Here is a 55,436-nt window from a genome sequence, read left to right on the forward strand (position 1 = left end):
AGGGCTGTGCTTTGGTGGGGGCCGGTTTGCGGGTGAGAGCGCTTGCATGTTCGCGAGCGTTTTTGTGGAATGGCCGCCTGCGGCGGATCGCCAGCAAGCCGGCTCCTACAGTGCGGGGTCTTCCCACGGACTATCGCCAAGCCTGGGACCTTGTGGGAGCCGGCTTGCTGGCGATGACGAGGCAAGCCGCGCCGCCGCTTTCGCTGCGATGCGATGTCCTGACGAGCCAGCTCCCACAGTGACCTCTCAGGGGCGAGGGGTTACTTCAGGTTGCCGCTGAGGAACTGGCGCAGCCGCTCGCTTTGCGGATTGCCCAGCACATCGTCCGGCGCGCCCTGTTCTTCCACCAGGCCCTGGTGCAGGAACAGCACCTGGCTCGAGACCTTGCGCGCAAAGCTCATTTCGTGGGTGACCATGATCATGGTCCGGCCTTCTTCGGCCAGGCCCTGGATCACCTTCAGCACTTCGCCCACCAGTTCCGGATCGAGGGCCGAGGTCGGCTCGTCGAACAGCATCACTTCCGGTTCCATGGCCAATGCGCGGGCAATCGCCACGCGCTGCTGCTGACCGCCGGAGAGAAACGCCGGGTACTGGTCGGCAACCCGGGCCGGCAGGCCGACCTTGTCCAGATAGCGGCGGGCGCGCTCCTCGGCGTCCTTCTTGCTGACACCCAGCACCCGGCGCGGGGCCATGGTGATGTTTTCCAGCACGCTCATGTGGCTCCACAGGTTGAAGTGCTGGAACACCATCGCCAGGCGGGTGCGCAGGCGCTGCAGCTCGGCGTCGTCGGCCACGCGCATACCGTGCTTGTCGTTGACCATGCGGATCACCTGGCCGTCGAGGCTCATGGCACCGTCATTGGGCGTTTCCAGGAAGTTGATGCAGCGCAGGAAGGTACTCTTTCCCGAGCCGCTGGCACCGATCAGGCTGATCACGTCACCGGTCTTGGCCTTCAGCGAAACGCCCTTGAGCACCTGGTGTTCGCCATAGCTCTTGTGCAGGCCTTCAATGGTCAGTTTGTACATGGGCACCTCAAGGAGAAAGTAGATAGCCGCTGCGATAGGCCTCGCGGCCGGCAACATGGGCGACGACCATACCGGCGGTCGCCATGCGGCGCAGCGAGCGGGCGTAGAGCAGGCCCGCGGTGCTGCAATGAATGGGGGTGACGCGGTCGCTGATCGGGTCGATGACCTCGGCGATCAGTTGCCCGGCCTCCAGGTATTGCCCCGGCAGGGCGCTGAACACCAGCAGTCCGCCCACGGGGGTGGCGACCGGCTCCACGCCGGCCAGCGGCGTGGCCGGGTACGGCAACTCCGGCAGGGGCGCGACATCGCCCTCGATGATGCCGAAGTGGGTCAGGTAGTCGATTATCGCCTGGCAGTCGAGGCCCGCCAGCGGGTGATTGACATCGCCCTGGCCGCGCAGCTCGACGGTCACCGAGAAGCTGCCCTGGGGGATGGCGAAGCGATCGCCGAAGCGTTGCTGCAAGTCCCACCAGAGCAGGGTGAAGCATTCGTCGAACGACTGGCCGCCCGAGTCGGTCGCCAGCAGGCTGGCTTCGGAACCGATGTAGCGTGCCAGCGGTTCCACCTGCGGCCAGGCTTCGGGCGTGGTGTACAGGTGGGCCACGGCTTCGAAGTCGCAATGCAGGTCGAGCACCATGTCGGCATCGCAGGCGATGCGCTGCAGGGCCAGGCGCTGGGATTGCAGCTGGGTGGCCGGCACTTCGGCCGCCAATGCGGCCTTGAGCAGTTGGCGAATCAGCCGCAGGTTGTGCTGCGGGTCATCGTTGAGCAGGGTTTCCAGCTGATTGCCGATCTCGTCGCTGAGGTCGATGAACCAGCGGTTGAAGTTCTGCCCGCTTTCCAGCTCGTAGCGACCCAGGGGCACATCCATCAGCACCTGTTCCAGGCCGACAGGGTTGGCTACCGGCACCAGCACGATTTCGCCGCGCAGGCGGCCGTCCCGTTCCAGTTCGCCCAGGCGCTGCTTCAGATGCCAGGCCACCAGCATGCCGGGCAGTTCGTCGGCATGCAGGGACGACTGGACATAGACCTTGCGCCCGGCCTGTTCCGGACCGAAGTGAAAGCTATGGATCTGGCGGGCGGTGCCCGGTACGGGGGCCAGCAGATCGTGAGTGACATGACGCATGCGCGGGAGTCCTAGTGAGCCGGGCCGAGGAAGGCCAGCCAGCGGCGCTCGGCCAGCCGGAACAGGCCGACCAGGGTGAAGGTGATCGCCAGGTAGATCACCGCGGCGATGCCGAACGACTGGAAGGTCATGTAGGTCGCCGAGTTGGCGTCCCGGGCGATCTTCAGGATATCCGGGATGGTCGCGGTAAAGGCCACGGTGGTGGAGTGCAGCATCAGGATCACTTCGTTGCTGTAGTACGGCAGCGAGCGACGCAGGGCTGATGGCATGATCACGTAGGCATAGAGCTTCCAGCCGCTGAGACCGTAGGCCTTGGCCGCTTCGACTTCACCATGGTTCATGCTGCGGATCGCCCCGGCGAAGATCTCCGTGGTGTAGGCGCAGGTGTTCAGGGCGAAGGCGAGGATGGTGCAGTTCATCGCGTCGCGGAAGAACGAATTGAGCAGCGGCTGGTTGCGCACCGCTTCCAGGCTGTAGATCCCGGTGTAGCAGATCAGCAGCTGGATATACAGCGGCGTGCCCCGGAACAGGTAGGTATAGAACTCCACCGGCCAGCGGATACGGCGCTTGGGCGAGACGCGGGCGATGGACAGCGGGATCGATACGAGGAAGCCGATGAAGATCGAGGCGCTGAGCAGCCACAGGGTCATCGCCAGGCCGGTGATGTGCTGGCCGTCGCTGTAGAGGAACGGACGCCAGTATTGTTCGAGGAGTTCGATCATCGTACGGCCTCCCGGGCACCGGCGGCATAACGCCGTTCAAGCCAGCGCAGGACATAGTTCGAGGCACTGGTGATAAGCAGATAGATCAAGGCGGCGAGTACCAGGAAATAGAACAGTTGATAGGTGCTCTTGCCGGCATCCTGGGCGGCCTTGACCAGGTCGGCGAGGCCGATGATCGAGACCAGCGCGGTGGCCTTGAGGATCACCATCCAGTTGTTGCCGATGCCCGGCAGGGCGAAGCGCATCATCTGCGGGAAGGTCACGAAGCGGAAACGCTGGGCGCGGGTCAGGCCATAGGCGGTGGCGGCTTCGAGCTGACCGCGCGGCACGGCGAGAATCGCCCCGCGAAAGGTTTCGGTGAAATACGCGCCGTAGATGAAGCCCAGGGTGATGACCCCGGCGGCGAACGGGTCGATTTCGATGTATTCCCACTCCATGGCGTCCGTCAGGGTGGAGAGCCAGGTTTGCAGGCTGTAGAAAATCAGCAGCATCAGCACCAGATCGGGCACCCCGCGAATCAGCGTGGTGTAGAGCTGGGCCGGAATCCGCAGCAGGGAGATGCTGGAGAGTTTGGCACTGGCGCCGAGCAGGCCGAGCAGGACGCTCACCAGCAGCGACAGTATCGATAATTTGATGGTCATCCAGGTGCCATCCAGCAGGATCGGGCCGAAGCCCCTCAGGCTGAAGGCGGAAAGCCCCAGGGTTTGCAGGAGGTTGTCGAACATGAACAGATGCCTTTGGCTGTCAAGAAAGCGCCCCCGTCGAGGGGGCGCCCAGGGGATTATTTCCCGCTATACAGGTTCAGATCGCCAAAGTGTTTTTTCTGGATTTCGGCGTACTTGCCGTCCTTGTGTAACGCTTCGATACCTTTATCCAGCAGTGCCTTGAGGTCTTTGTTACCTTTTTTGATACCGATCGCGGTTTTTGCCGGCAGCAGCGGATCGTCGATTGCCTTGCTGACTTCGTAGTCGGCACCGGCCGGCGACTTCAGGAAGCCCAGCTCGGCCTGGAGCATGTCCTGTACCGAGGCGTCGAGGCGACCGGAGGTCAGGTCGGCATAGACCTGGTCCTGGTTGGCGTAGGCCTTGGTGGTCACGCCAGCCTTGTCCAGCACGGCCTTGGCGTAGGCTTCCTGGATGGTGCCTTGCTCGTAACCCACGGATTTGCCCTTGAGGGACTCAGGCGTGGAGTAGCCCGCACCCTTTTTGAACACCAGGGACGTCGGGCCGGAGAACAGCTCGCTGGAGAAGTCGATGGCCTTCTGGCGGGCTTCGGTCACGGTCATCGACGAGATCACGCCATCGAATTTGTTGGCGTTGAGGCCGGGGATCATGCCGTCGAAGTCACTTTCGACCCATTTGCACTTGACCTTCAGCTCGGCGCAGATGGCATTGCCCAGGTCGATGTCGAAGCCGACCAGGCTGCCGTCGGCGGCCTTGGATTCGAACGGCGCGTAGGACGGGTCCACGCCAAAGCGCAGTTCCTTGTATTCCTTGGCCGTGGCGACGCCGGCGGCCATGCAGAGAGCCAGTGCAGAAAGGGTCAGCAATGCTTTTTTCATTATTCAATCCCTAAAAACCAAGATGAGCGCTTGTGGCGCACTAAGTACTGTTACTGGAACGCGTATGACTCGGTAAAAGTAGCAATTTCCGAACCAGAGTCCCGAACGAGCGTTTTAAAAGGCAGGAATATGGCTACGAGCCAGCTAATCATGCCCGAAATCGGGCAGCAAAAAACAAGTGCGCCATATTGGTGCGATAACGCTATGAAAGATCGTTCCCACGCTCTGGGTGGGAACGCCTCTCCGGACGCTCTGCGTCCGCTGTCGTGACGCGCAGCGTTACTGATTGCATGCCTTTGCTGCGCGCGGGAACGATCATGCCGGGATTATTTGCCCGGCGTCAGCGTCAGGCGTGTAGTGCCGTAGGCCTTGTCGAGGTTCTGCGGCTGCATGGGGAAGCTGACATATTGCGCCTTCAACCAGCCATCGATGCCATTGGCATAGTACGGGCTGGCCGGGTTACCGGACTGGCCGGGGCTTTGCTGGCCCATCATCGGCTCGATCTGGCCGAAGTCGACGATCAGTCGTAGCGCCGGCGCCAGGGTGGTATCGAAATTCGAACCGCCCCACAGGTAGGCCGCAGTGTTCAGGGTGGTATGGTCGCCACCGGCCTGGATCGGACCACGGATTACCTGGCCGCTGGCGTTCTTCCACTCATAACGGTGCAGCTTGCCCCATTGCCAGGCCTTGTGGTCGGCCCCCAGCTGGCTGTCGCCGGCCGTGATCGCCGCCGCCAGGCTGCGCGCCAGGATGGCCGGCTTGTCTTCTTTCTGTGGGGTGCGGCTGTCATCCCAGAACGGGCTGTCTTCGCGCCCCAGCAGGTGATCGGCCTGGGCCGAGTAGGAGAGCCGGCCATTGGCGATAAATGCCTGCCACACCGGTCCGTTTTCCGGGCCGAGCTTGTCGAGGAAGATCTGTTTCAGGCTTTCCTGCAGGAACAGCTCATACAGCGCGGCATCGGCCGAAGTCGGACTGAGCTTGCCGTCGAACGCCATCAGGCGGCTGAAGGCTTCCCGAGCCTTGCCGCGCTCGACTTCGGGCAGCGCATCGATGGCCTGCTTGAGCGGCTGGGCCATGCCCGGGGCCTCGAACATCTTCTTCAGCTTGTTGGCGAAGGTGGTGCTCTGGTCGTACTGCATCGCGATGACGCTGCGGGTGTCCTGCTTGCCGGAGCCGGCCAGTTCCGCCAGGCGTTCGCCACGCTCCGGGTAATACCAGGAGTTGGACAGTTGCATGCCGTAGCCCTTGGCCGCCGTGCGCTGGTTCGCCGTGCCCAGCCAGCCCTGCTGCGGGTCCTGGTCGTAGGGGTGGAGCATCGCGTCGGCATAGCCGTCCCAGTCGAAGCGGCTGTCCCAGCCCGGCGACGGGAACAGCCCTTCGCCTTCGCGCCGGTTCGGGTAGCGACCGGTGACCTGCCAGCCGATATTGCTGGCGTCGGCGAAGATCATGTTCAGGGCGATGGCGCGGATCTCGCGGCTGGCGTCCGAGGCTTTCTCGGTGGTCTGTGCCCGGGACAGGTCGAAGAACGCATCGAGGCTCTTGTCGTCCTTGAGCGATGGGGTCTGCAATGCCAGGCCATAACCGTTGGCCAGCGGTGTATCGCCCAGGGCACTGTTGAGCAGGGGCCCGTGGCGGGTCTCGAAGACGGTTTCGCGGATCGAGCGCTGGCCTTTGATAAAGAAGGTTTCGTTGCGCACGATGGCCGGCAGCCATTTGCCGTCGGCTTCGTAGTAGAGCGCATTGCCCTGGCGCTTGAGTTTTTCCAGGAACAGGTCCTGGTTGTCGCCGAGTACCGCGGCCATGCTCCAGGCCACCTTGCCGTTGAAGCCGGAAAGGATCGCCGGCAGGCCGGCAATCGAGGCGCCGGCGGCCTGGTATTTCGGCGCGCGGATCTGCACGTAGTTCCAGGCCGCGGGGGCGCTGGTCGGTTGTTGCAGGTCGGCGGCCAGCAGGCTTTTGCCGCTGCGGCTGCGTTGCGGGCCGATGGCCCAGTTGGTCGAAGTGCCGGCGCCGAAGCCGTTGAGTGCCGCCACTTGTCCGGCAGCCTTGCCGACGGCGCCCAGCCCGGCAATCTGGCTCAGGGCCACGCCCTTGAGCTTGTCCGCATCAGCCTGGGGCAGGGGTTCGTCCGGCGCGGTCGGGGTCAGCCAGGCGAGCTTGTCGATACCGACCTTCTGCGCGATCAGCAGCGACGAGATCTCTTCCGGCAGGTTGGCCGAGAGCTGGAAATTCAGCAGGCAGAAAATCAGCGCGGAATCTTCCGGCTTCCAGTATTCGGGCGTATAGCCGCTCTGGGCCAGATCCGCCGGCAGCTTGTCGCGGTAGCGGAACAGGTAGGCGTTGACGCCCCGCGCATAGACTTCGAAGAAACGCTTGAGCCGCGGCGACGCAGCGTTGTACAGCTCGCCGGCACTTTTCTTCAGGTTGACCGCGCGCATGAACCGGTCGGTATCCAGGGCATCGGCACCGTTCATCTCCGCGAGGCGACCCTGGGCCAGCAGGCGCAGGGTGACCATCTGGGTGATACGGTCGCTGGCGTGGACGTAGCCGAGGGTGAACAGCGCGTCATGGAAGGTGTTGCTTTCGATCAACGGTATGCCGACGGCATTGCGCCGCACCGACACGTTCTGCGCCAGTCCCTTGAGCGGTTGCACGCCGGAGGTCGGCGGCAGGCTGTCCTGGGTGTTCCAGGCCTGGCAGCCGCCCAGGCCGAGCAGGCCTGCCACGGCGGCGGCAACGCCACATTTGTGAAGAAAAGGGGGAAAGGCTGGCGAGGCCATGGCAAGGCTCCTGCGGGGGTAGCGTCAGTAAAGGCGCTACGTTAGTGAGCAGGAGGAAGCCGCGCAAGACGGGGGCTGCGCTTATTTTCGGGTTTTGCGCAATCCGGAGTGTTTTACGCCCGATGACTTGTCCGATGAACGCTCTTGGTGCTCAACTGCGAGTCTCCAGGACAGATAACGAGGGCACAGGGGATGATGGCTATCGGGGACCGCGCGGCATTGATCGTCATCGATCAGCAGCAGGGCATTCTTCAGCCGCGACTCGGGCCACGGAACAATCCGCAGGCCGAAGATCGTATCGCCGGGTTGCTGCACCACTGGCGCGCCAACGCTCGCCCGGTGATCCATGTGCAGCATCTGTCCCGCTCGCCGGAGTCGGTGTTCTGGCCGGGACAGTCCGGGGTGGAGTTCCAGGAGCGGTTTCGACCGTTGGCGGGGGAGTGGCTGGTGCAGAAGGAGGTGCCGGATGCCTTTTGCGCCACCGGCCTGCAGATCCGTCTGCAAGAGGCGGGCATCGACCAGTTGGTCATCGTCGGCGTCGCCACCCACAACTCCGTGGAGGCGACGGCGCGCACCGCCGGCAACCTGGGGTTTGCCACCTGGGTGGTCGAAGATGCCTGCTACACCTTCGACAAAGCCGACTTCTTCGGCCAACCGCGCAGGGCCCGGGAGGTACACGCCATGTCCCTGGGCAACCTGCATGGCGAGTACGCGACCGTGGTGTCCAGCGGCGAGTTGTTGTGAACGGCTAGCCGACGGCTTCGTCCACCAGGACTTGCAGGGTGTCCCGCGAGCACCGCTCGATTCTTGCCCGCACGCCATACACCTCGGCGAACAGGCGGGTATCGAGAATATCCCCGGGGGCGCCGCTGGCGAACAGTTGTCCCTGGCGCAGCACCGCGAGGTTGTCGGCATAACGCGCGGCGAGGTTGATATCGTGCAGCACCACCACGGCGATCAACCGGTGTTCGCGCACCAGCGACTGCACGCAGGCCATGACTTTCAACTGGTAGTTGAGATCCAGGGCGCTGGTGGGTTCGTCCAGCAGCATTACCTTCGGTCGCCGGGCGATCAACTGCGCCAGGCTCACCAACTGGCGCTGGCCGCCGGACAAGGTGCTCAACCATTGGTCCGCCAGATGGGTGATGCCGATGCGCTGCAGGGCCTTGAACGCTTCGTCCAGGCATTCGGCGCTGGACAGCGGGCCGACGCGCAGGGCGGCGATCACGCTTTCCAGCACGCTCAGGCTCAGGCCGGGCGGCAGGTTCTGCGGCATGTAGGTCACCCGACGCGCCCGTTCGGCGACCGACAGGCGGGTCAGGTCCTCACCTTGCAGGCGCACGGCGCCGCTCATCTTTTCCAGGCCGGCGATCCCGCGCAACAGGGTCGACTTGCCGGCGCCGTTGGGGCCGATCAGGGCCGTCAGGGTGCCGGGTTGCAGCATCGGCAGACTCAGGTCGCGCACCACCTGGCGCCGCCCGTAGCCGATCAGCGCATGCTCGACCCGCAGGCCGTGTTCCTGCTCGCTCATAGCTGCCTCCCGCGCTTGAACACCAGCAGCACGAAGATCGGTACGCCGACCAGTGCCGTGACAATCCCCACCGGCACTATCACCCCGGGCATGATCAGTTTGCTGGCAATCGACGACAGCGACAGCAGCAAGGCGCCGACCAGGGCGCTGGCGGGCAGCAGGAAACGCTGGTCTTCGCCCACCAGGATCCGCGCGATATGCGGACCCACCAGGCCGATAAAGCCGATGGTGCCGACAAACGCCACCGCCGTCGCCGACAGCAGGCTGATGCGCAGCAGCGAGGCGAAACGCAGGCGCTTCACATCGACACCGAAGCTCATAGCGCGATCCTCACCCATGCGCAGCAGGGTCATGCGTGGCGCGGCGGCAAAGGAGAAGGGCATGACCACGATTATCACCAGCGCGAGGATGCCCAGCTTGTCCCAGTTGGCCCGGGTCACGCTGCCCAGGGTCCAGAACACCAGTTGTTGCAGCACGTCCTCGGTGGCGACCAGTTGCAGCAGCGCCACCACCGCGTTGCAACTGAACACCAGGGCGATACCGAACAGCACCAGGCTTTCCACCCCGGCGCCGCGCAGTCGCGACATGGCTTGCAGGAGAAACACCGAGGCGGCGGCGAAGACAAAGGCCGACAGCGAAATCGCCGCGTTGTTCGACAGCCAGGCGCTGGAGATCGGAAACACGATCACCAGCGAGGCGCCGAGGGCCGCGGCGGAAGACACGCCCAGGGTGAACGGGCTGGCCAGCGGGTTGTTGAGGATCGCCTGCATTTCCGCGCCGGCCAGGGACAACGCGCAGCCCACCAGCACGGCCATCAGGGTGTAGGGCAGGCGCACGTTCCAGATGATCACCTGGTCGGTCAGACTCAGGTGGGCTGGATGCAGCAGGCCGTCGAGCAGGGCCGGCAGACCCATGCCGGACGGGCCGCTGGCCAGGTCGACCAGGATCGCGCAAAGCAAGGCGCCGCCCAACAGCACCAACAGCCACAGGCGGCGCAGCAACAGGCGGCGATAACCCTGGCTGGCGCTTGCCAGGTCCAGGGGAGAAGCACTCAGGGATGTACTCATCGTCATGCAGGCTTGTCGCACTCTCCCGTGGGAGCCGGCTTGCCGGCTCCTGCAAAGGGAAGGCTTGGCGCCCTTTCCTCACTGATGGGTTGGGGCGTCGATCCAGTACGCGCCCTTGAGCGGCGTATCGAGGAACTGCCGGTTCATGGCGTCCATGGTGTCCTGCGGATTCAACTGGGCGAACAGCTGTGGATGGATCCACTTGGCCAGGGCTTCGATGGCCAGCAGGTTGTAGGGCGAGTTGTAGAAGTCATGCCACAGGCCGTGGGCATTGCCCGCGCGGATCGCCCGCAGGTTCTTGAACTCGGGACGGGCGAGCACGCCGTCGAAGGCTTCGCGCGCCTCGGCCTGGCTGACCTCGGCACCGAGGATCAGCCCCGGCTTGTGGTTGCCGGTGGCGACATACAGGTCCGGATCGGCCTTGAGCGCATATTCGGCACTGATATCCCCCAGCGCACCCGGCACCACGCCTTCGGCGATATTGACCCCGCCGACGGTTCGGATCACCTCACCCATGCCGCTCTTGCCGGTGGTGTGTCCCGGTGCCTGCCAGGCCCCGGCCAGCAGTTCGAGGAAGACTTTCGGCCGCTGGCTGTCCGGCAGGTTGCCGACCTTGTCGGTGATCGTCTTCAGGTGCCGGTCATAGAAATCCAGGTAGGCCTTGGCCTGTGGCTCGCGGCCGAGGGCCTGGCCCAGGGCGTCGAGGCTGTCGTGGGTGCCCTTGATCGGATTGATCCGGAAGTCGACGAACAGAACCGCGATGCCGGCCTTGGCCAGCACATCGGCCACCGGGCTGTGTTCGGTCGGGCCGTGGCCGGAGATGCTGAATACCGCCAGGTCCGGCTTCAGGCTGAGAATCTCTTCGGCGCTGACGCTCTGCTCCGAGGCCTGGCCGATCAGCGGGATGTCCTTGACCTTCGGGAATTTGGCCGCGTACGCCGCGTAGGTGTGCGGGTCGAGCAGGCGCAGGTCGTTCTGCCAGCCGACGATGCGCTGGAACGGCGCCTCGCGGTCGAGCAGGGCGAAGGCGGAAATCAGCCGGCCTTCACCCAGCACCACGCGCTGGACATGCTCCGGTACATCGACCTTGCGGCCGAGCACGTCGGTGACTTCATGGGCCGAGGCCGCCGCGACGGGGCCAAGCAGCAACACGGTGAACAGGGCACTCAGGCGCAGCAGTGCACGGGGTTTGATCATCACGATATCTCCGGGAAAGGCAGGCGGCGCATCAGACGTCACTCCAGCGCCGCAGCAGGTTGTGGTAGGCGCCGCTCAGTTGCAGCAGGGATTCTTCGTCGGCGTGTCGTGCGCTCAGGCGCTGGATCGCCACATCCATGTCCAGCAACAGGCTGCGCTGGCTGTCTTCGCGGACCAGGCTCTCGATCCAGAAGAACCCGGCGATCCGTTCGCCACGGCTGACCGGGTTGATCCTGTGCAGGCTGCTGCCGGGGTAGAGCACCAGGTGTCCGGCGGGCAGCTTGACCGGGTGTTCGCCGAAGGTGTCGCGGATCACCAGCTCGCCGCCGTCGTAGCTGGCCGGGTCGGCGAGGAACAGGGTCGCGGAGAGGTCGGTGCGGACCCGCTCACGCACGCCCTTGAGGCCGCGGATGGCGTTGTCGACATGCAGGCCGAACGACTCGCCGTCGCTGTAGCGATTGAACAACGGCGGGTAGATCTTCTTCGGCAGGGCGGCGGACATGAACAGCGCGTTGTCCGAGAGCCGGCCGAGGATGCGTTCACCGAGGCGGATGCCCAGGGCCGAGTCTTCCGGCAACTGCCGGTTGTGCTTGACCCTTGCGGAGCCGAGCCCGGCGGTGGCCTTGCCGTCGATCCAGGGCTCGGCCAGCAGCGCCGCGACCATCTCGCGGGCCTCGGCGGGGCTGAACAGGGCGGGAATCTCGATCAGCATGCCGGCTCAGAACTCATAGTCGACACTGGCCGTGAGCGTGCGCCCCGCCCCCGGAATCCCGTACAGCTGGAAGCCGTCGAGGGAGGCGCCGATCTGGCTGTAGTAGAAGGTGTTGAAGACGTTGTTGAGGTTCAGGTTGACCCGGGTCTGCGGGTTGAACTGGTACTGCGCCGCCAGGTTGTGCAGCCAGTAGCCGGGGGCCTTCTCGTTGTCCTTGACGTAGATCGCGTTGACCCCCGATGGACCGTTGGCGTAGCTGCTGTTGTTGTTCAGGCCACCGACGTACTCGTTGTCGCTGTAGCGCCGGCGTCCGACATAGTTGGCGCCGTAGCTCAGGCTGAGGGCGTCGGTCACGGCATAGGTGGTCCACAGGTTGGCGGTCAGGTCCGGGACGTTCTTGGCCTCGGCGCCCTTGTTGGCGCCCTTGGTCTGCACGCTCTTGAGGGCGGAGAAGCCGCTGTAGGCGGTCCAGCGCGGGGTGATATTGCCCTGCAGGCCGAGTTCCACGCCGTCGACCCGCTTGGCCGGCAAGGCCCGTACCGGCGCGGTTTCGCCGTCCTGGTACTCCCAGGAGTTTTCCAGTTCGGTACGGAAGATCGCCGCCGTGACATTCAACTGGTCATGGGCGATATCCCACTTGGTGCCGACCTCGTAGGTCTTCGACTTGGCCGGCGTGTAGTTGCTGGTGGTCGAGGCGCCGTAGATCTGGTTGTTGGTCGAGGCACCGACCGCCGAAGGCTCCGCGGCCTCGCTGTAGGAGGCATAGATGCTGCCATTGGGCAGTGGCTTGTAGACCACGCCGGCGCGCCCGCTCAGGGCGCCGTCGTCGCTCTTGATATCGGCCTGGCCGCGCTGGGTGGTCTGGGCGCGCCAGTTGTCGTAACGCAGCGAGCCGAGGACCTGCCATTGCTCGGTCAGGGTGACGGTATCGCCGAAATAGACCCCGGCGTTGTCGATGATCGAGCGCGGATCGCCTTCGCCCTTGGTCACCCAGGTGCTGGCGAAGTCGTGCTGCGGGTCGGCCATGTTGAACAGCATGTCGCCGGTGGGGACTTCGGCGTTGCGCTTCAGGCCGCCGTAGGTCTCATGGTAGAGCTCGATGCCGCTGACCGCGGCATGGGAGAAGCTGCCGGTGTTGAAGCCGAAACTGAAGTCGGTCTGGTTGTCGAGGATGGTATAGCGCTTCGATTGGCCGAAGTCGTCACCCCGCAGGATGCCGTAGGCGGTGTTGCCGTTGTTGGTATAGCCGGGATAGGCATTGACGGTCGAGCCCGGGACCTGGCTGATCGGACCGACCCCGGTGTAGCCCAAGGTCGCGCAACGGGGGCCGGTGCAGGTTTTCTGGCCGTTGGCGTTGGCGGCGAAGAAACGTGCCGGCGACAGTACGCCAAAGTTGTCGGTGCGTTCCCAGCGGATCTGGTTCTTGAGCCTGGCATCGTTGTCGAAGTCGTGCTCGAGGCGGGCGGTCAGCGAAGTGGTTTCGGTCTGCTGGGTGTACAGGCTCGAATCGCCGTACCAGTTGGAGCGCTTCACGCCCGGCATGGTATCGCCGTTGGTCCCGCGCTGGATCGGCAGGCCGGTGTCCGGGGTGTTGTTGTCCTTCTGGTAGAACAGGTCGACGAATACCCGGGTCTGGGTGCCCAGACCCAGGCCCAGCGAGGTGGCGATACCCCAGCGGTCGTAGTCGACATCGTCGCGGTCGGCCACGGCGTTGTAGTGGCGCATCAGGTTGATGCGCAAGGCGCTGGTATCGTTCAGCTCATGGTTGATATCGGCGGTCAGGCGTCGGTAGTTGTCGCTGCCGACCCCGGCCGAAACCTTGTTCGCATCGCCCAGGTGGGCCTCCTTGCTGACCAGGTTGACGCTGCCGCCCACCGCCGAGACCCCGGACTCGATGGCCCCGGTGCCCTTGAACACCTCGGCCTGCTGCAGGTTGAAGGTGTCGGTGCGGGTCGACATGCCGGCATCGCGCACGCCGTCCACGGTCAGGCTCTGCTCCGAGGAAAAACCGCGGATCGAGAACAGGTCGCCCCAGCCGAGGTTGCCCTCGCCGGACATGAAGGTGATCCCCGGCACGTTACGCAACACTTCCTGCAGGGTCTGGGCGTTCTGTTCCTTGAGCACCTGCTGCGGCACGATGGTGACGCTTTGCGGGGTATCGAGCAGCGGCTGGCTGAGCTTGGCCGAACTCGCCCGGTCGACCTTGAAGGGCGAGCTGTAGTCACCTTCGACCTTCAGGTCGGGCAGGGTCAGCGTACCCTGGGCCTCGGTCTCCTGGGCCAGTGCCTGGGGACTCAGCGCGCCCATGGCCATCAGGCCGAAAACGGGGGCCAGCGTACGCGGCAGGGCCAGGGGTTGCAGGCGTGAAGGGGAGGACTGGGACAACGATGGCATGCGCGACAACCTATGCTAAATTGAAATCAATCTTATTTAGATTCGGTAGTCTAAAGAGCCGGGTTCGCCGGGCGGCGCGTGCTTTGTATTGGAATCGCATACAAGCGCGCCTCAACACATTCCATTACATTTCACTCCGACACGCCGCGAGCTTTCGGCTATCTCCTAGTTTTTTTTCGGATGCTGACTTTCTTCCATGACCAAGCCAGATCACCTGTTGATCGTCGATGACGATCCGGAAATCCGTCAGTTGCTGTCCGAGTACCTGAGCAACGCCGGTTACCAGACCTCCACCGCCTGTGACGGCAAGGAAATGCGTCGCCGCCTCGAACTGAATGTCATCGACCTGATCGTCCTCGACCTGATGCTGCCGGGCGAGGACGGGCTGAGCCTGTGTCGTGAGCTGCGGGTGACCTCCAATACCCCGGTGATCATGCTGACCGCCCGCGGCACCCTGGTGGACCGCATCCTCGGCCTGGAGCTGGGCGCCGACGATTACCTGCCCAAGCCGTTCGATCCCCGTGAGCTGCTGGTGCGTATCAAGGTGGTGTTGCGCCGCGCCCAGAGTTTCCCCGAGCGGGCGCGGATCGACGATGTCCCGACCATCCGCTTCGCCGGTTGGCAGCTCGATACCCGGGCCCGCCAGGTATTGTCCCCGCAAGGCCTGGTGATCAGCCTGGGCAACTCGGATTTCCGCGTCCTGCGCCTGTTGCTGCAGCACCCCAACCGTCCGCTCAGCCGCGACTTCCTGCTCAACCATGTGTTTGACAAGGACAGCACGCCGTTCGACCGCTCCATCGATGTCTGCATCAGCCGCCTGCGCCAGCAACTGGAGCCGGGCCTGATCAAGACGGTGCGCAATGAAGGCTATATGTTGACCGCCACCGATGTGGACCCGCAGTCGTGAGGTTATGGCCACGCTCGCTCTTTGGCCGGCTGGTGCTGATCCTGGTGACCGGCATGCTGGCGGCCCAGGTCGTGACCAGCAGCATCTGGTACGACGTGCGCCACAGCCAGGTGCTGGAGATTCCCACCCGGCTGATCGCCACGCGCCTGGCGAATATCGTCCGGCTGTCCCATCTCGATCCGCAGCGCGTCGACACCCTGATCGGCCTGATCGACTCGCCGAACTTTCATCTGACCTTGAGTGATCAGGCCAGCGACCTGCCCGACGAACTGGAGGAAGCCGACCAGGGCACCGAGCGTCTGTTGAACAAGGTCCTCTCGGAAAAAACCGGTTATACCCAGACCGCGCGCCTGTTGCAGTTATCCGTGCTGGACCAGCAGGGCCAGGTGGCGGGGTTGCCGACCCTGTTCGGCAGCAACCCGGCGGTCGGCCATTTCCTGATCGACCTGCGCCTGCCCGACGGGCGCTGGCTGATGGTCGATGCCAGCGAGGAGCAGGGCTGGACCAGCACCTCGCCGGTGAATGTGCTGTTCGATTACCTGATGCGTATCTACCTGCTGCGAGTCGTAGTGCTGGTGATCATCGCGTTGCTGGCGGTGCGCCTGGCGATTCGCCCCCTGAATGCCCTGGCCAGGGCGGCCGAGGCGCTGGGGCGGGATATCCAGCGCCCGCCACTGCCGCTGGACGGGCCGACCGAGGTGCGTCGGGCGGCCCAGGCCTTCAATGTCATGCAGCAACGGCTGATCGCCAATATCGCCGAGCGCACGCGCTTCCTGGCGGCGATCTCCCACGACCTGCGTTCGCCCATCACCCGCCTGCGCCTGCGCACCGAGCTGCTGGAGGACAATCAGGTCAAGGAGCGTTTTCGCACGGACCTGGAAGACATGGAGCATATGGTCTCCAGCACCCTGGATTTTGTCAGCAGCGGGGAAGTCAACGAGGAGCGGCAGAACATCGATATCAATGCACTGCTGCGCAGTTTGCAGGCGGACCTGCAGGATATCGGCGAGCCGGTCAGCGTCGAGGGCTGGGCGCAGCGGCCGTTGCCCGGCTATGCCCGCAGCCTCAAGCGCTGCGTGCAGAACCTGCTGGAGAATGCGGTGCGTTATGGTCGCGAAGTGGTGGTGCGGGTGGAAGACCAGCCGCAGTTGCTGCGTATCGTCATCAGCGACCGTGGCCCGGGGGTTCCCGAGGCGCTGCTGGAGCAAGTGGTGGAGCCGTTCTACCGGGTCGAGGGCTCGCGCAATGCCGGGACCGGTGGCTATGGCCTGGGACTGAGCATCGCCCATACCATCGCGGCGGCCCATGGCGGCCGGATGACCCTGCGCAATCGCGAGGGCGGCGGGCTCGAGGTGGTGCTGGCGTTCGAGCGACGCGAGGACTAGCGGGGCGCTACAGGCAAATGCCGCGGCCTTGGCCTGTAGCGGGCAGCGTCAGGCGGCTTCAGGCGCCGTGGCACTTCTTGAATTTCTTGCCGTTGCCGCAAGGGCAAGGGTCGTTGCGGCCCACGTCCTTCAATGCGTTGCGCACCGGCTCCTGGTGAGCGTGCCCGCAGTTCGGCCCGTGAACGTGGCCATGGTCGTGATCGTGGTGCGCGTGATCATGATCGTGATCGCAATCAGGGCCATGGACGTGAGGTTGCTGAGTCATGCTGGAACTACTCCGAAATTAAATCGCCGGGAATTATCTCGCCTTTGCGCTCCAGGTGCACGTCATAGCCGATGAATAATCCGGTTTTCAGCTCGCCCTCCAGGCGATAGGGGATCGGCTGGTCGGGTTTTTCCAGGCGCTTGGCCAGGGGCTTCATGTGCTGCCAGAGATTGGTTCGTATCGGCACGACGAAAAACGCCCGGCTGTTGGGCTCCACCGTCAGCCACTCGTCGGACTCACCTTCGGCGAGCAACCACTGGTCCAGATAGATCCGATAGCGCAGCCCGCGCACGGTCAGGGTGTTGTCGTTGGGGTTGTCAACGCGAAAATGCAGCTTGAATTTCTGCTGCAGCAGCTTGGCCTTGACCAGTTCCACCCGCACCAGGTGCACTTCGGGGTCACGGGGGCCGGCATCGAGCCAGGACGCGCAGCCGGACAGCGCCAGCAGCATTGCCAGGCCAAGCAGCACCGGGCCAAGCCTCGCTGGGTCAAGCTTCACTTGGCCAAGGGTACAGCGTGTCCGTGAGTACATACATTCCTCCCGCCGAAAACTCAGTCTAGCAAGCCGGCGGGCCAAGCGTTGCCAGGTTGTGATGGCAAAACCACCTGGGCGATACTGCCGGTCATTCGCGCAACGGAACCGAGCCCGGCGCACAGGAGTGTGGTCATGAGTCTTTACGAGATTGTCTTCAGCGGCGAACTGGTCCCCGGTGCCCCGGTCGAGCAGGTCAGGAGCAACCTGGCGCGGCTGTTCCAGGCCGATGCCCAGCGTATCGAACTGCTGTTTTCCGGGCGCCGCCTGGTCCTGAAGAACAATCTCGATGCCGCCGCCGCCGAGAAGTACCGGGCGACCATCGAGCGCGCCGGTGCGGTGGTCTCTGTGCTCGAGATGCCGATGGAAGAGATCGAGATGACCGCTGCTCCCGGGCCGATCGGGCGGGCCCGGGTAGTGCCGCGGGATGCCTATATGGCCGCCTTCAGCGAGGTCGATGCGCCGGATTATGCGATCGCCGAGGTCGGCAGCGATGTGCAGGACCCCAAGCCGGCGCCCGTTGCACCGGTCCTCGACCTGTCGGCGTTCAGCGTGGCGCCGGTGGGCAGCGACATGGGCCAGCTACCCGCGCCGCCTGCGGCAGCGGTGCCCGATACGTCGCACCTGAAGCTCAGCTGAGCAGGTAGCTCGAACAGCACTTCTTGTATTTCTGCCCGCTGCCACAGGGGCAGGCATCATTGCGTCCGGCCTTGAGCGGGACGGTCGGGTCGATGAAATACCAGCGGCCCGTGTTCTGCACGAAGGATGAGCGCTCGCGATGGCTGTGTTCGCCGCCGTTGTCATGCCAGCGCGCGGTAAAGGTCACGAAGGCGTGCTCGGGTTGGCCGCCGAAGACCTCCGAGCTTTCCACCTGCAGGCCCAGCCAGGTGCTTTGCGCGCTCCAGTCGGCAATGGACTGGCGATCCAGGCCGTTCTGCTGGCTGGGCAGCGTGGTCGCCACCAGGTAATCGACCAGGCCCAGCACGTAGGCGCTGTAGCGCGAGCGCATCAGCGCCTCGGCGCAGGGCGCGGGATGGCCCGCATGGTAGTGGCCGCAGCAGGCGTCCAGCAGGTTGCCGCTGCCGCAGGGGCAAATGGATGTACTCATCGGATTACCACCAGTACTTGCCGAAGTTTTCCGGGTTGGCCCAGAACTTGGCGTTGAGCCAGTCCGGCACCTGTTTGTATTCCCGCAGATCGTAGGTGAACAGCGTCAGTACCTGCTGGTCGCGCTGGAAACGCTCGCTGCTTTGCAGGGCCAGGGCAAAGAAGTCGCTGTCCTGCCAGCCACTGGCCGGCATGTCCACCAACACCGCGATGCGACTGGCGTTGAGGTTGCGAATGCCGCCCAGCAGTTCCCGGCCGGCGCGCTTGGGCAGGTGTTCGAGGCAATCGACCACCAGCGCGAGGTCGAAGCGCCGTGCCGCCAGGTCGGCCGGCAGGGCGCCGGGTTCGGCGAGGGCGACCTGGGTCTGCGGGTGCGCCGCCTGGAACGCCTCGAGCGCCGGAAAGCTGCCTGCGCCGACCAGCAGCAGGTTCTGCGGTGCATAGCGGTCCAGGAGAGCCGCCAGGGCTTGCTGCGGCGTGCGCGAAGAAATGCTCTCGGTCATCGAAAATCCTCAATCAGAACTGCAAAGACTAGCCTGCTCGAACGGCCCGGCCTAGAGCGCGGTTCCGGAAATCTCCAGGCGGGTCGCGCAGGCGCGCTGCAGGGGCGCGGTCGATGGCTCGACAACCGCTCTGGAGCGATGAATTTCGTCGAACTGGCGGGCAAGGCGACCGCTGGAGAATAATTTTCCGGGCCCACTGGCAAATTGCCCGTGCAAGCCGTTACTGTGCGCCCAAAGAATAATGTACCAAGGGGGGCGTATGAAGGTGCTTTGGGGGTTGGGGAAGGTCCTGACGCTGCTGTTTTGGCTGGTGGTGCTGGTCAACCTGGTGAATCCGCTGGTCAGCCCGTTTCGTTTATTGGTGAATCTGGCCGGGAGCCTGCTGTTGCTGACCCATCTGCTCGAGATACTGCTGTTCAACGGCAGCCTGCAAGATCGGCCACAGCCCTGGCGTGACCGGGCGCAGATCCTGCTGTTCGGTATGTTCCACCTGCAGATCCTGCCGTTGCCGGCTCGCGAGGAAGTCAGCCATGCGTAGTTTGTGTCTATTGGCGGCGCTGTGCAGCCCGCTGGCGTATGCCCAGGTCGTGACCGTTGAAGCCAACTCCCTGGTGCGCCTGCCGGGCAACACCAGTGTGTTGCAGCTGGAGCGCCTGGACGTGGCCGACCATGGCACGCTGCTGGTGCCGGCAAGTATCACCCGGTTGAGCGTGGGCGAACTGCACCTGGGGCGCGAGGCGCGCATCGCCATCGTGCCCAGCGAACAGAGTTTCGAACTCAGGGCCGGTCGCGCCGATCTTGGCAGCGGCAGCCAGATTACCGCGCGGGGCGCTCCGGGCAGCTACCAGAAGGCGCCGCTGCCAGGTCGCAACCTGAACCTGCGGATCGATGCCCTGAGCGGACCGTTGTTGTCTGTGGATGCCCGTGGCGGTACCGGCATTCCGGGTTATGTCGGGCTCGACGGCGCCAATGGCGAGGAGCCGGGTTGCACCTGGGGCCAGGCCGGTCGCGGTGCCGATGGTGACAATGGCGGCGATGGCCGTCCGGGTGCGCCTGGGGCGCAGGTCCGGGTCGAACTGCCGCGGGATTACCCGGCCGAGCAGATCAAGGTCCAGGTCGAGGGCGGTGCCGGCGGCGCGGCAGGTGCGGCGGGACGTCCGGGCGCAGGCGGCAAGTCCAAGGGCTGCTTTATCTACAAGACCGACGGTGGCAAGTCCGGGCGTCCGGGCCTGGCGGGTCAGCCGGGGCCCCAGGGCGAGCCGGGTAGCGTGACCATCCAGCGTCTTTGAGCCGCTTCGACGACCATTCGCGGGCAAGCCCGTTCCCACAGGGGTGAGTCGATCGTTCCCAGGCAGAGCGTGGGAACGATCAGCATCAGGCGTTGGCTGTTCTCAGAAGGTCGGGCGCGCCGCGACGATCGCCACCAGCGCCAGGCCGATCAGCAGATTGATTCCCACCAGGCGGCGAATCCGCCCCAGCGCGGCGGCGCCTTCGGCCCACTGTTCGGCTTCCACCGCCTTGCGCAGTTCCGGCAGTTGCAATGACTGGATACGAAGAAACAGCGCCAGCATCACGATATACAGCCCCATCATCACCTGCACATACCGCGGCGCGGTCTCGAACCCGCTGAAACGCAGCTGGATCAGGCCCACGCCGCTGATCGGCAGGATCACCACCGCCACCCAGACCCAAACGAAGAAGCGTTGAAACACCTGGACCCACAATTTCAGGCGGGCGGGGCCTTCGAGCGCGGCCATTGCCGCCGGACGCAGGATCATCCAGGCGAAGAACATGCCGCCGACCCAGATCAGGGCGGCCAGCAGATGCAGGGTATAGACGAGTGCAAAAGCGGTCATTCGGGTACTCCGTTCGGCGCGGGATGAATTAGCGGGGTATGATAGCGGCCATTCGAACCACTGAAAATTTATCCAGCGTTTTTCGCGCCCGAAGACTCATGATCAGCACCGAACTCAAAACCACGATCCAGGGCGCCTACTCGCGTTTCCTCGAAGCCAAGAACCTGAAACCCCGCTACGGTCAGCGCCTGATGATCGCAGAAGTGGCGAAGGTGCTCGGCGATATCGACACCGATGATGAAGGCCGCCGCGATGGCGAGCCAGCCGTGGTTGCCGTCGAAGCCGGCACCGGTACCGGCAAGACCGTGGCCTACAGCCTGGCGGCGATCCCCACCGCCAAGGCCGCCGGCAAGCGCCTGGTGATCGCCACGGCCACCGTCGCCCTGCAGGAACAGATCGTCTACAAGGACCTGCCCGACCTGATGCGCAACAGCGGGCTGAATTTCAGCTTCGCCCTGGCCAAGGGGCGCGGGCGCTACATGTGCCTGTCCAAGCTCGACATGCTGTTGCAGGAAGGCCATGCGCAGACCGCGACGGCCCAGTTGTTCGAGGAAGAAGGCTTCAAGATCGAGGTGGATGAGGCCAGCCAGAAGCTGTTCACCAGCATGATCGAGAAACTGGCCGGCAATAAATGGGATGGCGATCGCGACAGTTGGCAGAATGCGCTGGAAGACGCCGACTGGGCGCGCCTGACCACCGATCACAGCCAGTGCACCAACCGCCATTGCCCCAACTTCGGCCAGTGCGCCTTCTACAAGGCCCGCGAGGGGATGGGCAAGGTCGATGTGATCGTGACCAACCATGACATGGTCCTCGCCGACCTTGCCCTGGGCGGTGGTGCGGTGTTGCCGGACCCGCGCGACACCTTGTATGTGTTCGACGAAGGCCATCACCTGCCGGACAAGGCCATCGGCCACTTCGCCCATTACACGCGCCTGCGCTCCACGGCCGACTGGCTGGAGCAGACCGCCAAGAACCTGACCAAACTGCTCGCCCAGCATCCGCTGCCGGGTGACCTGGGCAAGCTGATCGAGCAGGTTCCGGAGCTGGCCCGGGAGATCAAGACCCACCAGCAGTTCATGTTCACCGCCTGCGAGCAACTGGCCGACTTCAAGACCGGTGAGGATGTGGAAGGCCGCGAGCGGCCGCGCCATCGCTTTGTCGGCGGGCTGATCCCGGATCACCTGCGGGAAATGGGCATCGAGTTGAAGAAGGGTTTTGCCCGCCTCAATGACATCTTTACCCGCCTGACCGAACTGCTGAAGGAAGGCATGGACGGTGAGGTCAATATCGGGATCACCAGCAACCAGGCCGAGGAGTGGTACCCGCTGTTCGGCAGCCTGTTGTCCCGGGCCCAGGGCAACTGGGAGCTGTGGACCGCGTTCACCGTCGAGGATCCGGAAGACAACCCGCCCATGGCCCGCTGGCTGAGCCTGGCGGAAAGCGGTGCGCTGTTCGATATCGAGGTCAATGCCAGCCCGATCCTGGCGGCGGAAATGCTCCGGCGCAACCTGTGGAATGTGGCCTACGGTGCCCTGGTGACCTCGGCGACCCTGACCGCCCTCGGCACCTTCGACCGTTTCCGCATGCGCGCCGGCTTGCCGAAGAAAGCCGTGACGGCGGTGGTGCCCAGTCCTTTCCACCACGCCGATGCCGGCGTGTTGCGGGTGCCGGACCTCAAGGCCGACCCTCGGGATGCCATGGCCCACACGGCGGCGATCATCCGTGACCTGCCGGAGCTGGTCGAAGGTTCCAAGGGCACGCTGGTGCTGTTTTCCTCGCGCAAGCAGATGCAGGACGTGTTCGACGGCCTGGATCGCGACTGGCGCAAGCAGGTGTTCATCCAGGGCAACCTGTCCAAGCAGGAAACCCTCAACAAGCACAAGGCGCGGGTCGATGGCGGGGACTCCAGCGTGCTGTTCGGCCTGGCGAGCTTCGCCGAGGGCGTCGACTTGCCGGGTGCCTACTGCGAACACGTGGTGATCGCCAAGATCCCGTTCTCGGTGCCGGACGATCCGGTGGAAGCCGCCCTCGCCGAATGGATCGAAGCCCGTGGCGGCAACCCGTTCATGGAAATCTCCGTGCCGGACGCCTCGCTCAAGCTGGTCCAGGCCTGTGGCCGGCTGCTGCGCACGGAGCAGGACCGGGGCATCATCACCTTGCTCGACCGGCGTCTGGTCACCCAGCGCTACGGCAAGGCTATCCTCAATGCCTTGCCGCCATTCCGTCGTGAAATTTCTTAGTGTGATGTAGGTCAAATCGCCTATTTCGTTGTCTATGGGTGGCGCTTTACCAGCGCCACGCAGGCCCTTGACCGGCCGTTAGGGAGAAAATGATTCATATGATTCGCCGTACGCTGCCCGCCGTTTTTGCTCTGTTGTTCGCCGCGCCGCTGCTGGCCGCGCCCGCCGGTCAGCAGACGCTGTTCAATTTCGTTCGTCCGGCCGATGTGGTGCAGGTGGTGACCAACGGCACCGACCTGCCGCAAGCCAATGCCGAACAGACCGCCGAAGGTGAAGTGCTGCGGCGTGTCACCTTCAGCCCGAGCGCCCAGCCGAGCCTGCGCCTGACGCCGCAGAGCGGTGCCTGGGACTGGTCGCAGTCGGGGGTGATGAGCCTGCGGATCCAGAGTGCCATGGACTGGGCCCTGACCCTCTACGTGACCATCCAGAGCAACGACGGCAAGACCCTCACCAGTCGCGTCGACCTGCCGGCCGGCCCGGCGCAGACCCTGCTGGTACCGTTGCAGCCGTTCTCGCCCCTGAGCCAGGGCATGCGCGCCGGCCCGCCGATGCCGCTGACCGTGGATGGTCAGCGGATCCTGCTGGCGAGCAGCAGCGGTGAGCTGGATCGCAGGCAAGTGGTGTCGGTGACCTTGTCGATGGACAAGCCGAAAGTCGCGCAGAACATCCTCCTGGAGCGTTTTGGCGTGCAGAACGGCGACGATGTGATCAAGGCCGCCTACAGTTCGCTGGTGGACGGCTACGGTCAGTCCAGCCGCGCCCGCTGGCCGGAAAAGGTCAGTTCCGACGACCAGCTCAAGGCCGCCTCGAACAAGGAGGCGCAACAGTTGAAGGGCTGGCTGGCCGAGCGCGAGCGCAGTGGCCTGGACAAGTTCGGCGGTTGGACCAAGGGTCCGAGTTTCGACGCCACGGGCTTCTTCCGAACCGAGAAACATGACGGCCGCTGGTATCTGGTGACGCCGGAAGGTCATCCGTTCTATTCCCTCGGCGTGAACACCGTGAGCGCCGGCGACCAGCAGACCTATGTCGAAGGTCGCGAATGGATGTTCGGCGAATTGCCCAAGGACGGTGAGCCGCTCGCCGGCTACTACGGCAAGGGCGATAACAGTGTCGCCCTGGCTTCCAATGCCGGGCGCGGCTTCAACCATGGGAAATGGTTCGACTTCTATGGGGCCAACCTGCAGCGCACCTATGGCCAGCCTTGTGCACAACCCAAGGAAGGCGAGCCGAAGGTGGCGTGTGCCGAGGGCTTTGACGCCAAGCGCTGGCAAACCCACACTCTCGACCGCTTGCAGGCCTGGGGTTTCAACACCCTCGGCAACTGGAGCGATCCGGCGGTGGGCCTGAACGATCGCGTGCCGTACACCTTGCCGCTGTCGATCGTCGGCGATTACGCCAGCATCAGCACCGGCAGCGACTGGTGGGGCGGCATGCCCGACCCGTTCGATCCGCGCTTTGCCATGGCGACCGAGCGTGCGGTCGCCATCGCCGCCCGGGATCACCGCGACGACCCATGGCTGGTGGGCTACTTCGCCGACAACGAACTGGCCTGGGCCGGTCCCGGCGATGATCCGAAATCCCGTTATGCGCTGGCCTACGGCACCTTGCGCATGACCACCGACGTTCCGGCCAAGCGTGCGTTCCTCAAGCAGCTGCGCGACAAATACCGCAACCAGCAGGGCCTGTCGAAAGCCTGGGGCGTGGATATCCCGACCTGGGAGCAGATGGAGGACCCGGGGTTCGAGGCGCCGTTGCCGAACCCGGAACACCCGGAAATCGAGGCGGACCTCAAGTATTTCCAGAAGGTCTTCGCCGACACCTACTTCAAGACCATTTCCGATTCGTTGAAATGGCACGCGCCGAATCATTTGCTGCTGGGCGGCCGGTTTGCCGTCAGTACGCCTGAAGCGGTGGCCTCCTGTGCACAATATTGCGATGTGCTGAGCTTCAACTTCTACACCCTTCAGCCTCAGGACGGTTACGACTTCAGTCAACTGGACACGCTGGACAAGCCGGTGCTGATCACCGAGTTCAACTTCGGCTCGCGGGATCGTGGCCCGTTCTGGGGCGGCGTGACCGAGCTGTCGAAGGAAGAAGACCGTGGCCCGGCCTACGCAAACTTCCTCAAGCAGGCGGTCAGTGAGCCTTCTGTCGTCGGGGTGCATTGGTTCCAGTACCTCGACCAACCCGTTACCGGTCGTCTGCTGGACGGTGAAAACGGTCACTTCGGCCTGGTCGGTATCACCGATGTGCCGTTCCAGGGCTTTGTCGAGAGCGTGCGCAAGAGCAACCTGCAGGCCCTCGAACTGCTGGCCAAGGCGGCCGAGAAGGCCAAGGTCGACGCCCAGCAAAAAGCGGCGAAGGGCATCGATCATGACGGTGGTGGCGGCAAGGGCCGTTCGGGCAGTGCCGGCGGGGCGGGCGCGGGCCATGCCGGCGGGCATTCCGGCAACGGCCACTGATCGAATTCACAATACCCGGGTAGCCCTGTAGGCACTTTTCCTACAGGGCGATGGTACGAATCGTCCGACCTGTGTCTGTTCCCAAACCGGGCAATCGCTGGAACAATGCACCCCACTTTGTCAGGCGTTAGCCCGGGGGAATTCAAGGGTGCAGATTCAGGGTCATTACGAGCTTCAATTCGAGGCGGTGCGCGAGGCGTTCGCGGCGCTCTTCGACGATCCCCAGGAGCGCGGTGCGGCATTGTGCATCCAGGTCGGCGGGGAAACCGTGGTCGATCTCTGGGCCGGTACCGCCGACAAGGACGGTGCCGAGGCCTGGCACAGCGACACCATCGCCAACCTGTTCTCCTGCACCAAGACCTTTACCGCCGTCGCCGCGCTGCAACTGGTGGCGGAGGGTAAGTTGCAACTGGACGCTCCGGTGGCCCGCTACTGGCCCGAGTTCGCGGCGGCCGGCAAGGAAACCATCACGTTGCGCCATTTGCTCTGCCATCAGGCCGGGTTGCCGGCATTGCGCGAGCTGCTGGCCCCCGAAGCCCTCTATGACTGGCAGGTGATGGTCGATGCCCTGGCCGCCGAAGCGCCCTGGTGGACGCCCGGTGACGGTCATGGCTACGCCGCGATCACCTACGGTTGGCTGGTCGGCGAGCTGTTGCGCCGTGCCGACGGTCGTGGCCCGGGTGAATCCATTGCCGCGCGTATCGCCCGGCCGCTGGGGCTGGATTTTCATGTCGGCCTGCCGGACGCGGAGTTCCATCGGGTGGCGCACATTGCCCGCGGCAAGGGCAATGTCGGCGACGCGGCGGCCCAGCGCCTGCTGCAGGTGACCATGCGCGAGCCCACGGCGATGACCACCCGTGCGTTCACCAACCCGCCGTCTATCATGACCAGTACCAACAAGCCGGAGTGGCGGCGCATGCAACAGCCGGCGGCCAACGGCCATGGCAATGCACGCAGTCTGGCGGGTTTCTACAGCGGGTTGCTGGATGGCAGCCTGCTGGAAGGTGAAATGCTCGACGAGTTGACCCGTGAACACAGCCTGGGCATGGACAAGACCCTGCTGACCCAGACCCGTTTCGGCCTGGGGTGCATGCTCGATCAACCGGACGTCGCCAATGCCACGTTCGGCCTGGGCTCCAGGGCCTTCGGGCATCCTGGCGCGGGAGGCTCGATCGGCTTTGCTGATCCAGAGCATGATGTCGCCTTCGGTTTCGTGACAAATACCCTTGGACCGTACGTTCTCATGGACCCACGGGCTCAGAAGCTTGTACGGATTCTTGCCGGCTGTCTGTAGAATGCCGGCATCAGGCCGCAGGCCGGAACCCTGTGGCTTTTTTGCTTTCAAAGCGTCTGTTTACGTGGCCTTGGTGCCCTTGTATTCCTAAGTGCCCTTGTTTCTCTATCTCATTTTGTGGATTTCCAATGTCTTCGAATAAGTCCCTCGCCCTGGCCATCTGCCTGACCGTTACCGGTTGCGCACAAACTCCACAGAATGCAGATGGAGGCCATTGGTGGTCGTTCGGTTCGTCCGACAAGGTCGCCGAGAAGGACGCGGCCCAGGCCTCTACGGCTCCGGCCGCTGCCCCGGCTCCGGCTGCCAAGGACGCCAAGGCGGTCGCCCCTGCGGTTGCCAAGGATGCCAAGGCCGCAGCGCCTGCACCTGTCGCAGCGGCAGCCGCTGCCGCCCCGGCAACTGAAGCGAGCAGCGGCAGCAGTTGGTGGCCGTTCGGCTCTTCCGACAAGAAGGACGCGGCAAAGGATGCCGTCGCTGCCAAGCCCCAGGACAAGCCCGTGCCCCTGGCGACCGCGGTAGCCGCCGCGACCAACCCGGCTCCCCAGGCCGACCCGGCGACCCACTGGTGGTGGCCGTTCGGCAGTTCGGACAAGGCCAAGGAAACCGCCCAGCCGCCGGTCAAGGCCGTGCCGATGCCCGATCCGAAAATCACTCAGGCCTGGCTCGACGACTATGAACCGCGCCTGCGCACGGCGATCCAGGATTCTTCGCTGAAGCTGGAGCGTCGCGAAAACGTCCTGGTGATCATTGCCCCGATAGACGGTTCCTACAATCCGAAGCGTCCGGAAATGCTGTTGCCCGTGACCCTCGGGCCTTTCTCGCGCATTGCCAAGGCCGTTGAAGGCGATCCGAAAACCGCGGTATTGGTTCTCGGTCACGGCGACAACAGCACCGGTGCCGACTCAGCCCAGGCCCTGAGCCAGCAACGCGCCCAGTCGGTCGCGGCGATTTTCCGCCTCAGCGGCCTGCAGCGCGATCGCCTGATCCTGCGTGGCATGGGCTCGGTGATGCCGCGCGCGGCCAATGACAGCAGTGAAGGTCGTGCCCTGAACCGCCGGATGGAAATCCTCCTGACCCCGCAGAACACCATGGTGGCGTTGCTGAGCAAGTACAGCATTCCGCCTTCGGCGCTGGCACCGGCGACCCTGGTGGCGGCACAGGACACCAAGCCGGCAGTGGCTCCGGCACCGGTCGCGAAGAAAGCGGCCACCACCACCAAGGCCAAGGCTCCGGCCAAGAAGGCAGCGGCCAAGGCCCCGGCGAAGAAAGCCCCGGTCAAGAAAGCCGCACCGGCCAAGGCAGTGGCGAAGAAAGATCCGGCGGCTGACAGCGCGGCCAAGAACTGATTCGCGATTGATTGATTCGGGATTAGAAGGGAAAACACCATGACCCAGTCCCTGGCCGATATGCGCCGCGACTACACCCGCGACGGTCTCACCGAGGCCCAGGCCCCGGCCGAGCCGTTCGCGCTGTTCCACCAGTGGTTTGCCGATGCGGTGAAGACCGAGCAGCCGCCGGTGGAAGCCAATGCCATGACCCTGGCGACCGTCGATGCCGACGGGCGTCCGCATTGCCGTATCCTGTTGTTGAAGGGCCTGGATGCAGAGGGCTTTACCTTCTTCACCAACTACGAAAGCGACAAGGGCCGGCAACTGGCGGCGCGGCCGTTCGCCGCCATGACCTTCTTCTGGCCGAGCCTGGAGCGGCAGGTGCGGATCGAGGGACGGGTGGTCAAGGTCTCGCCACAGGAATCGGATGCCTACTTCCAGGTCCGTCCGCTGGGCAGCCGCCTGGGCGCCTGGGCGTCACCGCAGAGCCGGGTGATTGCCGACCGTACCGAACTGGAGGAGTTGCTCAAGGCCACCCAGGCACGGTTCAGCGACACCCAGCCGGATTGCCCGGAACACTGGGGAGGTTATCGCCTGCTGCCGGAACGCATCGAGTTCTGGCAAGGTCGTGCCAGCCGCCTGCATGACCGCCTCGACTATCGTCTGGTCGATGACGGCTGGAGCCGCTCGCGCCTGGCCCCCTGATCGGGATATTCTGCAGCGGCGGCCTCGAGCCAGCGCTGCAGATCCCGGCGCTTCACCTTCTGCTTTCGGGCGGCGTCGAGACGCTGCAGCATGAACTTTTGCCGTGCTTCGCTGTCTCCCGCTAGCGACAATGCGAGGTCGCGGTCCATCCAGCGTCTGATTCTCATGTACAGCCAGCCGTGGAAATACAAGCCGGCGGCGGTAGTGATGACAATGATGAAGTAATCCATGACAGTCCTTGTGGCAGGCGGGGCGGGCGACTTGAAAGAACGCTACCCTGTCCTCAGTCTTGTTGTGCGCCGGCTGTACCGGTGCTGAATGAAAACCATTTTATCCGCCGGCTGCCGTGACAGAGATCAAGCCGCGGAGTTTAATTGAGTCATGTCCTTTTGGAGTTGCCCTTATGCGTAAGTCTGTTTTGTTGATTGCTTCCTTCTCCACAATGGCCATGCTGCTCGGTGGCTGCACCAACAGCCTGACCGGCGACAGCTACTCCCGCGATGAAGCCCGTCGTGTGCAGACCATCCGCCTGGGTACCATCGAATCCCTGCGTCCGGTACAGATCGAAGGCAGCAACTCGCCAATCGGTGCCGGCGCCGGTGCGATCGTTGGTGGTGTCGGCGGCAGCGCCATCGGCGGCGGCCGCGGCAGTATCGTCACCGCGGTAATCGGTGCGGTAGCCGGTGGCGTCCTGGGTAACATGGCCGAGAAAGGCCTGACCAAGACCCAGGGCGTGGAAATCACCGTGCGTGAAGATGACGGCAGCCTGCGTGCCTATGTGCAGGAAGTGGCGCCGAACGAAATCTTCCGGGTTGGCGAGCGCGTACGTATTTCCACCGTGGGTGGTACCAGCCGCGTTTCCCACTGATCCGACGATCAGTCTGTAAAGGAAAACCCCGGCCAGGGAACTGGCCGGGGTTTTTTGTTTCAGGGGATTACTGCTCGATCGTTCCCACGCTCTGCGTGGGAATGCCGCCAGTGAAGCCCCGTGTCCGTCTCTATGCGATCACTGGGGTTGGCGACTGGCCATGGCTGTCACGGCATAACCGATCAGCGCGGCAAGGATCGAGCCGGTGAGGATGCCCATGCGGTCCATGCCGACGTATTCGCTGCTGCCCGGAACAAAGGCCAGGGAGCCGACGAACAGGCTCATGGTGAAGCCGATACCGCAGAGGATCGCCACACCGAGCACCTGGCCCCAGTTGGCACCGTTGGGCAGTGCGGCCATGCCGGCCTTGACCGCCAGCCAGGTCAGGCCGAACACGCCGACGGTCTTGCCGATCAGCAGGCCGGCGGCAATGCCCAGCGGTACGTGATGGGTGAAGCTGTCGAGATTGACCCCCGTCAGCGACACACCGGCGTTGGCAAAGGCAAACAGCGGCAGGATGCCGAAGGCCACCCAGGGATGCAGCGCATGTTCCAGGCTGAGCAGTGGCGACGTCTCGGAGTTCTTCGTGCGCAGGGGGATGCAGAAGGCCAGGATCACGCCGGCCAGCGTCGCGTGCACGCCACTCTTGAGTACGCAGATCCAGAGGATCAGACCAATGATCATGTAGGGGCCGAGCTTGACCACGCCGAGGCGATTCATCGCGATCAGGGCCACCAGGCAGGCGCCGGCCAGCATCAGCGACAGGGTCGACAGTTCGCTGGAGTAGAACACCGCGATGACGATGATCGCGCCGAGGTCGTCGATGATCGCCAGGGTCATCAGGAACAGTTTCAGCGATACGGGCACGCGCTTGCCCAGCAGGGCCAGCACGCCGAGGGCGAAGGCGATATCGGTGGCCATGGGGATCGCCCAGCCACCCAGGGCCGCCGGGTTGTCCTTGTTCAGGAACCAGTAGATCAGCGCCGGCACGACCATGCCGCCGATCGCCGCGGCACCCGGCAGGACAATCTGCGAAGGCTTGGACAGATGGCCTTCGAGGACCTCGCGCTTGACCTCCAGGCCGATCAGCAGGAAGAACATCGCCATCAGGCCGTCATTGATCCACAGCAGCAGCGGCTTGGCGATTTTCAAGGCGCCGACCTGGGCTACCACCGGAACGTCCAGCAGGCCGTTGTACAGGTACGACAGCGGTGAGTTGTTGATGATCAGGGCCAGGGCTGCAGCGGCAATCAATAACAGACCGCTGGCAGCTTCCAACTGAAAGAAACGCGTGAAAGTGCTACGCAGAGGCAAGGTCGCTCTCCATTGATAAAGTCAAAAGGTGGGACACCCTAACCCGTACCGTTGGTTGTTAAAACAAAAGTTATATTCTTTTTTGTTATAAGCGGAAAATAGAGGTATCAATGGAAGGGAGCCTAGCAGTTGTATGTCCAAATGCGTCTTCACTGTATCTGTGCGGGCTGTAGGAAACTTCCTATAGTTGCTGTTGAGTCCTGGCGGAGCTGTCCGCCTTTTTCCTTCAGCGGTTTGGCCAAGAGCCAGTGGCGCAACAGTTCGTCAGCGCCTTCGAGCGTGCCCGTTCCAACGAGTAACCGATCATGAGCGACAATCGACAGTGGGCCCGGGAAGCGATCCGGATCATCGAGGCCGACTTCCAGCGCAGTGCCGACACCCACCTGATTCCCTTGCCGCTACCGGGCCTGCCGGGCATCGAGTTGTACTTCAAGGACGAGTCCAGCCACCCCACGGGCAGCCTCAAGCATCGCCTGGCACGCTCGCTGTTTCTCTATGCCCTGTGTAATGGCTGGTTGAAACCGGGAGCGCCGGTAATCGAGGCGTCCAGCGGTTCGACGGCGATTTCCGAAGCCTATTTCGCACGCTTGCTGGGGCTGCCGTTCATTGCCGTGATGCCGGCGACCACCTCCCAGGAGAAGATCGCGCAGATCGCCTTCTACGGCGGCCAGAGCCATCTGGTGCAGGACCCGACGCAGATCTATGCCGAGTCCGAGCGCCTGGCCCGGGAAAGCGGCGGGCATTTCATGGACCAGTTCACCTATGCCGAGCGGGCCACCGACTGGCGGGCGAACAACAATATCGCCGAGTCGATTTTCCAGCAGTTGCGTTTCGAGCGGCACCCGGAGCCGAGCTGGCTGATTTCCAGTCCGGGCACCGGCGGCACCACCGCTACCCTGGGACGTTATGTGCGCTACCGCCAGCATTGCACCCGCGTGTTGTGCGCCGATGCCGAGCGTTCGGTGTTCTTCGAGTATTATCAGACCGGCGACGCCAGCCTGCGCCTGGAATGCGGTTCACGTATCGAGGGGATCGGCCGGCCACGGGTCGAGGCGTCGTTCCTGCCCAAGGTTATCGATGCCATGGTCAAGGTGCCGGATGCCTTGTCCCTGGCAGCCATGCATTACCTGGCACGACGCCTGGGACGGCGGGTCGGCGGCTCCAGCGGGACCAACCTGATCGGCGCGCTGATGGCGGCGCGGCAGATGGTCGAGGCGGGGGAGAGCGGCTCGATCGTGGCGATCCTCTGTGATGGTGGCGAACGTTATGCCACCACCTATTACGACGAAGCCTGGCTGAAGGCCCAGGGCTATCGCCTGGACGTGCTGATCGAGCGTGTCGCCGCCAGTGTCGAGCGCGGCGAGGCGTTGCCCGAGGATGTGCTGCGGGCCGGGATCTGATCGGGAGCTGAGGGCCTGATCTGATGGCCCCTTCGCGGGCAAGCCCGCTCCCACAAGTGTCCAAGGCCCTGCCACTGTGGGAGTGGGCATGCCCACAAATGTCCGAGGCCCTGCCCCTGCGGGAGCGGGCTTGCCCATAAGTGTCCGAGACGCCGCCCCTGTGGGAGCGGGCTTGCCCGCGAAGAGGACGGCACAGGCGCCGCATGGAGCTGCTGACCAAGGTATCTACAGGCTGAAACCACCATCCAGCGGGATGATGTTCCCGGTCATGTAGGCACCGGCGGTGCTCGCCAGGCTGATGGCCAGTGCCGCCATTTCTTCCTCGCGGCCCCAGCGCTTCATCGGGATCAGCGCGGTGTCCTCGGCCAGCGCCTGTTCGTCGTTGCCGATATGCTGGGTCATCTTGCTCGGAAAGCGTCCCGGTGCGATCACATTGACATTGATGTGCTGGCCCACCAGCTCGCGTGCCAGGATTCGCGACAACTGGTGCAGGGCGGCCTTGCTCGGCCCGTAGGCATAGGCCTGTTCGCCGAACGAGGAAATCCCCGCCACCGAGCCGATATTGATGATGCGTGCCGGGTTCCGCGCCGAGCCGGCCTTGCGCAGCAAGGGCAGGAATTGCTGGATGCAGTTGAATACCGACGTCACGTTCAGTTGCATCACTTTTTCCCAACCCTTCACCGGATAGCTCTCCAGCGGCGCGCCCCAGGTGGTGCCGGCATTGTTGACCAGGATATCCAGCCGGTCGATCAGCCCGCCCAGGCGCGTGGCAAGCTCCAGCACGCCCTCTTCGGTCGCGAGATTGGCGGCCAGGGCGTGGCAGTGTCCCAGCGCCCCGAGTTCATCGGCGGTCTGCTGGCAGGCCTCGGCATCGCGGGCACAGACGTAGACCGTGGCGCCGGCCTCGACATAGGCCCTGGCGATCATCTTGCCGATGCCACGGGTTCCGCCGGTCACCAGGGCGGTGCGGCCTTGCAGGGAGAAGTAAGGGTGCATGGCGAGTCCTGAACGCGAATAGAGTCGCCATACCCTAGTCGTCAGGTGCCAAAAGTGGAGCCACTATTGCGTGGGGGAATGAGTCGTCATGCCTGCGGGGCCGTGTGGCCGCCGCAGGCCGCGGGATCAGCCGCGTACGCGCAGGGTCAGGCCCTTGAGGAAGTTGCGCAGCAACTGGTCGCCGCAGGGGCGGTAGTTGGTGTGGCCGAACTTGCGGAACAGGGCGCTCAGCTCCGGCTTGGACACCGGGAACTCGGCAGCCTTGAGGATGGCGTGCATATCGTCTTCCTTCAGTTCGAAGGCGACCCGCAGTTTCTTCAGGATGATGTTGTTGGTCACCGGCAGTTCCACCGGCAGTGGCGGACGGCTGTCGTCCTTGCCCCGCTTGAAGATCACCAGGCCGTCGAGGAAGTGCGCCATGACCTCGTCGGGGCAGTGCACAAAACCTTCTTCCTCGTCCTTTTTCAGGTAGGTGACGACATCCGCCTTGGCGACTTCGAAGCCGGTCAGCTTGATGATCTCGACGACCTTGGCATCGCTGATATCGAGCATGTAGCGCACGCTGCGCAGTACATCGTTATGAATCATGTGGGCAGTCCTGGGTGATAAGCGCCGCGCATCTGGCGCGGCGTTGGAATATTGGGGTTAGAACTTTTCCTTGGCCGACAGGTAACGCCACTGGCCCACCGGCACCTTGCCGATGGAGACGCCGCCGATACGGATGCGGCGGATGGACACGACCTTGAGGCCAACGGCCTGGCAGAACAGGGCGATCAGGCCCGGCTGCGGATTTTTCAGGGCGAAGCGCAGGCGGTTCTCGTTCTGCCAGCTGGCCTTGACCGCCGGTAGCTCCTTGCCCTTGTAGGTCAGACCGTGGTTCAGCCGGTTGAGGCCGTGGGCGACCATGTCGCCGGCGACCTCGACCACATACTCCTGCTCGATCTTGGCGGCGTCGGCGGTCAGCTTGCGCAGGATCTTCCAGTCCTGGGTGAACACCAGCAGGCCGCTGGCGTTGGCCTGCAGGTCGGCGGCCGCGGTCAGGCGCAGGAAATGCCCCTTGAGCGGGCGCTTGCCGTAGCGGTGTTCCTCGGACAGGTTGGCGGCGTCGAGCAATTGCAGGGCGTTGTCCGCGCTCATGCCGGCGGGCTGGTTCAGCAACAGGGTCACCGGCTCCGGCGCGGTGGCCTTGGCTTCGGGGTCCAGCTCGACCTTCTGGTTGTCGACCTTGAACTGCGGCTCGTCGATGACTTCGCCGTCGACCGTGACCCAGCCGCCTTCGATAAACAGCTCGGCCTCCCGACGGGAGCAACCGACCAGCTCGATAAGGCGTTTGGAAAGGCGAATGGGTTCAGACATGACAGCGGCCGTAGCAAAGGAGGGCAGTCATTGTACCCGCCTGGCGCCGGTTAAGCCCGGCAACATTTGTCGCAGCACGCGGTTAGGGGCAACTCCCTAGAGGAGCTGGCTTGCTGGCGATGGCATCCTTGAGGTCGCCAAGAGCTTCGCGGGCAAGCCCGCTCCCACAAGGTTCAGCGTTTCAGACGCAGGTGCAGCAGCGGATAAGGCTGCCCCATGCCGTCCTGTTCCGAGCGGCCGATCACCTCGAAGCCCTGTTTGAAATAGAAGCCGATGGCCTGCGGGTTCTGTTCGTTGACGTCCAGCTCGCTGGCATTCAGGTGCTCGATCGCATACCACAGCAACTGCTTGCCCAGGCCCTGGCCGCGGTTCTGCGGGGCGATGAACAGCATCTCGACCTTGCCCGCCGCCACGCCGGCAAAACCGGTAATCCGCTGGCGGGCGTCGCGGGTGCAGATCAGCATGACGGCATCGAGGTAGCGGGTCAGCACCAGGTTCTTCAGCAGTTCGATGTAGCTGTCGGGCAGGAAGTCGTGGGTGGCGCGCACGGAGGCTTCCCAGACAGCGGTCAGCTCGGGATAGTCGCCGGGTTTGGGGGTATGGATGACCGGGTGCTGGTGCATGTCGCCGTTCCTTGTGTGGCGCAGGCCTTGTTATTGAGGCAAACAATAGCCGTAAAAAAGCCCCGCATCTCGTGGAAAGAGCAGGGCTTTTCGATTTTTTTACGGCTTACAGGGTTTCTGCCCAGAGATCGTACTCGTCGGCATCGGTGACCCGGCACCAGACCTTGTCGCCCGGCTTGAGATCGCCGGCACCGTCGATGAAGACGTTGCCATCGATTTCCGGGGCATCGAAGAAGCAGCGGCCGACGGCGCCGTTCTCGTCGACTTCGTCGATCAGCACTTCGATTTCCTTGCCGATGCGCAGTTGCAGGCGCGCCGAGCTGATGGCCTGCTGGTGCGCCATGAAGCGCTCCCAACGGTCCTGCTTGACGTCGTCCGGTACCACTTCCAGGTCCAGGTCATTGGCCGGTGCACCTTCGACCGGCGAGTACTGGAAGCAGCCGACGCGGTCGAGCTGGGCTTCGGTCAGCCAGTCGAGCAGGTACTGGAAGTCTTCTTCGGTTTCGCCCGGGAAGCCGACGATAAAGGTCGAGCGGATGATCAGCTCGGGGCAGATTTCCCGCCAGTTCTTGATCCGCGCCAGGGTCTTGTCTTCGAAGGCCGGGCGTTTCATCGCCTTGAGGACTTTCGGACTGGCGTGCTGGAACGGGATGTCCAGGTACGGCAGGATCTTGCCGTCGGCCATCAGCGGGATCAGTTCGTCGACGTGCGGGTACGGGTAGACGTAGTGCAGGCGGACCCATACGCCCAGGGTGGCGAGGGCTGCGCAGAGTTCGGTCATGCGGGTCTTGACCGGGGCACCGTTCCAGAAGCCGGTGCGGTACTTGACGTCCACGCCGTAGGCGCTGGTGTCCTGGGAGATCACCAGCAGCTCCTTGACGCCGGACTTGACCAGGCGCTGGGCTTCGTCGAGCACGTCGCCGACCGGACGGCTGACCAGCTTGCCGCGCATCGACGGGATGATGCAGAAGCTGCAGCTGTGGTTGCAGCCTTCGGAAATCTTCAGGTAGGCGTAGTGACGCGGGGTCAGCTTGATGCCTTGTGGCGGCACCAGGTCGATCAGCGGGTTGTGGTCCTGGCGGGGTGGCACCACTTCGTGCACCGCGTTGACCACCTGCTCGTACTGCTGCGGTCCGGTCACGGACAGCACGCTCGGATGCACGTTGCGGATATTGCCTTCTTCCACACCCATGCAACCGGTGACGATGACCTTGCCGTTTTCCTTGATCGCTTCACCGATCACTTCCAGGGATTCGGCCTTGGCGCTGTCGATGAAACCGCAGGTGTTGACCACCACGACGTCGGCGTCCTGGTAAGTGGAGACGACGTCATAGCCTTCCATGCGCAGTTGCGTGAGGATGCGCTCGGAGTCGACCAGGGCCTTCGGGCATCCAAGACTTACAAATCCGACCTTGGGGTTGGCCGGCGCGGTAGGGGTGGACATGTCTAACCTCGGTATGGGGATCGCTGCGTTTGGCGGTTTGCTTGAAACCGCTGACGACGGACGGGCGCTTGATGCGCCTCTGATCAAAAAGTGCGCAATTCTAGCGATGGGCGACGCACTTGACCAGCTTTATGGAGGGAAATGCGACGAGTGCTGCGCTATGCTTCGCCGCGTTGCGCCCAGGTGTCATTTTTTGTTTCAAATTGCCGGCAAAAGATTAATCGTCGGCAACTGTAAGAAAATCAGCGCATGCTGCGCTGAAGCAGCTGTACTGATAAACGCTGCACCTGAAAAGCTGCACCAAAAAAGCTGTACTTAAAGCTGCATCTAAAAAGAGTAGCGCTTCTTAGAAGAAGCCCGGTCCAAGTTGTAGTAGGGGAGTAATTGATGGGTCAGGCAGTGAGTCAGGCGCAAGCCGGGCACTCGACGGCAAAGCCGCTGAGTATGCTGGTTGCAGCGGTGGGGGTGGTGTACGGCGATATCGGCACCAGTCCGTTGTACACCCTCAAAGAGGTGTTCTCCGGTGGGTATGGGGTTCAGGTCAACCACGATGGCGTCTTCGGGATCCTCGCACTGATTTTCTGGTCGTTGATCTGGGTGGTTTCGATCAAGTACGTGTTGTTCATCCTGCGGGCGGACAACCAGGGCGAGGGCGGGATCATGGCCCTGACCGCCCTGGCGCGGCGGGCGGCATCGCCGTATCCGCGGTTGCGGGCGGTGCTGGTGATCCTCGGGTTGATCGGTGCGGCGCTGTTCTATGGTGACAGCATGATCACCCCGGCGATCTCGGTATTGTCGGCGGTGGAGGGGCTGGAACTGGCCTTTGACGGCCTGGAACGCTGGGTGGTACCGCTGTCGCTGGTGGTGCTGGTCGGGTTGTTCCTGATCCAGAAGCACGGTACGGCAAGCATCGGCAAGTTGTTCGGACCGGTGATGGTCGCCTGGTTCCTGGTGCTCGGGATCCTGGGTGTGCACGGCATTCTCCAGCATCCGGAAGTGCTCAGCGCCCTGAACCCGATGTGGGGCGTGCGGTTCTTTATCGTCCACCCCGGCATGGGCGTGGCGATTCTCGGTGCGGTGGTGCTGGCATTGACCGGTGCCGAGGCGCTGTATGCCGACATGGGCCACTTCGGTCGCAAGCCGATCGCCCGTGCCTGGTTCGCGCTGGTGCTGCCGGCGCTGGTGCTGAACTACTTCGGCCAGGGGGCGCTGTTGCTGGAGAACCCGGAAGCGGCACGCAACCCGTTCTATCTGCTGGCGCCGTCCTGGGCGCTGGTCCCGCTGGTGGGGCTGTCGACCCTGGCGACCGTGATCGCTTCGCAGGCGGTGATTTCCGGGGCCTTCTCCCTGACCCGCCAGGCGATCCAGCTCGGCTACATCCCGCGCATGTATATCCAGCACACCTCCAGTGCCGAACAGGGGCAGATCTATATCGGGGCGGTGAACTGGACTCTGATGGTCGGGGTGATCCTGCTGGTGCTCGGCTTCGAGTCGTCCAATGCCCTGGCCTCGGCCTATGGCGTGGCGGTGACCGGGACCATGCTGATCACCAGCATCCTGGTGTCGGCGGTGATGTTGCTGCTGTGGAAGTGGTCGCCGATTCTCACCGTGCCGATCCTGGTCGGTTTCCTGCTGGTGGACGGGCTGTTCTTCGCCGCCAACGTGCCGAAGATCGTCCAGGGCGGTGCTTTCCCGGTACTGGCGGGGATTGTCCTGTTCATCCTCATGACCACCTGGAAACGCGGCAAGGAACTGCTGGTGGATCGCCTGGACGAAGGCGGCCTGCCGCTGCCGATCTTTATCGGCAGTATCCGCGTGCAGCCGCCGCACCGCGTGCAAGGCACGGCGGTGTTCCTCACTGCCCGTGCGGATGCGGTGCCCCACGCCCTGTTGCACAACCTGCTGCACAACCAGGTGCTGCATGAGCAGGTGGTGCTGCTGACGGTGGTCTACGAGGACATTCCGCGGGTGCCGACCCAGCGGCGGTTCGAGGTCGATTCCTATGGCGAGGGTTTCTTCCGGGTGATCCTGCACTTCGGTTTCACCGACGAGCCGGACGTGCCCGAGGCGCTGAAGCTGTGCCACCTCGACGAGCTGGATTTCAGCCCGATGCGTACCACCTACTTCCTCAGCCGTGAGACCGTGATCGCGTCGAAGATCGTCGGCATGGCGCGCTGGCGCGAGTCGCTGTTCGCCTTCATGCTCAAGAACGCCAACGGCAACCTGCGGTTCTTCAAGCTGCCGGTGAACCGGGTGATCGAGTTGGGTACCCAGGTCGAGATGTAATCCACCGACCCAAAAAAAGCCCCCGTTGCCTTGTGGCAGCGGGGGCTTTTTTGTTGCTGTCTCCTCGACTTATTCGGTCTTGGTCTGGCGCTTGTTGATCGCATCGATCAGGCGCTTGGCCAGCGCCGGGTAGTTCTCGTCGAAGTGGTGGCCGCCGGGCAGCTCCAGGGCCTCGCCGACGGCGGTCTTGGTGGTGCAGCCGCTCTCGTCGACTTCTTCCTTGCCATAGATGCACAGGACCTTGGCGGGTGGCAACTGGGCCATGTCGGGGCCGGTATCCAGTTCCATGCCGGCTTTGCCCAGCCAGCCATCGACATGGATCTCGAAGCTGCCACTGCGGGCAAAGGCCAGCAGGATGATCGCGTCGACACGCTGCTGCTCGGCTTCCGGCAGCTTGTTGTAGATCGCCGGCAGCACATCGGCGCCGAAGCTGTAGCCAATCAGGATAAAACGCTTGATGCCCCACTTCTGACGGTAGTGCTGCATCAGTTCGGTCAGGTCGACGGCGGTCTGTTCCGGACTCTTGTGCTGCCAGTAGTAGCGCAGCGTGTCGATGCCGACGACCGGATAGCCCATCTTGGCCATTTCGCCGGCGGCATCGCGGTCCAGGTCGCGCCAGCCGCCGTCGCCGGAGAGGAACAGGGTCACGGTGTCGGTGGTCTGGCCGGCCGGGACTTCGACCACGGGGATCGCCAGGCCGCCGTTCTCGTTGCCCACGAGCATCTTGCGCAGTTCGTTGTTCAGCACCTGGGGCAGGTGGATATCGTAGTCGCTGATGCTGGTCTCGGCGTTGGCCTGGTCGCGCACGAAGGCCGCGCTCGGATCGTCCGGGCCATCGTTCCAGGCTACCAGCCAGTGGCCGTGGGCCGCCGACTTGGGCACCGGCGTGGTGCAGCCCGGTTGTTCGAGGGCAAAGCCGACCGAGATGGCCTGGGCCTTGTCGTCGGTCTGCGTGGCCAGCCAGTTCCAGGCCAGGGACGCGCCGGGGCCGATACCGCTGACCAGGGTCGCCGGGCCGGCCAATTGTTGCCGGGCGTTGTCCAGGGCCTGCTGCTGCAGCTTGCAATCATCCTTGGGCAGGATCACCTGGACGATCTGCGCCGCGCCACCACGGCTCAGGGCCGACAGCTGTTTGTCGCTCAAGGCGTCTTCGGCGAGGGTGGCGACGATGACCTGGGCCTTGGGCCTGGTACCGGGGATCAGGCGGGTCAGGGTCGAGCCATCGGCCTGGCTCAGATGTTCGAGAGCGGGTTCCGGCGCAGGGCGGTTCCAGAACCAGTAGCCGGCGCCCGCAAGCGCGGCCAGGACTAACACTATTACCAGTAAAACCCGCCAGGAGCGTCGAATCATCAGCGTTTCACCAATCCAGTCAAGCCGCCCGCGATCAGGGCGGCAGTATCGGCCAGGGCAACCAGCGGATCGAGTCCGGCTGGCACGGCCATGTAACGAGGTTCCCAGTCAGGCTGGAACTTGTCTTTGAAGCGGCGCAGGCCCTGGAAGTTGTAGAGCTGCTCACCGCGCTGAAACACCATCGAGCCCAGACGCTGGGTCAGGGGAGCGCCGCGCCGGGGTTGCAGGCCGGAAAGCGGCACCATGCCGAGGCTGAAGCGTGCATATCCATGATTTTTATAATGCTGGATCAGGCCGACCATCAGGAACTCCATGGTCAGCTTCGGTGCGTCGGGGTGCGAGCGCATCAGGTCGAGGCTGGCCAGTTCATGGCTGTGGGTCTCGAGCAGGTTGGCGAACGCCACCGGGCGACCTTCGAAATGAATGATCGCCACGCGGAAATGGTTGATGTAGTCCGGGCTGAAGCGCCCCAGGGAGAAGCCTTTCTCGCGGACGTTCTTGCCGGTCAGCCAGGCATCGGAAATCACCTTGAGCTCGTCCAGGGGCGCTTGCCCCGGCTCGTAGATCTCCAGGGACAGGCCATCGCGGCTGCCACGGTTCCAGGTGTAGCGCAGGTCCTTCATTTCCTTGCCCTTGGATTCAAGGTCAAAGCGCTGCAGGTCGACCCGGGCTTCTTCGCCGAGCTTGATGGCGGTCAGGCCGATGTCCATGTAGTACGGCAGGTTCTCGGCACGGACCTGATAGAACACCGGGCGCGCATGATGGGTATCGCAGAGGTCGCGGAACTGCCAGATCAGCTCGGCGCGCTGGCGTGCCGGGCCGATCGGATCATACAGCGCCACCAGGCTGCGCCCGCGACGGGCATACATGAGGAACGCGGTATCGCTCGGATGGAACAGGAAGGCCTTGTCGCCGGTCAGGGCCAGGCCGCCATCGGGCTGGTCGGAGGCCATCAGGATCTTGTGGGCGCGTTGCAGTTCCTCTGCATTGGGCTGGTGGATCACCGGGCGCTCGGTACGCAGCAGCCAGGTCAGGGAAACCACCACCAGCAGCACCGCGGCGCCCAGCAGCGAACGCAGTCCGCGTGGGGCATCGCCGTCCAGTGCGAACTGCCACCAGAGTTCATGGCTGTAAGGCACGTCCTGGTAGGCGAACAGCAGCAACCACACCGATGCCCCCAGCACGCACAGGCTGGCCACCAGGTACAGCGGCGAGAACGGCAACTCGGTCAGGCGGCTCGGGCGGTAGAAGGAGCGCCGGAAAATCCCCAGCAGGCAGGCCGTGGCCGTGAGCATGCTGGCTTCTTCCCAGTCGAAGCCCTTGAGCAGCGAGAGCAGGGCGCCGACCAGCAGCAGGATCATGGTCAGCATCCAGGCCGCCGAGAGGCGTCGACGCAGGCCCTGGGCCAACAGCAGGCACAACACGCCCACGAGGCTGGCACCGAAGTGCGAGGCGTCGATCAGGCGATCCGGTACGAGGAAGTCGATACCTTCCAGACGGGTATCGATTTCCGGGGTGGCGCCGGAGAACAGCAGGGCCACGCCGGAAAGGAACACCAGCACCGCGAGGATCGGCGCGGCCAGGCCGGACGCCACGCGCATGCTCTGGCGCGAGGCGATCAGGCGCTGGGCCTCGGTGCTCAGCAGTGTCAGGCAAGCCAGCAGCAGCGGCAGCAGCACATAGATCAGGCGGTACAGCAGCAGGGCGGCGGCCAGCGGGGCCGCGCCCAGTTCATTGGCGAAGGCGGCCAGCAGGATCGCCTCGAACACCCCGACGCCACCGGGTACGTGGCTGAGCACGCCGGCGGCCAGGGCCAGCAGGTACACCAGCAGGAAGGCGCCGAACGGCGGTGCTTCCGGCAGCAGCAGGTACAGCACGGTGGCGGCGGCGGCCACATCCAGGGCGGTGATGACCAGTTGCAGCAGGGTCAGGCGCGCGCTGGGCAGGCGCAGGGTACGGCGACCGACCTTGACCAGCAGGTTGTTCGGGATGGGTTGTTCCGGCAGGCGACGACGATAGATGCCGACGGCCAGCAACGCGAACAGGGCGAGGATCGCCACGGCAATCGCGCCCAGCAGGTAGGCGGGCAGGTGCAAGGCTTCGGCGGCGGCCGGCAGGTTGCTCAGGGTGGCCAGGGCCGCGAGCGGTGGCAGGGCGCAACCCAGCGACAGGCTGGCGAACAGCGTCATGCGTGCGACTTCCGCGGCCCCCAGGCCGTTACGGGCATAGAGGCGATAGCGCACCGAGCCGCCGGACAGCAGCGACAGGCCGATGGCATTGCCGATGGCGAAAGCGGTAAAACCACCCAGGGCCAGGGTCTTGGCCGGCAGATGGACGTCGGCATAACGGCTGGCGGACCACTCATAGCCCAGCAGGATGATAAAGCCGATGGCGGTTGCCGCGATGGCCCCCCCCAGGGCCGGTTTGGGCACGCTGAGAATCGAATCGTGCAGCGCATCCAGGTCGAGTTCGATCAACAGATGACGACAGGCGATCAAGGCAATGGCGAACAACAACAGGGTGACGGCCAGTCCAACGGATTGACGGTACTTGCTCAACAGATCCAGCCAGCGCAAACGGGCGGCTGCAATCGGCTGTGTCGCTGTGACGGTGTCTTGTGGTTCAGACGAGTTGGCGCGCATCAATCACCTCTAGGATTGTGCGCGACAGGATGGGGGTATCCAGCCAAGTTACCAATCCCTATGGACAAAATAATTACAAATATTAACGCGTCTCACCGTCTTGCGGCGACCCACGCCCCGGGGCTGTTGTAGAGGAAGTTTGTTGCGAATTCAGCATAGCCTGTGCAGGCATTGACTCCGGTTTGCGTCGAGGGTTCGTTCTGCATCGGCGCCCTGTATTGAACGACTTTTTCGGCGGATACAAAAAAGGCCACTCTTTCGAGCAGCCTTTTCTGATATTTGGTTGCGGGAGCCGGATTTGAACCGACGACCTTCGGGTTATGAGCCCGACGAGCTACCAGACTGCTCCATCCCGCGTCTGTGTGGCGGCATTCTACAGTCGAACGCCGGGGTGTCAACCGTTAATGATCCAGATGGTCAAAATAATGCAAAAACACTCCGGTGCGTCCCTTTGGAGTGGATAAGTGTCAGACAACCAAGGTTTTTTTCTGATAGAGGGACGCGGAGGAGGGGAGAAACAAGCGGACACAAAAAAGGCCACTCTTTCGAGTAGCCTTTTCTGATGTTTGGTTGCGGGAGCCGGATTTGAACCGACGACCTTCGGGTTATGAGCCCGACGAGCTACCAGACTGCTCCATCCCGCGTCTGTGTGTCGGCATTCTACAGAGAAACGCCGGCCTGTCAAACCCTAATTTCGGAAAACCTCTTTATTGTTCAATCGCTTAGCCCCTCTGCCGGGGTGCCCGGGGTGTCTGCGGGCCATGCCCGGCAAGGCTTTCAGCTCTATCGCGGTGGATGTTTCGATTGAAAAACTAAATTCATATCGGTTATTTCCCACGGCCTTGGAGGAAGATTCAAACTACTGGTGCTATATACAGGTGTCAGTGAGATACTGATGAGCCGTACCGTTTCTGCCTTTTTGAATGAACACTGTCTTCCATGACGCAACGCAAAATCATCCACGTCGACTGTGATTGCTTCTACGCCGCCATCGAGATGCGTGACGACCCGAGCCTGGCGAGCAAGCCGCTGGCAGTGGGCGGATCGGCGGACCGGCGAGGGGTGATCGCCACCTGCAATTACGAAGCGCGGGCCTTCGGAGTGCGTTCGGCGATGTCGTCACGGCACGCGTTGAACCTGTGCCCGGACCTGGTGATCGTCAAGCCGCGCATGGATGCCTATAAGGAAGCGTCGAAGGAAATCCAGGCGATCTTTCGGGACTACACCGATCTGATCGAGCCGCTGTCGCTGGACGAGGCGTACCTCGATGTGTCCGACAGCCCGCACTTTGCTGGCAGCGCCACGCGGATCGCCCAGGATATCCGGCGCCGGGTGTCCAGGCAGTTGCATATCACCGTCTCGGCGGGCGTTGCGCCGAACAAGTTCCTGGCGAAGATTGCCAGTGACTGGAAGAAACCCAACGGGCTGTTTGTGATCACTCCCGACCAGGTAGAGGATTTTGTCGCCGGCCTGCCGGTGAGCAAGCTGCATGGCGTCGGCAAGGTCACGGCGGACAAGCTGGGGCGCCTGGGCATCGGCGACTGCCTGCAACTGCGCGAATGGAGCAAGCTGGCCCTGGTGCGTGAGTTCGGCAGTTTCGGCGAGCGCTTGTGGGGGCTGGCGCGGGGGATCGATGAGCGGCTGGTGCAGAACGACAGTCGGCGGCAGTCGGTCAGTGTCGAGAACACCTACGACGTGGATTTGCCCGATCTGGAAAGTTGCCTGCAAAAGCTTCCGGAACTGATGGAATCCCTCGCCGGACGCATGGCGCGCCTGGACAGCAGCTATCGACCGGGCAAGCCGTTCGTCAAGGTGAAGTTTCATGATTTCACCCAGACCACCCTGGAGCAGGCCGGGGCAGCGCGGGATCTGGAGAGTTATCGTCAGTTGCTCAGCCAGGCGTTTGCCCGTGGGGAGAAACCGGTACGCCTGTTGGGTATCGGCGTGCGCTTGCAGGATTTGCGTGGTGGTCATGAACAGCTGGAGCTGTTCAGTCGGTAAACCGGCCATGCAACCTTGTAGGGGCAGGTGCTCCGGCGGCGCGGTTTGCCCGCGAGGCCTTTGGCGGTCTTGCGGGCCTCATCGCTGGCAAGCCAGGCCGCTGTTCAGCTGGCTCCGGGATCCGCCACCAGGCGTCCGGCGTTCCGGGTCAGCGACTTGAGAAACTCGCGCTGCAACTCGGGATCGTTGCGCGTCAGTTCGATCAGGCTCTGTTCCAGTTCGCTCGCTTCTTCTTCCAGGCCCAGTTCGGACAGGCGCTTGACCCGATGGACCCATTGGCCGACATCGTCGCCCTCCAGATCGTCATAGATCAGTGCGTGCGCCTCCAGCAACTTGCCCCGCAGCTTGCTGCTGATGGACAGGCTCGAGTCCGAATGGACTTCATCCTGGGCATCCTCGACGCGAATCGTCAGGCTGCCGATGGGATTCAGGTCCTGCTCGGCAAACGGGCTGTCCAGCAGGTTCAGGCGCAGCACGCCATGGCGATCGGTAGTCAGCTCGTAGGTCTGCCGACCCGCCACCACCTCCACCGGTCGTTCGGCCCACGGCAAGCTCGAATACTCCATGCGCTTGTCGCGCTGGACTTCCTCGATGCCGGCCAGGTTCTGCTGCGCGCGCCCGTGTGACTCCACGTTCATGAACGGGTTGAGCCCGTCGATGCCATAGCTGATCCAGTCACGGGTCACGCTGGCGGGCAGGGAGCCGAGGGCGAACACGTTCACCACATTGGCGCCGATGCCACCCACCAGTGCCACGGCGCCCAGCGGTATTTCATAGACTTTGCGCCAGGGCTGGTAAGGCGTGTAGCGATCATAGCGACGGGTGACGTCGAACTCGGTGACCTCGAAGGTCTTCTGCTCGTTGATCCGCACACGGCGTTGCGGCAGTTCGAGGATCCTGGGTTCGCCGACATCGATCTGCAGGCTGTGCTCGAGCAATTTGCGTTCGACGCGTTCCTCGTGCTCGCTGCGCTGTGACATCGGGTTGGCGCAGCCGCCGAGCAGCAGGGCGCCGCACAAGGCGGCGCCCCCGAGGGCTAAGGTACTTCGATTGAACATGAGGTCTCTATCTGGGCTCAGCGACGGATACGGGCCTGAAGGAACGCCAGTACATCGGCGACCGGCAGCGCTTGCGCCTCGGCCTCGGTACGGCTCTTGTATTCCAGGTTGCCTTCGGCCAGGCCGCGGTCGCTGACCACGATCCGGTGCGGGATACCGATCAGTTCCATGTCCGCGAACTTGATGCCCGGGCTGGTTTTCTTGTCGCGGTCGTCCAGCAGCACTTCGAAGCCGGCGGCCGTCAGTTCGGCGTAGAGCTTGTCGGTGGCTTCGCGAACCTGTTCGGTTTCGTAGCGCAGCGGTACCAGGGCGATCTGGAACGGCGCGAGGCTGTCGCTCCAGATGATGCCGTTGTCATCGTTGTTCTGCTCGATGGCCGCGGCCACCACGCGGGACACGCCGATGCCGTAGCAGCCCATGGTCAGGGTGACCGGCTTGCCGTTTTCGCCCAGGACCTGGCACTTCATCGCTTCGCTGTACTTGGTGCCGAGCTGGAAGATATGCCCGACCTCGATACCGCGCTTGATTTCCAGGGTGCCCTTGCCGTCCGGGCTCGGGTCGCCGGCGACGACGTTGCGCAGGTCGGCGACGGTCGGTACTGGCAGGTCGCGTTCCCAGTTCAGGCCGAAGTAGTGCTTGTCGTCGATGTTCGCACCGACGCCGAAGTCGCTCATCAGCTCGACCGAGCGGTCGATGATGATCGGCAGTGGCAGGTTCAGCGGGCCGAGGGAGCCGGCGCCGGCGCCGATGGCGTCACGCAGTTCGGCGTCGGAAGCCATGACCAGCGGATTGGCGACGCCAGGCTGGTTGGCGGCCTTGATTTCGTTCAACTCGTGATCGCCACGGATAATCAGGGCGATCAGCTTGCCTTCTTCTTCGGCGTGGACGATCAGGGTCTTGACGGTCTTTTCGATCGGCAGGTTGTAGCCTTCGACCAGCTGCGCGATGGTTTTTGCATCGGGCGTGTCGACCAGGCGCAGTTCTTCGCTTGGTGCGGGACGCGAGGTCTCCCGCGGCACGGCTTCGGCCTTCTCGATGTTCGCCGCGTAGTCGGAGCCGTTGCTGAAGACGATATCGTCTTCGCCGGACTCGGCCAGCACGTGGAATTCGTGGGAGCCGGCACCGCCGATGGAGCCGTTGTCCGCTTCGACCGGACGGAAGCGCAGGCCCAGGCGGGTGAAGACGTTGCAGTAGGCCTGGTGCATGCGGTCGTAGGTGACCTGCAGCGATGCCTGGTCGGCGTGGAAGGAGTAGGCGTCCTTCATGATGAATTCACGACCGCGCATCAGGCCGAAACGTGGACGGATCTCGTCGCGGAATTTGGTCTGGATCTGGTACAGGTTGATCGGCAACTGCTTGTAGCTGCTCAATTCGTTGCGGCACAGATCGGTGATCACTTCCTCGTGGGTCGGGCCGGCGCAGAAGTCGCGGTCATGGCGGTCCTTCAGGCGCAGCAGCTCGGGGCCGTACTGTTCCCAGCGGCCGGATTCCTGCCACAGCTCGGCCGGCTGGATGCCCGGCATCAGCACTTCCAGGGCGCCGGCGGCGTTCATTTCTTCACGCACGATGGCTTCGACCTTGCGCATCACGCGCAGGCCCATGGGCAGCCAGGTGTACAGGCCAGAAGCGAGTTTGCGGATCATCCCGGCGCGCAGCATCAGCTGGTGGCTGATCACGACCGCATCGGAAGGCGTTTCTTTCTGTGTGGCGAGCAAATATTGACTGGTGCGCATGGTTGGCCGTTGTCGTTGCTGATGGCTAGAAATGACGGAGCATTGTACGGGCGGGATCCGGCGACGTACAGGCGTGTGGCCGGTCTGACGCGGGGGGAGCCGGGCTCCCCCAGTGTTTACGGGGTTTCCTGTACGTCTTCGGTGGGCGAAGGCGTAGCACCACCGCGACGGACTTCCTGATACCAGTGCACGGCGATCAGCACCAGGGTCGGTACGCCCATTATCGCCGTGGCGATAAAGAACTTATGGTAGCCGAACTTCTCGACCATCACCCCCGAATAGCCGCCGATCAGCCGTGGCAGCAGGAGCATGATGGAACTGAGCAGGGCGTACTGGGTGGCGGAGAACTTCAGGTTGGTCAGGCTTGACAGGTAGGCGACGAAGGCCGAGGTCGCCAGGCCCGAGCTGAAGTTGTCCAGGGAAATGGTGACAATCAGCATCTTCAGGTTCGGCCCCATGTCGGCCAGCAGCATGAACAACAGGTTGGTGCCTGCCGAGGCGGCGCCGCCGATGAACAGGATCGGCAGGATGCCGAAGCGCACGATCAGCAGGCCGCCCATGCCGGCGCCCAGCAGGGTCATGATCAGGCCGAAGATCTTGCTGACCCCGGCGATCTGGTCCTTGGTGAAGCCCTGGTCGATGTAGAAGACGTTGGCCATCACCCCCATCACCGTGTCCGACATCCGGTAGGTGGCGATCAGCCCGAGCAGCAGCAGGGCCTGCCAGCGGTAGCGGATGATGAAGTCGTTGACCGGGGTGAGCACCGGCGCCAGTCCGCGGCGGCCCATGCTTGAAAGGCAGAGCACGGTCAGCGTGGTGTAGAGGATCGCGCGCAGGAAGGCGCGGTCTTCGAGGAGCAGGTCGAGCAGGCTGACGCCGTGGAACAGCACGCTGGCGAAGTCGGTGTTGTAGAGCTGGGTGAACATTGCCGGTACCGAGACCAGCAGGATGATCAGCACGAATACCGACGCCAGCTGGTGCACGAAGCTGTAGCGTCCGGCGGACAGCTGGGTACGCAACGGTACCGGCGGTTCGCGCATGAATAAAGTGGTGAGCAGGGCGGGGATCATCAGGACGCCGAACAGCACATAGGTGCCGGTCCAGGCCGAGTGCTTGTAGCTGAAGCCGGTGGAGCCGAAGCCTTCGGCGAAAAACAGCGCGCCGGCGGTCGCCAGCAGCGCGGCGACCCGGTAGCCGGACATATAGCTGGCGGCGAGGGCGGCCTGTTGGCTGTCGTTGGCGATTTCCAGGCGATAGGCGTCGACCGCGATGTCCTGGGTGGCGGAGGCGAAGGCGACGAGGACGGCGATTGCAATCAGCCAGGACAGGTGTTTCTGCGGGTCGCAGAAGCCCATGCCGATCAATCCGAGGACAATCAGGGTTTGTGCCAGGACCAGCCAGGAGCGGCGGCGACCCAGTTTGCCGAGTAGCGGCAGGCGCCATTGGTCGAGCAAGGGCGACCAGACCCATTTGAAGGCGTACGCCAGGCCGATCAGGCTGGCATAACCGATGGTTTCGCGGGCTACACCGGCCTCGCGCAGCCAGACCGAAAGCGTCGAGAACACCAACATGTAAGGCAGACCGGCAGCGAAACCGAGCAGCAACAGCACTAATGTCGAGGGGCTGGCATAGGCGGCGAGCGCGGCGCGCCAGGTTTTACGGGGCATGGGCTGGAGTCTGCCTCAGGGTTGACGGAAACAAAGCGCGCACTCTAACCGCTGTGCTCTATCGGGCGCCAGCCATGACGCTTGATATCGACACGATTGTTCAGGACGCTGAGGCCTTCGGTGCGCAGCCGGGCGCGTTGTTCGTCGCCGGACGGGCTGCCGACCGGCAGGCTGATCCGACCACCGGCACCCAATACGCGGTGCCAGGGCAGGCGGGTATCGGCCGGTAATTGGCTCAAGGTCCGTCCGACCCAGCGGGCCGCCCGACCGAGTCCGGCGAGTTCGGCCAGTTGGCCATAGGTGACGACCTTGCCTTCGGGCACCTGGGCCAGGGTCAGGTAAAGGGCCGTACGCCGCATCTGGGCCGGGCTTTCACTGGCTGTTTCTTCGCTCACGGGTCCATTCCTATGGAAAATTTTTGCCTCTGAAAGTAAGAGATTTCCGCTTATTAAGAGTGATTATTGAACTCGACTCCTGTTTGCCCGGTCAGTCCTTGTTAAGGCATTGTCCAGCGGGATAATGCCGTTTTTTTTCCGCAAACCCGAGCCCTGTGTTGCCTATGTTGTCCAGAACCCTGCTGTGCCTTGCTGTTTTCAGCGCTTCCACGCCCTTGCTGGCCGATACCGTCTGGTTGAAGAACGGTGATCGCCTGAGTGGCAAGATCAAGCTGTTCGACGGCGGCAAGCTGCTTGTGCAGACCGAGTACGCCGGAGCCGTTGCGGTGGACTGGGCCCAGGTCAAGACCCTGGAAAGCGATCAGGAACTGCTGGTCAAGCAGGATGCCTACACCGGCGAGAAGACCAAGTCGTTGCAGGCCGCCGAGGCCGGCAAGGTGACCCTGGCCAATGGCGAGGCGCCGAAGACCGTGGAACTGGCGAGCATCCAGCAGATCGTCAAACCCAAGCCGGTGATCGAAGACCTGGTCTGGAAAGGCAACGTCGATGTGGCCCTGGATTACAAGCGCGCGGAAAAAGACACCGACGACTACGACATCGACTTCAAGACCACGGCCCGCCATGGCGCCTGGCGGCATCACGCCGAAGGCGAGTACAACCGCGAGTTCCAGGACAATGTGGTGACCACGGACAACTGGGGGGTCGAGTACGCCCTCGACCGCTTCATCACTGAAAAATGGTTCTGGCAGGGGCGCCTGACCTACAAGCGCGACCGGGTCGAGGACCTGTCCCGCCAGCGCACCGTCGGTACCGGCCCGGGCTACCAGTTCTGGGATGATGAGCTGGGGGCGTTCTCCCTCGGCGCGCTGGTCAACAACACCCACTACGAATATGACGATGGCGAGAAGAAGAATTTCTACTCACTGGGCATGAAGTGGGACTACAACCGGTACCTGATCGGCAAGACCGTGGAGTTCTTCACCACCGGCGAGGTCGGCCGGCCGTTGAGCGGCCCTTCCAAGTACTCCCTGGATGCCGACATGGGCCTGCGTTACAAGGTGACCGAGTGGGCTTCGCTGAACCTCAAGGCCGAACGCGACATCATTAATGGCGACGATGACACCAGCCTCAACAAGACCCGCTACACCGTCGGCTTCGGCGTGGCCTGGTAAGGGCCGGGGATGCTATAAGGCAACCAGTGGATTTTGCATGAGGAGTCACAAGGTGAGCGTTGAAGTTGCCAAGAATGCGCGTGAGTTGCTGCTCAAGGAGTACCGGGGCGTGTTGTCGACGCATTCCAAGGCCATGCCCGGTTTTCCGTTCGGCTCCGTGGTGCCTTACTGCCTGGATGACCAGGGCCGTGCGCTGATCCTGATCAGCCGGATCGCCCAGCACACCCACAATCTGCAGAAAGACCCGAAATGTTCCCTGCTGGTGGGCGAGCGGGAGGCCGAGGATGTCCAGGCGGTCGGCCGCCTGACCTATCTGGCCGAGGCCGAGAAGCTCGTCGAGCCCGAGGCCATCGAAGCGGCCGCCGAGCGCTACTACCGTTACTTCCCGGACTCGGCGAATTACCACAAGGCCCATGATTTCGATTTCTGGGTACTCAAGCCGGTGCGTCATCGTTATATCGGCGGCTTCGGCGCGATCCACTGGCTGGACCAGGTGACCCTGGCCAACCCGTTCGCCGGCAAGGCGGAAGTCAGCATGGTCGAACACATGAACAGCGATCATGCCAAGGCGATTGCCCATTATGTCGAACTGGCCGGGCTGCCACGCAGCGTACCGGCCCAGTTGGCGGGTATCGACACGGAAGGGATGCACCTGCGGATCGGCCAGGGCTTGTATTGGCTGGCTTTTGAAACACCTTGCAACACGCCGGCGCAGGTTCGCGAGGCCCTGGTTTCCCTGGCCCACGCGCAGCAATGGCCGAAAAAGCAGGCGGCCGAGGCTTGAATTCACGAAGTGCCGACGTCATCTGATGTTTACTGGAAGGCATTCTTCCGTAGAGGAACCATTTGATGCGCGCTTTTCTATTGCTCTTTCTGCTGTTTCCGGTGCTAGAGCTGTATGTGTTTTTCCAGGTCAGCACGGCCATCGGCTTTTTCCCGGCGCTGGCCCTGATCATTGTCGGTTCGGCGCTTGGTGTGCTGGTCCTGCGGGTGGCCGGTCTGGCTACCGCGTTCCGGGCGCGTGAAAGCTTGAGCCGTGGAGAGTTGCCGGCCCAGACCGTGCTTGAGGGCCTGATGCTGGCCCTGGGTGGTGGCCTGCTGCTGTTGCCGGGGTTTATCAGTGATGTGCTCGGCCTGTTGTTGCTGTTGCCGGTCACCCGTCGACTGGCGGTCGGCAGGATGCGTCGCCGCGCCGAGGAACAGGCTATGCGCCAGCGTGCCTTCGCCGACGACCTGCATGCACGTGGCCAGCACGGCGCCGCGCCGGCCAATGGCCGTCAGCCGAATGTGATCGAAGGCGAGTTCGAACACCGCGACTCCTGATCGATCGCTATCACCCCGCACGGCACCTTCGGGTGCCGTGTGTGTTTTACGGGAACTGTCACCTGCAAAAAAAATCGTCACCTTGCCCTTGTAATTACCTTTGGCGCCCCTATGTAACGGTCACCGCAAGGTTTTTGGCGTAAATCGCCAGACAGTCTTCTGCGGTTCGCTTGTCGAGCCGCAACCGGCCACGCCGGATTTGCTAACAGGCCGGTATCGATACCGGTCGCTGAAAACCATAATTAGGAGAGATCGACAATGAAGCTTCGTCCTCTGCATGACCGCGTCGTCATCCGTCGCAGCGAAGAAGAAAAGAAAACCGCTGGCGGCATCGTCCTGCCAGGTTCGGCTGCCGAGAAAGCCAACCACGGTGAAGTTCTCGCTGTAGGTACCGGCCGCGTGCTGGACAACGGTGAAGTTCGTGCGCTGGCCGTGAAAGTGGGTGACAAGGTTGTGTTCGGCCCTTACTCCGGCAGCAACACTGTGAAAGTAGACGGCGAAGACCTGCTGGTAATGGCTGAGAACGAGATTCTCGCTGTTATCGAAGGCTGATTCCCGCTCATTTTTCCCGCTACGACAAAGTATTCAAGGAATTACGATCATGGCTGCTAAAGAAGTTCTGTTTGGCGACTCCGCCCGCAAGAAAATGCTCAAAGGCGTCAACGTCCTGGCTGACGCGGTAAAAGCGACCCTGGGCCCGAAAGGCCGTAACGTGATCATCGAGAAGAGCTTCGGCGCTCCGACCATCACCAAGGACGGCGTTTCCGTTGCCAAGGAAATCGAGCTGGAAGACCGTTTCGAAAACATGGGCGCGCAGCTGGTCAAAGACGTTGCCTCCCGTGCCAACGATGACGCTGGCGACGGTACCACCACCGCTACCGTTCTGGCCCAGTCGATCGTCAACGAAGGCCTGAAGGCTGTCGCTGCCGGCATGAACCCGATGGACCTGAAGCGCGGCATCGACAAGGCGACCATCGCCATCGTCAAGGAACTGAAGGCCCTGTCCAAGCCTTGCGCCGACACCAAGGCCATCGCCCAGGTAGGTACCATCTCCGCCAACTCCGACAACTCCATCGGCGACATCATTGCCGAAGCCATGGAAAAAGTCGGTAAAGAAGGCGTGATCACCGTTGAAGAAGGCTCGGGCCTGGAAAACGAACTGTCGGTCGTTGAAGGCATGCAGTTCGACCGTGGCTACCTGTCCCCGTACTTCGTCAACAAGCCGGACACCATGGTCGCCGAACTGGACGGCCCGCTGATCCTGCTGGTGGACAAGAAGATCTCCAACATCCGCGAAATGCTGCCAGTGCTGGAAGCCGTTGCCAAAGCCGGCCGTCCACTGCTGATCGTGGCCGAAGACGTCGAAGGCGAAGCCCTGGCGACCCTGGTTGTGAACAACATGCGCGGTATCGTCAAGGTCGCTGCCGTCAAGGCACCGGGCTTCGGCGATCGTCGCAAGGCCATGCTGCAGGACATCGCTGTCCTGACCGGCGGTACCGTCATCTCCGAAGAGATCGGCCTGAGCCTGGAAAGCACTACCCTGGACCACCTGGGTAGCGCCAAGCGCGTCACCCTGTCCAAGGAAAACACCATCATCGTCGACGGTGCTGGCGTACAGGGCGATATCGAAGCCCGCATCGCCCAGATCCGTGCCCAGGTTGCCGAGACTTCCTCCGACTACGACCGTGAAAAACTGCAAGAGCGCCTGGCCAAGCTGTCCGGTGGCGTTGCTGTAATCAAGGTCGGTGCCGGTTCCGAAGTTGAAATGAAAGAGAAGAAAGCCCGCGTTGAAGACGCCCTGCACGCAACCCGCGCAGCCGTCGAAGAAGGCGTGGTCCCTGGCGGTGGCGTGGCACTGATCCGTGCCCTGCAAGCCATCAGCGAACTGAAAGGCGACAACGCCGATCAGGACGTCGGTATCGCTGTCCTGCGTCGTGCCGTTGAAGCACCGCTGCGCCAGATCTCCGCCAACAGCGGTGACGAGCCAAGCGTCGTGGTCAACGAAGTCAAGAACGGCAAGGGTAACTTCGGTTACAACGCTGCGACCGGCGAGTACGGCGACATGATCGAAATGGGCATCCTGGATCCAACCAAGGTGACCCGCTCGGCGCTGCAGGCAGCTTCCTCCATCGGCGGTCTGATCCTGACCACCGAAGCAGCAGTGGCTGAAGCACCGAAGAAAGAAGGCGCAGCTGGCGGCGGCATGCCAGACATGGGCGGCATGGGTGGCATGGGCGGCATGATGTAAGCCACCCGGCTCCCGTACAGAAAAGCCCCGCCTGGTGCGGGGCTTTTTCATGGGCGCGCTTTTCTCCCGATGACCGGCCGCCAGGCCGCTGGGGAGGGCGCCGGGCCAGGGATAATAGAGGGGGGATGCCCGATTTTAGCGGTGAGGCTGTGCCCGTACCGTGAACCCCGGGTGAAAAAACCATTAAATCTTCGCGCCCTAGCCGTGAGCCGAACTACACCTTAAGCTGCGCGGGCCAAGACGGCCGTTACCGCGTACGGAGAGAGTACCCATGCGAATTCTACTGGTTGAAGACAACCGCGATATCCTCGCCAACCTGGCCGACTACCTGGGGCTTAAAGGCTATACCGTCGATTGCGCGCAGGACGGCCTGTCGGGTCTGCACCTGGCCGCTACCGAGCACTACGACCTGATCGTGCTCGATATCATGCTGCCCGGGATCGACGGCTACACCCTGTGCAAGCGCTTGCGCGAGGATGCCCGGCGTGACACCCCGGTGATCATGCTGACGGCCCGTGACCAGCTCGATGATCGTTTGCAGGGCTTCAAGTCCGGTGCCGATGACTACCTGCTCAAGCCCTTCGCCCTGTCGGAACTGGCTGCACGTATCGAGGCGGTGCTGCGTCGTGCCCAGGGTGGCGGCCGGCGCGCCTTGCAGGTGGGTGACCTGAGCTATGACCTGGATACCCTGGAAGTCACCCGCCAGGGTCGCCTGCTCAAGCTCAATCCGGTCGGCCTGAAGCTGCTGGCGGTGCTGATGCAGAAAAGCCCGCACGTCTTGCGCCGGGAGATTCTCGAGGAAGCCCTCTGGGGCGACGACTGCCCGGACAGCGACAGCCTGCGCAGCCATGTGCACCA

The 55,436-nt window shown here is 63.4% G+C and carries 51 protein-coding genes and 2 tRNA genes (1 of these 53 running past the window's edge); 22 read left to right on the forward strand and 31 right to left on the reverse strand.

Annotated features, from left to right (window positions below; all coding sequences use genetic code 11):
* Positions 1-260: 260 nt before the first annotated feature.
* The 6 genes from ACL9RJ_RS24405 to ACL9RJ_RS24430 all read right to left on the reverse strand — a co-directional run bounded on the left by ACL9RJ_RS24405 (position 261) and on the right by ACL9RJ_RS24430 (position 7,214).
* Positions 261-1,025 carry an ABC transporter ATP-binding protein gene (locus tag ACL9RJ_RS24405; RefSeq protein ID WP_017126294.1) on the reverse strand — a complete coding sequence of 255 codons (765 nt, stop codon included), beginning with the start codon at positions 1,023-1,025 and terminating at the stop codon, positions 261-263.
* A gap of 7 nt (positions 1,026-1,032) precedes the next feature.
* On the reverse strand, positions 1,033-2,151 hold the full coding sequence (locus ACL9RJ_RS24410; RefSeq protein WP_177084400.1) for a succinylglutamate desuccinylase/aspartoacylase family protein: 1,119 nt from the start codon (positions 2,149-2,151) through the stop codon (positions 1,033-1,035).
* Positions 2,152-2,162: 11 nt separating this feature from the next.
* Positions 2,163-2,873 carry an ABC transporter permease gene (locus ACL9RJ_RS24415; protein WP_017126292.1) on the reverse strand — a complete coding sequence of 237 codons (711 nt, stop codon included), beginning with the start codon at positions 2,871-2,873 and terminating at the stop codon, positions 2,163-2,165.
* The gene (locus tag ACL9RJ_RS24420) at positions 2,870-3,598 is read right to left on the reverse strand and encodes an ABC transporter permease (protein WP_017126291.1); all 729 of its coding nucleotides are present in this window, start codon (positions 3,596-3,598) and stop codon (positions 2,870-2,872) included. Before ACL9RJ_RS24420 ends, ACL9RJ_RS24415 begins: the two co-directional genes overlap by 4 nt.
* A gap of 56 nt (positions 3,599-3,654) precedes the next feature.
* On the reverse strand, positions 3,655-4,434 hold the full coding sequence (locus ACL9RJ_RS24425) for a transporter substrate-binding domain-containing protein (RefSeq protein WP_177106698.1): 780 nt from the start codon (positions 4,432-4,434) through the stop codon (positions 3,655-3,657).
* A gap of 326 nt (positions 4,435-4,760) precedes the next feature.
* Positions 4,761-7,214, reverse strand: a complete 2,454-nt coding sequence (locus tag ACL9RJ_RS24430) for a penicillin acylase family protein (RefSeq protein WP_017126289.1) — start codon at positions 7,212-7,214, stop codon at positions 4,761-4,763.
* Between the two features lie 195 nt (positions 7,215-7,409).
* Here ACL9RJ_RS24430 and ACL9RJ_RS24435 point away from each other — a divergent pair, with 195 nt between their 5' ends.
* Positions 7,410-7,958: a cysteine hydrolase family protein gene (locus ACL9RJ_RS24435; protein ID WP_042935379.1), complete on the forward strand. Its 549-nt coding sequence runs from the start codon at positions 7,410-7,412 to the stop codon at positions 7,956-7,958.
* A 4-nt stretch (positions 7,959-7,962) separates the two neighbouring features.
* On the opposite strand, the gene ACL9RJ_RS24440 is transcribed toward ACL9RJ_RS24435, so the two are convergent.
* From ACL9RJ_RS24440 to ACL9RJ_RS24460, 5 genes are all read right to left on the reverse strand, one after another.
* Entirely contained in the window at positions 7,963-8,745 is a 783-nt protein-coding gene (locus tag ACL9RJ_RS24440) for an ABC transporter ATP-binding protein (RefSeq protein WP_017126287.1), read from the reverse strand.
* Positions 8,742-9,812: a FecCD family ABC transporter permease gene (locus ACL9RJ_RS24445; RefSeq protein ID WP_017126286.1), complete on the reverse strand. Its 1,071-nt coding sequence runs from the start codon at positions 9,810-9,812 to the stop codon at positions 8,742-8,744. Before ACL9RJ_RS24445 ends, ACL9RJ_RS24440 begins: the two co-directional genes overlap by 4 nt.
* A 78-nt stretch (positions 9,813-9,890) precedes the next feature.
* Entirely contained in the window at positions 9,891-11,009 is a 1,119-nt protein-coding gene (locus ACL9RJ_RS24450; RefSeq protein WP_017126285.1) for an ABC transporter substrate-binding protein, read from the reverse strand.
* A 31-nt stretch (positions 11,010-11,040) separates the two neighbouring features.
* Positions 11,041-11,721 (reverse strand): Fe2+-dependent dioxygenase, encoded by a 681-nt coding sequence (locus tag ACL9RJ_RS24455; protein ID WP_017126284.1) that lies wholly within the window; start codon positions 11,719-11,721, stop codon positions 11,041-11,043.
* 6 nt (positions 11,722-11,727) lie between these two features.
* Positions 11,728-14,115: a TonB-dependent receptor gene (locus ACL9RJ_RS24460; RefSeq protein WP_017126283.1), complete on the reverse strand. Its 2,388-nt coding sequence runs from the start codon at positions 14,113-14,115 to the stop codon at positions 11,728-11,730.
* A gap of 196 nt (positions 14,116-14,311) precedes the next feature.
* Here ACL9RJ_RS24460 and ACL9RJ_RS24465 point away from each other — a divergent pair, with 196 nt between their 5' ends.
* Both ACL9RJ_RS24465 and ACL9RJ_RS24470 read left to right on the forward strand, forming a co-directional pair.
* Positions 14,312-15,022, forward strand: a complete 711-nt coding sequence (locus ACL9RJ_RS24465) for a response regulator (protein WP_017126282.1) — start codon at positions 14,312-14,314, stop codon at positions 15,020-15,022.
* On the forward strand, positions 15,019-16,407 hold the full coding sequence (locus tag ACL9RJ_RS24470; RefSeq protein WP_177084410.1) for an ATP-binding protein: 1,389 nt from the start codon (positions 15,019-15,021) through the stop codon (positions 16,405-16,407). The genes ACL9RJ_RS24465 and ACL9RJ_RS24470 overlap by 4 nt, the downstream gene beginning before the upstream one ends.
* Positions 16,408-16,465: 58 nt before the next feature.
* Here the strand turns inward: ACL9RJ_RS24470 and ACL9RJ_RS24475 are convergent, their stop codons facing one another.
* Positions 16,466-16,672, reverse strand: coding sequence for an SEC-C metal-binding domain-containing protein (locus ACL9RJ_RS24475; protein WP_083875319.1), 207 nt, complete (start codon positions 16,670-16,672; stop codon positions 16,466-16,468).
* A 7-nt stretch (positions 16,673-16,679) separates the two neighbouring features.
* Entirely contained in the window at positions 16,680-17,123 is a 444-nt protein-coding gene (locus tag ACL9RJ_RS24480; protein ID WP_017126279.1) for an LEA type 2 family protein, read from the reverse strand.
* 216 nt (positions 17,124-17,339) lie between these two features.
* Here ACL9RJ_RS24480 and ACL9RJ_RS24485 point away from each other — a divergent pair, with 216 nt between their 5' ends.
* On the forward strand, positions 17,340-17,843 hold the full coding sequence (locus tag ACL9RJ_RS24485; RefSeq protein ID WP_178989943.1) for a hypothetical protein: 504 nt from the start codon (positions 17,340-17,342) through the stop codon (positions 17,841-17,843).
* On the opposite strand, the gene ACL9RJ_RS24490 is transcribed toward ACL9RJ_RS24485, so the two are convergent.
* Positions 17,836-18,312: a YchJ family protein gene (locus ACL9RJ_RS24490; RefSeq protein ID WP_017126277.1), complete on the reverse strand. Its 477-nt coding sequence runs from the start codon at positions 18,310-18,312 to the stop codon at positions 17,836-17,838. The genes ACL9RJ_RS24485 and ACL9RJ_RS24490 overlap by 8 nt on opposite strands.
* Positions 18,313-18,316: 4 nt before the next feature.
* Complete coding sequence (locus ACL9RJ_RS24495) at positions 18,317-18,814, reverse strand: DUF6231 family protein (RefSeq protein WP_017126276.1); 498 nt, start codon at positions 18,812-18,814, stop codon at positions 18,317-18,319.
* Between the two features lie 259 nt (positions 18,815-19,073).
* Between ACL9RJ_RS24495 and ACL9RJ_RS24500 the strand changes: the two genes are divergently transcribed.
* Positions 19,074-19,352 (forward strand): DUF1145 domain-containing protein, encoded by a 279-nt coding sequence (locus tag ACL9RJ_RS24500; protein WP_017126275.1) that lies wholly within the window; start codon positions 19,074-19,076, stop codon positions 19,350-19,352.
* Complete coding sequence (locus tag ACL9RJ_RS24505; protein WP_042935319.1) at positions 19,345-20,103, forward strand: hypothetical protein; 759 nt, start codon at positions 19,345-19,347, stop codon at positions 20,101-20,103. The genes ACL9RJ_RS24500 and ACL9RJ_RS24505 overlap by 8 nt, the downstream gene beginning before the upstream one ends.
* A 102-nt stretch (positions 20,104-20,205) precedes the next feature.
* Here ACL9RJ_RS24505 and ACL9RJ_RS24510 read toward each other — a convergent pair whose 3' ends face one another.
* A complete protein-coding gene (locus ACL9RJ_RS24510) occupies positions 20,206-20,670 on the reverse strand; it encodes a CopD family protein (protein WP_017126273.1) in 465 nt (154 codons plus the stop codon).
* A 98-nt stretch (positions 20,671-20,768) separates the two neighbouring features.
* On the opposite strand from ACL9RJ_RS24510, the gene dinG reads away from it, so the two are divergent.
* The 5 genes from dinG to pdxH all read left to right on the forward strand — a co-directional run bounded on the left by dinG (position 20,769) and on the right by pdxH (position 28,702).
* Entirely contained in the window at positions 20,769-22,913 is a 2,145-nt protein-coding gene (dinG, locus tag ACL9RJ_RS24515) for an ATP-dependent DNA helicase DinG (protein WP_422765770.1), read from the forward strand.
* A 98-nt stretch (positions 22,914-23,011) separates the two neighbouring features.
* Positions 23,012-25,375 (forward strand): beta-galactosidase, encoded by a 2,364-nt coding sequence (locus tag ACL9RJ_RS24520; RefSeq protein ID WP_177084414.1) that lies wholly within the window; start codon positions 23,012-23,014, stop codon positions 25,373-25,375.
* Between the two features lie 148 nt (positions 25,376-25,523).
* Positions 25,524-26,669, forward strand: coding sequence for a serine hydrolase (locus tag ACL9RJ_RS24525; protein ID WP_177084416.1), 1,146 nt, complete (start codon positions 25,524-25,526; stop codon positions 26,667-26,669).
* A 128-nt stretch (positions 26,670-26,797) separates the two neighbouring features.
* Positions 26,798-28,015, forward strand: a complete 1,218-nt coding sequence (locus ACL9RJ_RS24530) for an OmpA family protein (RefSeq protein ID WP_017126269.1) — start codon at positions 26,798-26,800, stop codon at positions 28,013-28,015.
* A gap of 39 nt (positions 28,016-28,054) precedes the next feature.
* A complete protein-coding gene (gene pdxH / locus ACL9RJ_RS24535; protein ID WP_017126268.1) occupies positions 28,055-28,702 on the forward strand; it encodes a pyridoxamine 5'-phosphate oxidase in 648 nt (215 codons plus the stop codon).
* On the opposite strand, the gene ACL9RJ_RS24540 is transcribed toward pdxH, so the two are convergent.
* Positions 28,654-28,932: a hypothetical protein gene (locus ACL9RJ_RS24540; RefSeq protein WP_017126267.1), complete on the reverse strand. Its 279-nt coding sequence runs from the start codon at positions 28,930-28,932 to the stop codon at positions 28,654-28,656. The two genes, pdxH and ACL9RJ_RS24540, sit on opposite strands and share 49 nt — an antisense overlap.
* A 173-nt stretch (positions 28,933-29,105) precedes the next feature.
* Between ACL9RJ_RS24540 and ACL9RJ_RS24545 the strand changes: the two genes are divergently transcribed.
* Complete coding sequence (locus ACL9RJ_RS24545; protein ID WP_042935318.1) at positions 29,106-29,570, forward strand: glycine zipper 2TM domain-containing protein; 465 nt, start codon at positions 29,106-29,108, stop codon at positions 29,568-29,570.
* Positions 29,571-29,708: 138 nt separating this feature from the next.
* Here the strand turns inward: ACL9RJ_RS24545 and nhaA are convergent, their stop codons facing one another.
* Positions 29,709-30,884, reverse strand: coding sequence for a Na+/H+ antiporter NhaA (nhaA, locus tag ACL9RJ_RS24550; RefSeq protein ID WP_422765771.1), 1,176 nt, complete (start codon positions 30,882-30,884; stop codon positions 29,709-29,711).
* Positions 30,885-31,186: 302 nt separating this feature from the next.
* On the opposite strand from nhaA, the gene ACL9RJ_RS24555 reads away from it, so the two are divergent.
* Complete coding sequence (locus ACL9RJ_RS24555; protein WP_177116434.1) at positions 31,187-32,284, forward strand: PLP-dependent cysteine synthase family protein; 1,098 nt, start codon at positions 31,187-31,189, stop codon at positions 32,282-32,284.
* A gap of 225 nt (positions 32,285-32,509) precedes the next feature.
* Here the strand turns inward: ACL9RJ_RS24555 and ACL9RJ_RS24560 are convergent, their stop codons facing one another.
* The 5 genes from ACL9RJ_RS24560 to rimO form a co-directional block, all read right to left on the reverse strand.
* A complete protein-coding gene (locus ACL9RJ_RS24560) occupies positions 32,510-33,280 on the reverse strand; it encodes an SDR family oxidoreductase (protein WP_017126263.1) in 771 nt (256 codons plus the stop codon).
* Between the two features lie 126 nt (positions 33,281-33,406).
* Complete coding sequence (locus ACL9RJ_RS24565) at positions 33,407-33,868, reverse strand: DUF1456 family protein (protein ID WP_017126262.1); 462 nt, start codon at positions 33,866-33,868, stop codon at positions 33,407-33,409.
* Positions 33,869-33,925: 57 nt separating this feature from the next.
* Positions 33,926-34,636 (reverse strand): rRNA pseudouridine synthase, encoded by a 711-nt coding sequence (locus ACL9RJ_RS24570; protein ID WP_017126261.1) that lies wholly within the window; start codon positions 34,634-34,636, stop codon positions 33,926-33,928.
* A gap of 173 nt (positions 34,637-34,809) precedes the next feature.
* Entirely contained in the window at positions 34,810-35,259 is a 450-nt protein-coding gene (locus tag ACL9RJ_RS24575; protein ID WP_017126260.1) for a GNAT family N-acetyltransferase, read from the reverse strand.
* A gap of 106 nt (positions 35,260-35,365) precedes the next feature.
* Positions 35,366-36,703: a 30S ribosomal protein S12 methylthiotransferase RimO gene (gene rimO, locus ACL9RJ_RS24580; protein ID WP_017126259.1), complete on the reverse strand. Its 1,338-nt coding sequence runs from the start codon at positions 36,701-36,703 to the stop codon at positions 35,366-35,368.
* Between rimO and ACL9RJ_RS24585 the strand changes: the two genes are divergently transcribed.
* Entirely contained in the window at positions 36,702-37,022 is a 321-nt protein-coding gene (locus tag ACL9RJ_RS24585) for a hypothetical protein (protein ID WP_245222995.1), read from the forward strand. The genes rimO and ACL9RJ_RS24585 overlap by 2 nt on opposite strands.
* Positions 37,023-37,147: 125 nt before the next feature.
* Positions 37,148-38,989: a potassium transporter Kup gene (locus ACL9RJ_RS24590; RefSeq protein ID WP_017126258.1), complete on the forward strand. Its 1,842-nt coding sequence runs from the start codon at positions 37,148-37,150 to the stop codon at positions 38,987-38,989.
* A 69-nt stretch (positions 38,990-39,058) separates the two neighbouring features.
* Here the strand turns inward: ACL9RJ_RS24590 and ACL9RJ_RS24595 are convergent, their stop codons facing one another.
* The 4 genes from ACL9RJ_RS24595 to ACL9RJ_RS24610 form a co-directional block, all read right to left on the reverse strand.
* A complete protein-coding gene (locus tag ACL9RJ_RS24595) occupies positions 39,059-40,339 on the reverse strand; it encodes a virulence factor family protein (RefSeq protein ID WP_042935316.1) in 1,281 nt (426 codons plus the stop codon).
* Positions 40,339-42,981, reverse strand: coding sequence for a bifunctional lysylphosphatidylglycerol flippase/synthetase MprF (gene mprF, locus ACL9RJ_RS24600; protein ID WP_177084427.1), 2,643 nt, complete (start codon positions 42,979-42,981; stop codon positions 40,339-40,341). The genes ACL9RJ_RS24595 and mprF overlap by 1 nt, the downstream gene beginning before the upstream one ends.
* Positions 42,982-43,261: 280 nt before the next feature.
* Positions 43,262-43,338 (reverse strand) — tRNA-Met (locus tag ACL9RJ_RS24605).
* A 210-nt stretch (positions 43,339-43,548) separates the two neighbouring features.
* Positions 43,549-43,625: transfer RNA gene (locus tag ACL9RJ_RS24610), tRNA-Met, on the reverse strand.
* Positions 43,626-43,920: 295 nt separating this feature from the next.
* Between ACL9RJ_RS24610 and dinB the strand changes: the two genes are divergently transcribed.
* Positions 43,921-44,982, forward strand: coding sequence for a DNA polymerase IV (dinB, locus tag ACL9RJ_RS24615; protein ID WP_017126255.1), 1,062 nt, complete (start codon positions 43,921-43,923; stop codon positions 44,980-44,982).
* 104 nt (positions 44,983-45,086) lie between these two features.
* Here the strand turns inward: dinB and ACL9RJ_RS24620 are convergent, their stop codons facing one another.
* The 4 genes from ACL9RJ_RS24620 to ACL9RJ_RS24635 all read right to left on the reverse strand — a co-directional run bounded on the left by ACL9RJ_RS24620 (position 45,087) and on the right by ACL9RJ_RS24635 (position 49,799).
* Complete coding sequence (locus tag ACL9RJ_RS24620; protein ID WP_017126254.1) at positions 45,087-46,040, reverse strand: hypothetical protein; 954 nt, start codon at positions 46,038-46,040, stop codon at positions 45,087-45,089.
* Between the two features lie 17 nt (positions 46,041-46,057).
* Positions 46,058-47,773: a proline--tRNA ligase gene (locus ACL9RJ_RS24625; RefSeq protein ID WP_017126253.1), complete on the reverse strand. Its 1,716-nt coding sequence runs from the start codon at positions 47,771-47,773 to the stop codon at positions 46,058-46,060.
* Between the two features lie 116 nt (positions 47,774-47,889).
* Complete coding sequence (locus tag ACL9RJ_RS24630; protein WP_017126252.1) at positions 47,890-49,440, reverse strand: AmpG family muropeptide MFS transporter; 1,551 nt, start codon at positions 49,438-49,440, stop codon at positions 47,890-47,892.
* A gap of 44 nt (positions 49,441-49,484) precedes the next feature.
* Positions 49,485-49,799: an MGMT family protein gene (locus ACL9RJ_RS24635; RefSeq protein ID WP_218165327.1), complete on the reverse strand. Its 315-nt coding sequence runs from the start codon at positions 49,797-49,799 to the stop codon at positions 49,485-49,487.
* A gap of 200 nt (positions 49,800-49,999) precedes the next feature.
* Between ACL9RJ_RS24635 and ACL9RJ_RS24640 the strand changes: the two genes are divergently transcribed.
* From ACL9RJ_RS24640 to colR, 6 genes are all read left to right on the forward strand, one after another.
* The gene (locus ACL9RJ_RS24640) at positions 50,000-51,007 is read left to right on the forward strand and encodes a DUF481 domain-containing protein (protein ID WP_042935315.1); all 1,008 of its coding nucleotides are present in this window, start codon (positions 50,000-50,002) and stop codon (positions 51,005-51,007) included.
* Positions 51,008-51,059: 52 nt separating this feature from the next.
* Entirely contained in the window at positions 51,060-51,791 is a 732-nt protein-coding gene (locus ACL9RJ_RS24645) for a HugZ family protein (RefSeq protein ID WP_017126249.1), read from the forward strand.
* Between the two features lie 65 nt (positions 51,792-51,856).
* Complete coding sequence (locus tag ACL9RJ_RS24650; protein ID WP_017126248.1) at positions 51,857-52,330, forward strand: FxsA family protein; 474 nt, start codon at positions 51,857-51,859, stop codon at positions 52,328-52,330.
* 258 nt (positions 52,331-52,588) lie between these two features.
* Positions 52,589-52,882: a co-chaperone GroES gene (locus ACL9RJ_RS24655; protein ID WP_017126247.1), complete on the forward strand. Its 294-nt coding sequence runs from the start codon at positions 52,589-52,591 to the stop codon at positions 52,880-52,882.
* Between the two features lie 49 nt (positions 52,883-52,931).
* Positions 52,932-54,578 (forward strand): chaperonin GroEL, encoded by a 1,647-nt coding sequence (gene groL, locus ACL9RJ_RS24660; protein ID WP_017126246.1) that lies wholly within the window; start codon positions 52,932-52,934, stop codon positions 54,576-54,578.
* A 271-nt stretch (positions 54,579-54,849) separates the two neighbouring features.
* Positions 54,850-55,436: the 5' portion of a two-component system response regulator ColR gene (gene colR / locus ACL9RJ_RS24665; protein WP_017126245.1), read on the forward strand. Its footprint extends 97 nt past the window's final position; 587 of the gene's 684 nt are visible here — the first part of the coding sequence; the start codon lies at positions 54,850-54,852; the stop codon falls past the right edge of the window.

It is taken from the genome of Pseudomonas sp. Mn2068 (assembly GCF_049319725.1).
GTDB classification, from domain to species: Bacteria; Pseudomonadota; Gammaproteobacteria; order Pseudomonadales; family Pseudomonadaceae; genus Aquipseudomonas; species Aquipseudomonas gingeri.

What these genes read in the sequence shown, in the direction of transcription:
- pdxH (WP_017126268.1), top strand. Translation starts at nt 28,055, where the DNA reads ATGACCCAGTCCCTGGCCGATATGCGCCGCGACTACACCCGCGACGGT.
- ACL9RJ_RS24620 (WP_017126254.1), bottom strand. Translation starts at nt 46,040, where the DNA reads ATGTTCAATCGAAGTACCTTAGCCCTCGGGGGCGCCGCCTTGTGCGGC.
- ACL9RJ_RS24595 (WP_042935316.1), bottom strand. Translation starts at nt 40,339, where the DNA reads ATGATTCGACGCTCCTGGCGGGTTTTACTGGTAATAGTGTTAGTCCTG.
- rimO (WP_017126259.1), bottom strand. Translation starts at nt 36,703, where the DNA reads ATGTCCACCCCTACCGCGCCGGCCAACCCCAAGGTCGGATTTGTAAGT.
- ACL9RJ_RS24500 (WP_017126275.1), top strand. Translation starts at nt 19,074, where the DNA reads ATGAAGGTGCTTTGGGGGTTGGGGAAGGTCCTGACGCTGCTGTTTTGG.
- ACL9RJ_RS24630 (WP_017126252.1), bottom strand. Translation starts at nt 49,440, where the DNA reads ATGCCCCGTAAAACCTGGCGCGCCGCGCTCGCCGCCTATGCCAGCCCC.
- ACL9RJ_RS24655 (WP_017126247.1), top strand. Translation starts at nt 52,589, where the DNA reads ATGAAGCTTCGTCCTCTGCATGACCGCGTCGTCATCCGTCGCAGCGAA.
- ACL9RJ_RS24450 (WP_017126285.1), bottom strand. Translation starts at nt 11,009, where the DNA reads ATGATCAAACCCCGTGCACTGCTGCGCCTGAGTGCCCTGTTCACCGTG.
- ACL9RJ_RS24590 (WP_017126258.1), top strand. Translation starts at nt 37,148, where the DNA reads ATGCTGGTTGCAGCGGTGGGGGTGGTGTACGGCGATATCGGCACCAGT.
- ACL9RJ_RS24435 (WP_042935379.1), top strand. Translation starts at nt 7,410, where the DNA reads ATGGCTATCGGGGACCGCGCGGCATTGATCGTCATCGATCAGCAGCAG.
- ACL9RJ_RS24415 (WP_017126292.1), bottom strand. Translation starts at nt 2,873, where the DNA reads ATGATCGAACTCCTCGAACAATACTGGCGTCCGTTCCTCTACAGCGAC.
- ACL9RJ_RS24465 (WP_017126282.1), top strand. Translation starts at nt 14,312, where the DNA reads ATGACCAAGCCAGATCACCTGTTGATCGTCGATGACGATCCGGAAATC.
- ACL9RJ_RS24440 (WP_017126287.1), bottom strand. Translation starts at nt 8,745, where the DNA reads ATGAGCGAGCAGGAACACGGCCTGCGGGTCGAGCATGCGCTGATCGGC.
- ACL9RJ_RS24625 (WP_017126253.1), bottom strand. Translation starts at nt 47,773, where the DNA reads ATGCGCACCAGTCAATATTTGCTCGCCACACAGAAAGAAACGCCTTCC.
- mprF (WP_177084427.1), bottom strand. Translation starts at nt 42,981, where the DNA reads ATGCGCGCCAACTCGTCTGAACCACAAGACACCGTCACAGCGACACAG.
- ACL9RJ_RS24455 (WP_017126284.1), bottom strand. Translation starts at nt 11,721, where the DNA reads ATGCTGATCGAGATTCCCGCCCTGTTCAGCCCCGCCGAGGCCCGCGAG.
- ACL9RJ_RS24495 (WP_017126276.1), bottom strand. Translation starts at nt 18,814, where the DNA reads ATGACCGAGAGCATTTCTTCGCGCACGCCGCAGCAAGCCCTGGCGGCT.
- ACL9RJ_RS24560 (WP_017126263.1), bottom strand. Translation starts at nt 33,280, where the DNA reads ATGCACCCTTACTTCTCCCTGCAAGGCCGCACCGCCCTGGTGACCGGC.
- ACL9RJ_RS24480 (WP_017126279.1), bottom strand. Translation starts at nt 17,123, where the DNA reads ATGCTGCTGGCGCTGTCCGGCTGCGCGTCCTGGCTCGATGCCGGCCCC.
- dinB (WP_017126255.1), top strand. Translation starts at nt 43,921, where the DNA reads ATGACGCAACGCAAAATCATCCACGTCGACTGTGATTGCTTCTACGCC.
- ACL9RJ_RS24425 (WP_177106698.1), bottom strand. Translation starts at nt 4,434, where the DNA reads ATGAAAAAAGCATTGCTGACCCTTTCTGCACTGGCTCTCTGCATGGCC.
- ACL9RJ_RS24460 (WP_017126283.1), bottom strand. Translation starts at nt 14,115, where the DNA reads ATGCCATCGTTGTCCCAGTCCTCCCCTTCACGCCTGCAACCCCTGGCC.
- ACL9RJ_RS24540 (WP_017126267.1), bottom strand. Translation starts at nt 28,932, where the DNA reads ATGGATTACTTCATCATTGTCATCACTACCGCCGCCGGCTTGTATTTC.
- ACL9RJ_RS24565 (WP_017126262.1), bottom strand. Translation starts at nt 33,868, where the DNA reads ATGATTCATAACGATGTACTGCGCAGCGTGCGCTACATGCTCGATATC.
- ACL9RJ_RS24505 (WP_042935319.1), top strand. Translation starts at nt 19,345, where the DNA reads ATGCGTAGTTTGTGTCTATTGGCGGCGCTGTGCAGCCCGCTGGCGTAT.
- ACL9RJ_RS24575 (WP_017126260.1), bottom strand. Translation starts at nt 35,259, where the DNA reads ATGCACCAGCACCCGGTCATCCATACCCCCAAACCCGGCGACTATCCC.
- ACL9RJ_RS24530 (WP_017126269.1), top strand. Translation starts at nt 26,798, where the DNA reads ATGTCTTCGAATAAGTCCCTCGCCCTGGCCATCTGCCTGACCGTTACC.
- ACL9RJ_RS24475 (WP_083875319.1), bottom strand. Translation starts at nt 16,672, where the DNA reads ATGACTCAGCAACCTCACGTCCATGGCCCTGATTGCGATCACGATCAT.
- ACL9RJ_RS24635 (WP_218165327.1), bottom strand. Translation starts at nt 49,799, where the DNA reads ATGCGGCGTACGGCCCTTTACCTGACCCTGGCCCAGGTGCCCGAAGGC.
- ACL9RJ_RS24410 (WP_177084400.1), bottom strand. Translation starts at nt 2,151, where the DNA reads ATGCGTCATGTCACTCACGATCTGCTGGCCCCCGTACCGGGCACCGCC.
- ACL9RJ_RS24445 (WP_017126286.1), bottom strand. Translation starts at nt 9,812, where the DNA reads ATGAGTACATCCCTGAGTGCTTCTCCCCTGGACCTGGCAAGCGCCAGC.
- ACL9RJ_RS24430 (WP_017126289.1), bottom strand. Translation starts at nt 7,214, where the DNA reads ATGGCCTCGCCAGCCTTTCCCCCTTTTCTTCACAAATGTGGCGTTGCC.
- ACL9RJ_RS24640 (WP_042935315.1), top strand. Translation starts at nt 50,000, where the DNA reads ATGTTGTCCAGAACCCTGCTGTGCCTTGCTGTTTTCAGCGCTTCCACG.
- ACL9RJ_RS24570 (WP_017126261.1), bottom strand. Translation starts at nt 34,636, where the DNA reads ATGTCTGAACCCATTCGCCTTTCCAAACGCCTTATCGAGCTGGTCGGT.
- ACL9RJ_RS24490 (WP_017126277.1), bottom strand. Translation starts at nt 18,312, where the DNA reads ATGAGTACATCCATTTGCCCCTGCGGCAGCGGCAACCTGCTGGACGCC.
- ACL9RJ_RS24520 (WP_177084414.1), top strand. Translation starts at nt 23,012, where the DNA reads ATGATTCGCCGTACGCTGCCCGCCGTTTTTGCTCTGTTGTTCGCCGCG.
- ACL9RJ_RS24405 (WP_017126294.1), bottom strand. Translation starts at nt 1,025, where the DNA reads ATGTACAAACTGACCATTGAAGGCCTGCACAAGAGCTATGGCGAACAC.
- groL (WP_017126246.1), top strand. Translation starts at nt 52,932, where the DNA reads ATGGCTGCTAAAGAAGTTCTGTTTGGCGACTCCGCCCGCAAGAAAATG.
- ACL9RJ_RS24420 (WP_017126291.1), bottom strand. Translation starts at nt 3,598, where the DNA reads ATGTTCGACAACCTCCTGCAAACCCTGGGGCTTTCCGCCTTCAGCCTG.
- ACL9RJ_RS24545 (WP_042935318.1), top strand. Translation starts at nt 29,106, where the DNA reads ATGCGTAAGTCTGTTTTGTTGATTGCTTCCTTCTCCACAATGGCCATG.
- ACL9RJ_RS24585 (WP_245222995.1), top strand. Translation starts at nt 36,702, where the DNA reads ATGTCTAACCTCGGTATGGGGATCGCTGCGTTTGGCGGTTTGCTTGAA.
- ACL9RJ_RS24650 (WP_017126248.1), top strand. Translation starts at nt 51,857, where the DNA reads ATGCGCGCTTTTCTATTGCTCTTTCTGCTGTTTCCGGTGCTAGAGCTG.
- ACL9RJ_RS24485 (WP_178989943.1), top strand. Translation starts at nt 17,340, where the DNA reads ATGAGTCTTTACGAGATTGTCTTCAGCGGCGAACTGGTCCCCGGTGCC.
- dinG (WP_422765770.1), top strand. Translation starts at nt 20,769, where the DNA reads ATGATCAGCACCGAACTCAAAACCACGATCCAGGGCGCCTACTCGCGT.
- ACL9RJ_RS24510 (WP_017126273.1), bottom strand. Translation starts at nt 20,670, where the DNA reads ATGACCGCTTTTGCACTCGTCTATACCCTGCATCTGCTGGCCGCCCTG.